Source organism: Rhodococcus sp. BP-316, assembly GCF_019836105.1.
In the GTDB taxonomy this organism is placed as follows: domain Bacteria; phylum Actinomycetota; class Actinomycetes; order Mycobacteriales; family Mycobacteriaceae; genus Rhodococcoides.
In genome coordinates, this window is record NZ_JABUEE010000015.1 from 1 (window position 1) to 44536 (window position 44536).

29 protein-coding genes and 1 rRNA gene are annotated in these 44536 nt (G+C 68.8%); 12 read left to right on the forward strand and 18 right to left on the reverse strand.

The features are described 5' to 3' along the window. On the reverse strand, positions 1–126 hold a 126-nt coding region (locus tag HQ312_RS21220), incomplete at its 3' end, for an NAD-dependent epimerase/dehydratase family protein (protein WP_222640846.1). Positions 127–183: 57 nt separating this feature from the next. Between HQ312_RS21220 and rfbA the strand changes: the two genes are divergently transcribed. After that, a complete protein-coding gene (rfbA, locus tag HQ312_RS21225; RefSeq protein WP_027507342.1) occupies positions 184–1059 on the forward strand; it encodes a glucose-1-phosphate thymidylyltransferase RfbA in 876 nt (291 codons plus the stop codon). Continuing rightward, a complete protein-coding gene (locus tag HQ312_RS21230; protein ID WP_222641408.1) occupies positions 1056–1613 on the forward strand; it encodes a dTDP-4-dehydrorhamnose 3,5-epimerase in 558 nt (185 codons plus the stop codon). Before rfbA ends, HQ312_RS21230 begins: the two co-directional genes overlap by 4 nt. On the opposite strand, the gene HQ312_RS21235 is transcribed toward HQ312_RS21230, so the two are convergent. Next, positions 1610–2071 (reverse strand): GtrA family protein, encoded by a 462-nt coding sequence (locus HQ312_RS21235; RefSeq protein ID WP_082544389.1) that lies wholly within the window; start codon positions 2069–2071, stop codon positions 1610–1612. The genes HQ312_RS21230 and HQ312_RS21235 overlap by 4 nt on opposite strands. A 47-nt stretch (positions 2072–2118) precedes the next feature. Here HQ312_RS21235 and HQ312_RS21240 point away from each other — a divergent pair, with 47 nt between their 5' ends. From HQ312_RS21240 to HQ312_RS21265, 6 genes are read left to right on the forward strand one after another with little or no spacing between them, the layout of a single operon-like run. Next, positions 2119–3525, forward strand: a complete 1407-nt coding sequence (locus tag HQ312_RS21240; protein WP_222641410.1) for an FAD-binding oxidoreductase — start codon at positions 2119–2121, stop codon at positions 3523–3525. Further along, entirely contained in the window at positions 3522–4286 is a 765-nt protein-coding gene (locus tag HQ312_RS21245; RefSeq protein WP_027507284.1) for a decaprenylphospho-beta-D-erythro-pentofuranosid-2-ulose 2-reductase, read from the forward strand. The genes HQ312_RS21240 and HQ312_RS21245 overlap by 4 nt, the downstream gene beginning before the upstream one ends. An 8-nt stretch (positions 4287–4294) precedes the next feature. After that, complete coding sequence (locus tag HQ312_RS21250) at positions 4295–6184, forward strand: galactan 5-O-arabinofuranosyltransferase (RefSeq protein WP_261782542.1); 1890 nt, start codon at positions 4295–4297, stop codon at positions 6182–6184. Beyond that, the gene (locus HQ312_RS21255) at positions 6181–7896 is read left to right on the forward strand and encodes a DUF6541 family protein (protein WP_222641412.1); all 1716 of its coding nucleotides are present in this window, start codon (positions 6181–6183) and stop codon (positions 7894–7896) included. Before HQ312_RS21250 ends, HQ312_RS21255 begins: the two co-directional genes overlap by 4 nt. A 47-nt stretch (positions 7897–7943) precedes the next feature. Continuing rightward, a complete protein-coding gene (locus HQ312_RS21260; protein WP_222641420.1) occupies positions 7944–11213 on the forward strand; it encodes an arabinosyltransferase domain-containing protein in 3270 nt (1089 codons plus the stop codon). A 50-nt stretch (positions 11214–11263) separates the two neighbouring features. Next, complete coding sequence (locus HQ312_RS21265) at positions 11264–14575, forward strand: arabinosyltransferase domain-containing protein (protein ID WP_222641428.1); 3312 nt, start codon at positions 11264–11266, stop codon at positions 14573–14575. Positions 14576–14585: 10 nt separating this feature from the next. Here the strand turns inward: HQ312_RS21265 and HQ312_RS21270 are convergent, their stop codons facing one another. The 14 genes from HQ312_RS21270 to glf all read right to left on the reverse strand — a co-directional run bounded on the left by HQ312_RS21270 (position 14586) and on the right by glf (position 37373). Then, a complete protein-coding gene (locus tag HQ312_RS21270; RefSeq protein WP_222641430.1) occupies positions 14586–15845 on the reverse strand; it encodes a lipase family protein in 1260 nt (419 codons plus the stop codon). Between the two features lie 24 nt (positions 15846–15869). After that, the gene (locus HQ312_RS21275; RefSeq protein WP_222641432.1) at positions 15870–17411 is read right to left on the reverse strand and encodes an acyl-CoA carboxylase subunit beta; all 1542 of its coding nucleotides are present in this window, start codon (positions 17409–17411) and stop codon (positions 15870–15872) included. After that, positions 17408–22576, reverse strand: a complete 5169-nt coding sequence (gene pks13, locus HQ312_RS21280) for a polyketide synthase Pks13 (protein WP_374198320.1) — start codon at positions 22574–22576, stop codon at positions 17408–17410. The genes HQ312_RS21275 and pks13 overlap by 4 nt, the downstream gene beginning before the upstream one ends. Positions 22577–22605: 29 nt before the next feature. Beyond that, positions 22606–24501 (reverse strand): long-chain-fatty-acid--AMP ligase FadD32, encoded by a 1896-nt coding sequence (fadD32, locus tag HQ312_RS21285; protein WP_027507279.1) that lies wholly within the window; start codon positions 24499–24501, stop codon positions 22606–22608. A 196-nt stretch (positions 24502–24697) separates the two neighbouring features. Continuing rightward, positions 24698–25702: an LLM class F420-dependent oxidoreductase gene (locus tag HQ312_RS21290; RefSeq protein ID WP_222641434.1), complete on the reverse strand. Its 1005-nt coding sequence runs from the start codon at positions 25700–25702 to the stop codon at positions 24698–24700. Positions 25703–25815: 113 nt separating this feature from the next. Then, on the reverse strand, positions 25816–26805 hold the full coding sequence (locus HQ312_RS21295; RefSeq protein ID WP_081821493.1) for a cutinase family protein: 990 nt from the start codon (positions 26803–26805) through the stop codon (positions 25816–25818). Between the two features lie 10 nt (positions 26806–26815). Beyond that, positions 26816–27361, reverse strand: coding sequence for a DUF732 domain-containing protein (locus HQ312_RS21300; protein ID WP_374198321.1), 546 nt, complete (start codon positions 27359–27361; stop codon positions 26816–26818). A 140-nt stretch (positions 27362–27501) separates the two neighbouring features. Next, positions 27502–29361: an alpha/beta hydrolase-fold protein gene (locus HQ312_RS21305; RefSeq protein ID WP_056443104.1), complete on the reverse strand. Its 1860-nt coding sequence runs from the start codon at positions 29359–29361 to the stop codon at positions 27502–27504. A 231-nt stretch (positions 29362–29592) separates the two neighbouring features. Continuing rightward, positions 29593–30549, reverse strand: a complete 957-nt coding sequence (locus tag HQ312_RS21310; protein WP_261770348.1) for an alpha/beta hydrolase family protein — start codon at positions 30547–30549, stop codon at positions 29593–29595. A 398-nt stretch (positions 30550–30947) separates the two neighbouring features. Continuing rightward, positions 30948–32768 (reverse strand): flagellar motor control protein ZomB, encoded by a 1821-nt coding sequence (zomB, locus tag HQ312_RS21315; RefSeq protein WP_307097651.1) that lies wholly within the window; start codon positions 32766–32768, stop codon positions 30948–30950. Positions 32769–32817: 49 nt separating this feature from the next. Further along, on the reverse strand, positions 32818–33723 hold the full coding sequence (locus tag HQ312_RS21320; protein WP_027507272.1) for a decaprenyl-phosphate phosphoribosyltransferase: 906 nt from the start codon (positions 33721–33723) through the stop codon (positions 32818–32820). Then, positions 33720–34265 (reverse strand): phosphatase PAP2 family protein, encoded by a 546-nt coding sequence (locus tag HQ312_RS21325; protein ID WP_056444193.1) that lies wholly within the window; start codon positions 34263–34265, stop codon positions 33720–33722. The genes HQ312_RS21320 and HQ312_RS21325 overlap by 4 nt, the downstream gene beginning before the upstream one ends. Before the next feature lie 19 nt (positions 34266–34284). Then, positions 34285–36177: a glycosyltransferase gene (locus HQ312_RS21330; RefSeq protein ID WP_222641442.1), complete on the reverse strand. Its 1893-nt coding sequence runs from the start codon at positions 36175–36177 to the stop codon at positions 34285–34287. Beyond that, positions 36174–37373, reverse strand: a complete 1200-nt coding sequence (gene glf, locus HQ312_RS21335; protein ID WP_231476480.1) for a UDP-galactopyranose mutase — start codon at positions 37371–37373, stop codon at positions 36174–36176. The genes HQ312_RS21330 and glf overlap by 4 nt, the downstream gene beginning before the upstream one ends. A gap of 223 nt (positions 37374–37596) precedes the next feature. On the opposite strand from glf, the gene HQ312_RS21340 reads away from it, so the two are divergent. Continuing rightward, a complete protein-coding gene (locus HQ312_RS21340; protein WP_222641451.1) occupies positions 37597–39675 on the forward strand; it encodes an N-acetylmuramoyl-L-alanine amidase in 2079 nt (692 codons plus the stop codon). A gap of 9 nt (positions 39676–39684) precedes the next feature. On the opposite strand, the gene HQ312_RS21345 is transcribed toward HQ312_RS21340, so the two are convergent. Next, positions 39685–40536 (reverse strand): HAD family hydrolase, encoded by an 852-nt coding sequence (locus HQ312_RS21345; protein ID WP_222641453.1) that lies wholly within the window; start codon positions 40534–40536, stop codon positions 39685–39687. A gap of 94 nt (positions 40537–40630) precedes the next feature. On the opposite strand from HQ312_RS21345, the gene HQ312_RS21350 reads away from it, so the two are divergent. The 3 genes from HQ312_RS21350 (at position 40631) to HQ312_RS21360 (ending at position 44333) form a co-directional block, all read left to right on the forward strand. Further along, positions 40631–42313, forward strand: coding sequence for an ABC-F family ATP-binding cassette domain-containing protein (locus tag HQ312_RS21350; RefSeq protein ID WP_222641461.1), 1683 nt, complete (start codon positions 40631–40633; stop codon positions 42311–42313). 111 nt (positions 42314–42424) lie between these two features. Continuing rightward, positions 42425–43807, forward strand: a complete 1383-nt coding sequence (locus HQ312_RS21355; protein WP_222641464.1) for a GntP family permease — start codon at positions 42425–42427, stop codon at positions 43805–43807. A gap of 1 nt (position 43808) precedes the next feature. Then, complete coding sequence (locus tag HQ312_RS21360; RefSeq protein WP_374198322.1) at positions 43809–44333, forward strand: gluconokinase; 525 nt, start codon at positions 43809–43811, stop codon at positions 44331–44333. Positions 44334–44440: 107 nt separating this feature from the next. On the opposite strand, the gene rrf is transcribed toward HQ312_RS21360, so the two are convergent. Further along, positions 44441–44536 (reverse strand): 5S ribosomal RNA (gene rrf / locus HQ312_RS21365); the annotation flags it as partial.

Here is a 44536-nt window from a genome sequence, read left to right on the forward strand (position 1 = left end):
GGCTTTGTTGCCGGCGTAGGTGAGGGCGTCGAGGACGGTGATCTCGATGTCGGGGCGGGTGCGGGCGGTCAGGTGCACGAAGTTCGCGCCGATGAACCCGGCGCCGCCGGTCACGAGCATTCTCATGGGCGGCACTTTACGTGGGAGAGCGGCGCGAAGCGCAGTCTGAAAGACTCGACCATCATGCGAGGAATCATTCTGGCCGGTGGCACGGGGTCGCGGCTGCATCCGATCACTCAGGGCGTGAGCAAGCAGTTGGTGCCCGTCTACGACAAGCCGATGATCTACTACCCGCTGACCACGCTGATGCTCGCCGGGATCCGCGACATCCTGATCATCACCACCGCGCAGGACGCCGAGCAGTTCCAGCGGCTGCTCGGTGACGGCTCCCAGTTCGGCATCTCGCTGACCTACAAGGTGCAACACGAACCCAACGGCCTCGCGCAGGCGTTCGTGCTGGGTGCCGAGCACATCGGCACCGAGGGCGCCGCGCTGGTGCTGGGGGACAACATCTTCTACGGCCCCGGCCTGGGAACGCAGCTGAGCCGGTTCGGGGACATCGACGGCGGCGCGGTGTTCGCCTACGAGGTCTCCGATCCCACCGCGTACGGGGTCATCGAATTCGACGAGAGCGGCACCGCCCTGTCCTTGGAGGAGAAGCCGACGCACCCGCGGTCGAACTACGCGGTGCCGGGGCTGTACTTCTACGACAACGACGTCATCGCCATCGCCCGCGACCTCGCCCCCTCCGCTCGCGGGGAGTACGAGATCACCGACGTCAACCGCCACTACCTCGAGGCGGGGACCCTGCAGGTGCAGGTGCTGCCCCGCGGCACCGCGTGGCTCGACACCGGCACCTTCGAATCGCTCCTCGACGCCTCCAACTACGTGCGCACCATCGAACAGCGCCAAGGCCTCAAGATCGGCGCCCCCGAGGAGGTGGCGTGGCGACGCGGGTTCATCACCGACGACGACCTGCGCGCCCGCGCGCAGACACTGCTCAAGTCCGGATACGGGGCATACCTGCTGGACCTGCTCGAGAGAGGACACCGACCGTGAGCTTCCGCGAACTGCGCGTCCCCGGGGCGTTCGAATTCACTCCCCGCCAGTTCGGCGACGACCGCGGGGTGTTCTTCGAATGGCACAAGGACTCCGCCTTCACCGCCGCCGTCGGCCACCCCCTCGAGTTGCTGCAGGCCAACTGCTCGGTCTCCGCCGCCGGGGTGCTCCGCGGGATTCACGTCACCGTCGACCCACCCGGGCAGGCCAAGTACGTCACCTGCACCCGAGGCGCGTTCCTCGACGTCGTGGTCGACCTCCGCAAGGACTCACCGACGTACGGCACCTGGGACTCGGTGCTCATCGACGACGTCGACCGCCGCGCGGTGTACCTGCCCGTCGGGCTCGGGCACGCGATCCTCTCCCTCGAGGACCACTCCACGGTGATGTACCTGTGCAGCCTCGAGTACACCCCCGGAGCGGACCGCGACATCCACCCGCTCGACCCCGACCTCGCCATCGACTGGCCCACCCACGGCCGCGACGGCACACCTCTGACCTACCAACTCTCCGACAAGGACGCCGCGGCACCCGCCTTCAAGGACTGGGCCTAGCGCAACTTGAAGATCACCGCTCGCTGGACCACGAAGTTGATCACCGTCGCGGTGCCCTGCGCGATGACGAACGCCGCGGCGCTGTAGAGGATCGTCTCGGGCCACAGGTGCCCGAACAGCGTGTACAGCACGTTCTGAACACCGAACGTCGCCGCGTACAGGACGACGACGGCCACGAACCGCGCCCGCGACGGCGGTGCCGCGAACGTCCAGCGCCGGTTGATCAGGTACGCGACGGTGGTGCCCACGACGAATCCCGCGGCCTTGGCCAGCGAGAGTTGCACGTCCAGGCCGTACTGCAGCGCGATGGTGATGGAGAAGTCGACGACAGCCGACAGCACCCCGGTGACGAGGAACCGGACGATCTGGGTACGCAGATCCAGCGCGTCGTCGGCGGTGTTCTCCGTGACGGGGATCTCGACGGGCAGAGGAAGGCGCTGGTGATCGTCTGATGACACAGAGCGTCAGCGTACTGGCCCTCTCACTGCCTGTAACCTGACGAACGATGTCCATCACCGAATTGCCACCCACCAGTGCGCGCACCCTCACCGGGTGGGCACGTACCTCGCCCACCACGGCGCAGGTGCTGACCACGTCCGATCCCGAGATCGTGGCCGCCGCCGTCCTCCAGGTCGCGGAGCAGAACGAGAGCAAGCCGTCCCATCTGCGGCGCGGCGTCATCGCCCGCGGACTCGGCCGTTCGTACGGTGACAACGCGCAGAACGGCGGCGGGCTCGTCGTCGACATGAGCGCACTGAACCGCATCCACTCGATGGACGCGGAGACGCACATCGTCGATGTGGACGGTGGAGTGAGCCTGGACCAGCTGATGCGTGCGGCACTGCCGTTCGGGTTGTGGGTCCCCGTGCTCCCCGGCACTCGTCAGGTGACCATCGGCGGCGCCATCGGGTGTGACATCCACGGCAAGAACCATCACAGCGCCGGCAGCTTCGGCAATCACGTGCGCTCGATGGAGCTGCTGCTCGCGGACGGCACAGTCCGCCACATCACGCCCGACGGCGACGACGCGCCGCTGTTCTGGGCCACGGTGGGCGGAAACGGCCTGACCGGCATCATCCTGCGGGCGACCATCGAGATGACGCCGACCGAGACCGCGTACTTCATCGCCGACGGCGACGTGACGGCGAGCCTCGACGAGACCATCGCGATCCACAGCGACGGCAGCGAGAGCCGATACGACTACTCGAGCGCCTGGTTCGACGCCATCTCGGGTCCGCCGAAGCTGGGACGTGCGGCGCTGTCGCGCGGATCGCTCGCGACCCTGGACCAGCTGCCGGCGAAGCTGCAGAAGGATCCGCTGCGCTTCAGCGCGAAGCCGCTGCTGACCTTCCCCGACGTGTTCCCCAACGGCCTCGCGAACAAGTACACGTTCGGACCCATCGGCGAGCTCTGGTACCGCAAGTCGGGTACCTACCGCGGCAAGGTGCAGAACCTGACGCAGTTCTATCACCCGCTCGACATGTTCGGGGAGTGGAACAGGGCCTACGGCCCGGCCGGATTCCTGCAGTACCAGTTCGTGGTGCCGCCGCAGGCCGTCGGCGAGTTCAAGAAGATCATTCACGACATCCAGCGCTCGGGGCACTACTCGTTCCTCAACGTCTTCAAGCTCTTCGGGCCGGGAAACCAAGCGCCACTGAGCTTCCCGATCGAGGGCTGGAACGTCTGCGTCGACTTCCCGATCAAGGAGGGTCTCGGCGCGTTCGTCGCGGACCTCGACCGGCGGGTGCTCGAGTTCGGCGGACGGCTCTACACAGCCAAGGACTCCCGGACGTCCGCGGACACGTTCCACGCGATGTACCCGCGCATCGACGAGTGGATCGCCGTTCGGCGATCCGTCGACCCCACAGGCGTCTTCGCCTCGGATATGGCCAGAAGGTTGGAACTGCTGTGACGATCGATGCTGTGGGCGACCCGCAGACCATTCTCGTACTGGGTGGCACGAGCGAGATCGGCCTCGCGATCACCGAGGAGTACCTCTCGACGTCGTCGGCTCGCGTGATTCTCGCGGCGTTGCCCAACGATCCCCTGCGTGACGCGGCCGTCGCTCAGCTGACGGCCAAGGGCGCCAAGTCCGTGGAGGTCATCGACTTCGACGCGCTCGACACAGCGTCGCACCCGAAGGTCATCGACGAGGCCTGGTCGAAGGGCGACGTCGACGTCGCGATCGTGGCGTTCGCGGTGGACTTCGATCCGGAACTGCTGTGGCAGGACCAGAACAAGGCCGTGCTCACGGCCAACATCAACTACACCGCGTCGGTGTCGGTGGGTGTGCTCCTCGGCGAGAAGATGAAGGCGCAGGCCTTCGGTCGCATCATCGTCATGTCCTCCGTCGCGGGCGAGCGCGTGCGGCGCTCCAACTTCGTCTACGGCTCCACCAAGGCCGGACTCGACGGGTTCTACCTCGGTCTCGGGGAAGCCCTGCGCGAGTTCGGTCCTCGCGTCACCGTCATCCGTCCGGGCATGGTGCGCACCAAGTTCAGCGCGCACGTCAAGGAAGCGCCGCTGACGGTGGACAAGGAGGACATCGCCAAGCTGGCCGTGTCCGCGTCCCGCAAGGGCAAGGATCTGGTGTGGGCTCCGGGGCCCTTCCGTTTCGTCATGATGGCGCTGCGGCACGTCCCGCGTCCGATCTTCCGCAAACTCCCCATCTGAGCAGGGCCATGCCGAACAGAGTCATGCGGACGGCTCTGAGTACCAGCGCAGAGGCCGTCGCCGCGGCAGTCGTCGCGGCCGCGGTGGCGGCGGTCGGTCTGTACGCCTTCTCCCTGGTGCAGTGGCCGGCGTTCAACTCCTCCAACGTGACTCGCGCGGTCGCGACGGTCGGGCAGGTGGCTGCTCTCGCCGTGCTGGCCGCGTCGGTGGTGATGCTCCGGCTGCGCCGCTCCCCCCGTGTCGCGACCCTGCTGTCGTGGATCGGCCTCTCCGGATTCGTCACCGTCACACTCGGCATGCCGCTGGCCGCCACGAAGCTGTACCTGTTCGGCATCTCGGTGGATCAGGAGTTCCGCACCGAGTACCTCACTCGCCTCACCGACTCGCCGGCACTGGCCGACATGACCTACGCCGACCTCCCGCCGTACTACCCCGCGGGGTGGTTCTGGGTCGGCGGCCGGATCGCGGACGCGCTCGGTACGGCCGGGTGGGAGGCCTACAAGCCCTACGCCATCGCGTCCCTCGCCGTCGCCGCCGTGGTCTCGCTCGTGCTGTGGCGCAGTCTCGTTCGGGCGGACCTGGCAGTACTGGCCGCGCTCGGCGTGACGGCCCTGATGCTGGCCTACGGTTCACCCGAGGCCTACGGCGCCACGATCGCAGTCATGATCCCGCCCGTGCTGATCCTGGCGTGGGGTGCACTCCATCGCCCGGGGTCGACGCGCAGCGCAGGATGGGGAGCCGTCGTCGGCACCGGCCTGTTCCTCGGTGTCGCCGCGACGGTCTACACCCTCTATCTCGGTATCGCGGCCTTCACCGTCGTGCTCATGGCGGTGGTCGCGGCGGTCCTGCGCTATCGGGAGAACCGTTCCCTCGCAGTGCTGCTCGACCCGGCACTGCGCCTCGTCGTCATCGCAGGCATCTCCGGGCTGCTCGCGCTCACCGTCTGGGCGCCGTACCTGCTCGCGTCGCTGACGGGCAGCACGGCGGAGAGCGGAACCGCTCTGCACTACCTGCCGGAGTCCGGGTCCGAGCTGCCCTTCCCGATGGCGCAGTTCACCCTCACGGGCGCCCTGTGCCTCGTCGGTACTCTGTGGATCGTGGTGCGAGTCCGTGATTCTCGCCGTGCGCAGGCCCTGGGTCTCGGCGTCGTCGCCGTCTACGGGTGGTGCCTGCTGTCGATGCTCGCCACTGTCGCGGGTACCACCCTGCTCGGCTTCCGACTCGAGGCGGTGCTGGTGCTGATCCTCGGCGCCGCGGGCGTGTTCGGCTTCGTGGAGGGCGCTCGGGCGCTGTACCTGGTGGCGAGTGAGTCGCCCCGGGTCCGAACCGTCTCCGTCGCGGTCGGGATCGTCGGTGCCGTCGCCTTCGCCCAGGACATCCCCCACGTCCTGCAGAACGAGATCACGGTGGCGTACACGGACACCGACGGCGACGGAGTCCGTGCCGATCAGAGACCACCGAGCGCCGTGTCGTACTACGGCGAGGTCGACGCGGCACTCCAGGAGGCGCGGCCCGGTCCGCGGACCGACACGGTGTTGCTCACCTCGGACACGACGTTCCTCGCGTACCACCCGTATTTCGGGTTCCAGGGGCTGACGTCGCACTACGCGAACCCGCTCGCCGAGTTCGCCGCCCGCGCCGACGCCATCGAGTCGTGGAGCGATCTGCGCAGCAGCGACGAACTGATCGCCGCCCTCGATGCCCTGCCGTGGCGCGCCCCCGACGCGTTCCTCTTCCGTCGCGGCGCCGACGGTTACACGTTGCGTCTCGCGGAGGACGTGTACCCCAACGATCCGAACGTGCGCCGCTACACCGTCTCCTACCCCGAGTCGCTGTTCGACGACCCTCGGTTCGAGATCCGCGAGATCGGTCCGTTCGTCCTCGTCGTGCGCACGTGACCGCCCGCCGGGCGGACCTCCTCGCTGCCACCGTCTACACGCTGCTGTCCGTGCTGGTGCTGCACAACCAGTGGCAGCACCTGCAGTCGCAGTACCTCCGTTTCAGCGGCCAGGACCAGACCATGTGGGAGTGGTTCTTCGCCGTGACCGCCCGCTCGGTCACCCATCTCGACAACCCGTTCTTCTCCGACCTGCAGAATGCGCCCGACGGCGTGAACATGATGGCCAACACCGCGATGCTCGGCCTGTCGGTACCTCTGACACCGATCACTCTGGCCTTCGGACCGGCGGCCACGTTCACCCTCGCCCTGACGCTCGGGCTGGCGACCACCGCTTACGGGTGGTACTTCCTGTTCTCCCGCACCGTGATCCGGTCACGTGCGGCCGCGGGTCTCGGCGGGCTCCTCTGCGGGTTCGCGCCGGGCATGATCTCGCACGCCAACGCCCACCCCAACTTCGTCGTGCTGGGAGTCCTGCCGTTCATCCTGTATCTGCTCGTCCGCATGGCCGACGCGGAGAACACTCGCCGTCGCCGTCACGCCGTCGTCCTGGGTCTCCTGGTGGCGTGGCAGGTGATGCTCGGCGAGGAGCCGCTCCTCGTCTTCGCGGTCGCCGTCGCCCTGATCACGGTGCTGTACTGGGTGTTCCGGCCGCGCCGGATCGTCCCCATGGTCCGGCACGCGGCCCTGCCCGTGCTGGGTGCCGCACTGCTGACAGCGGTGCTCGTCGCGGTACCCCTGTGGTGGCAGTTCCGCGGGCGACAGCACTACAGCTACCTCGACCACAATCTGCCCGGGAACGATCTGGTGTCACTCTTCCGGTTCCCGCCCCAGTCGCTCTGGGGTGCAGCGTTTCCGATGGACGACGTCGCCCTGAACCCCACCGAGCAGAACGCGTACTTCGGCATCCCGCTGCTGCTTCTCGTCGTGGTCTCCGCCGTGGTGCTGCGCCGTCGTCCGATCGCGGTGGCCGCCTTCGTGTCGATCCTGATCCTCGGCGTCGCCTCGCTGGGCGTCGCCCTCGTGGTCGACGGGACGGAGACCGGCATCGCCCTGCCCGGCGAGTACCTCGACCGGATCCCGCTCCTGCAGTCCGTCCTCGAGACCCGGTTCGTACTGGCCGCGGTGCCGGCCATGGCGCTGCTGATCGCGATGGTCACCGATCACGTCCTGACCGCACCCGCGTCGCGCCGCGTCGCCGTGGTGTGGACGGGCGCTCTCGCCGTCGCACTCGTCCCCCTCGCACCGACACCGCTGCCGACGGCCGACCGGGGAGAGACCCCGTCGTTCCTGGCGGACGGGACGTGGCGGGAGTACGTCGACACCGACGACCCGGGATCGATCGTCACCGTGCCGGTCCCGAATCCCGGCACCGCCGCAGCGCTGCGCTGGCAGGTGGACACCGGGCTCGAGTACCGCATCGCCGGTGGCTACTTCGTCGGACCGAGCGGACAACCGGACGGGGAGGCGAAGTACGGCGCGATCGATCGACCCACCGCGAAGCTGCTCGGCACCGCGGGACGCACCGGCATCGTCCCGACACTGAACGACGATCAGCGACGCACGGCGCGAGAGGACCTCGCGTTCTGGGATGCCGACGTGGTGATGCTGCCCCCGACCGAGAACCAGGACGCACTGCGCGACACCGTCGACGATCTGCTGGGTCGCACCGCCACCGAGATCGACGGCACGTACGTGTGGGACGCCCGCTGACGGTCGCGGATTCTGGCGGGGCGGGTCTCGTCGCCTAGCATCGTGGCGTGCCGACAACCGCCGAGACGACGACCGAACCACCGGCCCCGGCGTCGAGACCGAGTCGATTCGCCTTCGGGAAGGCCGGAGGCCGGTCGGGACAGTTCGCCACCACGCGCATCGTCGCGATCGTCACGGGTCTGCTCGGTACCCTTCTGGCGATCCTCACCCCGCTCCTGCCCGTCGAGCAGGACGCCGCGTCCGTCACCTGGCCGCAGGACGGCTCGTTCACCAGCGTCGAGACGCCCCTCGTCTCGTACAACCCGCTCTCGCTGTCGGCCACCGTCCCGTGTTCCGTTCTCGCCGACGCCGCGCCGGGCAGCCTGGTGCTGTCCACCGTCGCGCCGCAGTCACCGGACGCCCGGCGCGTGGGCCTCGTGGTCACACGGACCGACGCCGGCGACGTCACCGTCGTGCTGCGCGACCAACTGCTGCTCTCGGTGCCCGCGGACACCGTGGCCGGTTGCGATGCGCTCACTCTCACCTCGACGCCGGAGAGCACCACCGCGGCGGTCGGCGATCTCACCGGCACGGCCCCGGGCGACGTGCGCCCCCAGACCGTCGGGGTGTTCAGCGACCTGACCGGATCCGCACCGGCCGACATGTCGGTACGCATCGACGTGGACTCCCGGTTCTCCTCCTCACCGTCGACGCTGAAACTGCTCGCGATCGTGCTGGGGTCGCTCCTGGTCATCGCGTCGCTGGTCGCACTGCACCGGCTCGACGACGCCGACGGCCGGCGCGCACGGCGGTTCTTCCCCCGGCACTGGCTCCGGGTCACCGGCGTGGATGCCGTGGTCGTGGGGACGCTGCTGCTGTGGCACGTCATCGGCGCCAACACCTCGGACGACGGATATCTGCTCAACATGGCGCGGGTCTCCGAGCACTCGGGATACATGGCCAACTACTACCGGTGGTTCGGCGTGCCCGAGGCGCCCTTCGGCATGCCGTACTACGACATGCTGGCCGCACTGGCCAAGGTGTCGACCGCCAGCCCGTGGATGCGCCTGCCCGCGCTGATCGCGGCCGTCCTGTGCTGGCTCGTCATCTCTCGGGAGGTCATCCCGCGCCTCGGTCGCGCGGTGCGCACCCGACCGGTGGCCGTGTGGACGGCCGGTCTGGTCTTCCTGGCCTTCTGGCTGCCCTACGACAACGGCCTGCGTCCCGAGCCGATCATCGCACTCGGCGCTCTGCTCACCTGGTGCTCCATCGAGCGCGCGGTCTCCACCGGGCGCCTGCTACCCGCGGCCGTGGCCGTGGTGATCGCCGCCTTCTCCCTCGCTGCCGGACCCACCGGCCTCATCGCGATCGCCGCGTTGCTGGCCGGCGCGCGCCCGGTCATCCAGATCGTCGTCCGTCGGCGCCACGCCGTCGGACTGCCCGCGCTGCTGGCCCCGATCCTCGCGGCGGGCACCGTGGTGCTGTTCGCCGTGTTCGCCGACCAGACCGTCGCCTCCGTCCTCGAGGCCACCCGTGTCCGATCCGCGGTCGGACCCAACGTGAAGTGGTTCGACGAGCGGTACCGCTGGGACGCTCTGCTGAACATCGCTCCGGACGGGTCGCTCGCCCGCCGCTTCGCCGTCTTCGCGATGCTGCTGTGCCTCGTGACGTGCCTCGTCGTGATGCTGCGCCGCGGCGGCCGAATCCCGGGAACGTCGACCGGTCCGTCCCGCCGCATCCTGGGCATCGTCGCCGGAGCCCTCGCCCTCATGATGTTCACGCCGACCAAGTGGACGCACCACTTCGGCGTCTACGCCGGGCTCGCAGGGTCTCTCGCCGCGCTCGCCGCCATCGCCGTGATGTCGGCGACGGAGCGTTCACCGCGCAACCGGACTCTGTTCACGGCCGCCGTCCTGTTCCTCACCGCGCTGGCGTTCACCGGGTCGAACGGGTGGTGGTACGTCTCGAGCTACGGCGTGCCGTGGTTCGACAAGCCCCCGTCCATCGCCGGCAAGGGCTTCGCGACGCTGCTGCTCGGGCTCACCGTGCTGACGCTCGCGTACGCCGCGTGGCAACACTTCCGCGCGCCCTACGTCGGCGCCCAGCCGGCGCGGACCCGCCGCTTCAGCGGGGCCTCGCTCACCGTCGTGGCCGGCCTCGTGGTGCTGTTCGAGGTGTTGTCCCTGCTCAAAGGGGCGGTGTCGCAGTACCCCGCGTACTCGGTGGCCCGGTCCAACGTGAACTCGATCCTCGGTCAGTCGTGCGGCCTGGCGCGCGACGTCCTGGTGGAGACCGATCCGAACGCCTCGATGCTGCAGCCGCTGAACCCCGAGCCGGGCGCCGACCCGCTCGCCGGGACCGCCAGCGTCGGCTTCACCCCGAACGGCGTCGCCGGCGACCTGAGCGCCGATCGCGAGAACTCGGGTGCGACGGGCGGAGCCAACTCGGTCGACCCCTCGGACACCGATCAGCAGGCCACCGCGAACAGCGCGGGCACCGGGGGCGGCACCACCGCCGGCACCGGCGTCAACGGCTCGCGGATCGCGCTGCCGTTCGGGCTGGACCCCGCGACCACGCCAGTTCTCGGCAGCTTCGGCTCCGGTGACGCCGCGCCGGCGAGCCTCACGTCCGGCTGGTACGCGCTGCCCGACGCCGCGCAGCGAGACTTCCTGTCCGTCACCGCCGCGGGTCGTATCCGCTCGGTCGACGCCGACGGCATCGTCACGCCGGGGCAGAGCCTCGAGGTGGAGTACGCCACGGTCGGCGCGGACGGTGCCGAGGAGATCCTCGGACGCGTCGCGCCCATCGACATCGGCCCGCAACCGTCGTGGCGCAACCTGCGGGTCCCACTCGACCAGGTCCCGCCGACCGCGAACGCGGTGCGGCTCGTCGCCTCCGACGAGGATCTGGCGGGCGACCAGTGGCTCGCCGTCACCCCGCCGCGCGCACCGCAGACCACCGTTCTCAACGACGTCGTCGGGTCCACCGACCCGGTGCTGCTGGACTGGTCCGTCGGACTCGCGTTCCCGTGCCAGCGGCCCTTCGACCACCGCTACGGAGTCGCCGAACTGCCGGAGTGGCGCATCCTGCCCGACCGCAACGGTGCCGAGGCCACCAACGCATGGCAGGACTCCGTCGGCGGCGGGCCCCTGGGCTGGACCGGACTGGTCCTGCGCGCGGAGACGGTACCGACCTACCTGGCGGACGACCTCCGTCGCGACTGGGGATCCCTCGAGCGCTATCTGCCCCTCGACCCGGACGCGGTGGCCGTCGAACCCGACGTGACCACGTCGTCGCGTTCGGGCATCTGGTCGCCCGGACACATCAAGTACCAGTAAGTAACCAGCGAGTGCAGCAACCGGATCACGGTCGCATAACATCGGGAGCCGTGCCCGACGCCCTCACCTCTTCGCCGACCGCGCCGACACCTGCCGGCCCGGATCGCTCGGTGGACGTCCGACAGCAGTACCGCACCACCCGCCTCGTGGCGATGGTGGCGGGGGTTCTCGGTGTTCTCTTCGCGATTCTGACCCCGTTCCTTCCGGTCACGCAGGACGACGCCGTCGTCCAGTGGCCGCAGGACGGCACCGTCGACAGTGTCGATGCACCCCTGATGTCCCAGGTGCCGGTCTCGGTGTCGGTCTCCATCCCCTGCAGCGCCGTCGCGGACGTGCCGACCGCGGGCGGCATCCTCCTCTCCACCGCGCCGCCGCAGGGCGAGGGCGCCGCGCTGAACGCGATGTTCGTCCGCGTCGGCGAGAACACGGTCGACGTCCTCGACCGCAACGTCGTGATCGTCTCCGCCCCACGCTCCGAGCTGCAGTCGGCCGCGTGCGGGGCGATCACCTTCACGTCCACCATCGATGCCACGTCCGCGTCGTTCGACGGGCTCGTGGACGCACAGGGCAATCCCCGCGCGGGTCAGCTCGGCGGCGACCTGCGGCCCCAGGTGGTCGGCGTCTACTCCGACCTCGCCGGCAGCGCCGCGCAGTACCCGGGCCTCGACGTGTCGATCGCCGTCGACTCCCGTTTCTCGTCGTCGCCCACCGTGCTCAAGCTGCTCGCCATGGCCGCCGCCATCGCCTGCACGGCGCTCGCACTGAGTGCGCTGGCCAGGCTCGACGGTGTCGACGGCCGCACCCACCGCCGCTTCTTCCCCGCGCACTGGTGGAAGGTCACCGGTATCGACGCGGTGGTGGTCGGCGCACTCGCCGGCTGGCACTTCTTCGGCGCCAACACCGCGGACGACGGGTACCTGCTCACCATGGCCCGCGTCTCCGAGAACGCCGGCTACATGGCCAACTACTTCCGCTGGTTCGGTGTCCCCGAGGCGCCCTTCGGCTGGTACTACGACGTGCTGGCCGCGTTCGCCAAGATCTCGACGGCGAGCCCCTGGATGCGCCTGCCCGCGCTGATCGCCGGCATCCTGTGCTGGCTGGTCATCAGCCGCGAGGTGGTCCCGCGCCTCGGGCGCGCGGTGCGCGTCAACTCGGTCGCCGTCTGGACCGGCGGACTGGTCTTCCTCGCCTTCTGGCTGCCGTACAACAACGGGCTGCGTCCCGAGCCCGTCGTGGCCCTCGGCGCCCTGCTCACGTGGTGCTCCGTCGAGCGCGCCATCGCGACCGGACGGCTGCTCCCCGCCGCCATGGCAGCGCTGATCGGCGCCTTCACCCTCGCCGCCGCACCCACCGGCCTCATGTGTGTCGCCGCGATCCTGACGGGCATCCGGCCGCTGGTGCGCATCGTCGTCAAACGGCACCGCATGGTCGGGACGCTGCCGCTGCTGGCACCCATCGCCAGTGCCGGCGTGCTGGTCCTCATCGTCGTCTACGGGGACCAGACCTTCGCGGCGGTCCAGGAGTCGACGCGTGTGCGCACGCTCATCGGTCCGAACCTGCCCTGGTACAACGACTTCCTGCGGTACTACTACCTCTTCGTCCAGACGGTCGACGGATCGGTCGCCCGCCGCTTCGCCTTCCTGACCATGCTGCTGTGCCTCTTCACCACGGTGTTCGTCCTGCTGCGGCGCAAGCGGATCCCGGGCGTCCCGTCCGGTCCGGCGTGGCGTCTCATCGGTGTCGTCTTCGGCACCATCTTCTTCATGATGTTCAACCCGACGAAGTGGACCCACCACTTCGGGGTGTACGCCGGCATCGCCGGTTCGCTCGCGGCGCTCACCGCCGTCGCGGTCTCGGCCAGTGCACTGCGGTCGCGGCGCAACCGCACCGTCTTCGTCGTCGGTCTCGCCTTCGTTCTCGCACTGTCGTTCTCGGGCATCAACGGGTACTGGTACGTCTCGAGTTACGGCGTGCCGTGGTTCGACAAGGTGGTCTCGGTCAAGGGGATCCAGTCCAACACCGTGCTGCTGATCCTGTTCTTCGCCGCCGTCGGACTCGCGGCATGGCACTATCTCCGCGAGGGATTCGCTGCGCCGCAACCGAAGCCCGGAACCGAACGCGGGCGGCGCATCCGCAAGTTCGCGGCCGCGCCGCTCACCGTGGTGGCCGGGTTGCTGGTCCTGTTCGAGATCCTCTCGCTCCTCAAGGGTGCCGTCTCGCAGTACCCCGCCTACTCGCTCGGTCGCTCCAACGTGCAGGCGTTGGCCGGCAACAGCTGCGGACTGGCCGGGGACGTCCTCGTGGAGTCCGACCCGAACGCCGGTGTGCTGTCGCCACTTCCGGGACCGGTGGACACTGCCACGGGCCCACTGGGCGGCGCCGAGCCCGTCGGCTTCACACCCAACGGCATCCCCACCGACCTCAGTGCCGACGCCGTGGAGGTCAAGCCCGGACAGGGCAACACCGACCAGCAGTCCGTGGGCGCGTCCTTCGAGGAGGGCCAGTCCTCCGGTACCGCGGGTGGTGTCGGCGCCGCCGGCGTCAACGGCTCCACCGCGCGCCTGCCCTTCGGGCTCGACCCCGCCACGACACCCGTCCTCGGCTCGTACCAGACCGCGGTGCAGACACCGGCCTACGCGACGTCGAGCTGGTACGGCCTCCCCGCGCGCAGTGACGACGCGCCCCTGGTGGTGGTCAGTGCGGCCGGCCGCATCTGGTCCGAGAACCAGGAGACCGGCGAGAACACGTACGGTCAGTCGCTCCGCGTCGAGTACGGCATCCGGCAGCCGGACGGCTCGGTGCAGGTCCAGGGCGACTACCTCCCCAAGGACATCGGCCCGGCACCGTCGTGGCGCAACCTGCGCATCCCGCTCGACGAACTCTCCCCCGATGCGGACGCCGTGCGTGTGGTCGCCAACGATCCCAACCTCACCGGTGACCAGTGGCTGGCCTTCACGCCGCCCCGCGTGCCCGTGGTCGTCCCGCTGCAGGAGGAGATCGGCACGACGCAGCCCGTCCTGCTGGACTGGGCCGTGGGGTTGCAGTTCCCGTGCCAGCGTCCGTTCGACCATCTCGACGGCGTCGCCGAGGTGCCGAACTTCCGCATCCTGCCCGATCGCGGGTTGGCGGTCTCGTCCACCGACACGTGGCAGGCCGCGGAGAACGGTGGCCCGCTGGGCTTCACCGAGATGCTGGCGACACCCACCACCGTCCCGACGTACCTGAACCACGACTGGGGACGCGACTGGGGTTCGCTCGAGCGCTACGACAGGTTCGATCCGAGCGCGTCCGCAGCGACCGTCGAGGTCACCGAGCAGACCCGGAGCGGGCTGTGGTCGCCGGGGACGCTGCGGGTCTACTAGACGGCGTTCGTCACCCCGTGGGCTCCGCCGGCGCGATCGGCGACGGGTGTGAGCACGAGTTCGAAGCGGGGACGCCGTCGAATCGGTCCTGCAACCAGTCGACCGCCACCAGGCCGCCGACTTTAGCCGTGTCCTGGTGTGCCACCTGGCCGATCCAGGCGACGTCGGACTCGGGAGACGGTGCGGCGCAGGCCGTCCGGGCCAGCAGCGCCGTCGTGTTCGGGAGGACGACCGTGTCGGCGAGGCTCTGGACGACGAAGAGGGGTACGTCGACGCGCGAGAGGTCGATGGTCTGATCCGCTGCGGCGGCAGCCCAGTCCGGGTTCTGCATGGGGTCGGAGTCGAAGAACTGCTCCCCCTCGGCGCGCTCGAGCAACAGTTCGGGCAGTTCGTCCGTGATGCACCCGTCGGCGAGCGACCGGTAGCGCGACATCGCCGCATCGCCGAGCACCCCCTCGAGCGGCAGGTCGGGATACACGACCGGCCACGAGACCGCGACGCTGGGCCCGATCCCCCACGCCACGAACGTGTTCCACTGTTCGGAGAACAGCGGACCCAGCAGCGCCGCGGGTGCTGCCGCCGCCGCGCCCACCGACCGGAGCTCGGGCGCGTAGTCGGCGAACATCGCCGTGCCGATCGCCGCGTGACCACCCTGCGAGTGCCCGAACGTGGCGTACACCGAACTCGCCTGCGCCGGAGCGTGATCACGCGCCGCCCGCACCGAGTTCAGAACGTCCTGCGCCTCGCTGCGGGCGATCAGATAGTAGGTGTCACCGGCGGTGCCGAGGCCCGTGTAGTCGGTCGCCGCGACGACCCACCCGCGCTCCATCACGGACGGCAACCAGTTCGTGAAGTCCAGGGTGTCCATCGTCGGGTGGTACCGCCGCGACGGGGTGCACTCGTCTCCGAAGCCGAGCGTGCCGTGAGACCACGCCAGAACCGGACGACCACCCGGCGGCGCCGGTGCCGTCGGCACGATGAGCATTCCGGACGAGACGGCGGGCGACCCGTCGGGACGCTGGGTGCCGTAGAGCATCCGGTAGGCCGTGCCGCCGGGCACGTCCAGATCGTCGATCGGCTCGATGCGGATCAGCTCGCCCGGCGCGGCAGGCGTGTCCGGTGACTCGTAGAACGACGCGATCGACTCCTGGAACCGCGCATCGTCGCGAGACGTCGTGGACGACCGCGTGATCACCACCGCCACCACCGCGGCCACCACCAGCACCACGACCGCTCCGACGCAGGCCAGGACGACCACGGTCCGTCTCATGGCAGCACGATAGCCCCGGCGGAACTAGATCGGGAACAGATGTTGCTTTCTCGGTCGCGGTTCCTTCGCCTTGTCGCGCAGGATGTGCAGGGCCTTGCGGATCTCGAGACGCGTGGTGGACGGCTCGATCACGGCGTCGATGTAACCGCGCTCGGCGGCCACCCACGGCGTCGCCACGTGCTCATTGTAGAAGTCGATGAATCCCTGACGGATCGCCGGAGCGTTGTCGCCCGCCTCGGCCAGCTGCTTGCGCGCCATGATCGACACCGCACCCTCCGCGCCCATCACCGCGATACGTGCTGTGGGCCAGGCGAAGTTGATGTCGGCGCCGAGCTGCTTCGACCCCATCACCGCGTATCCGCCGCCGTACGACTTGCGGATCACGATGGTGACCTTGGGGACCGATGCGCACACGTACGAGAAGATGAACCGGCCACCGCGCTTGATGACGCCGATCTTCTCCTGCTCGAGCCCCGGCAGGAATCCCGGTGTGTCCGTGACCAACACGAGCGGGATCTCGAAGGCGTTGCAGATGTTGATGAAATGAGACGCCTTGTCGCTGCTCGCCGCGTCCAACGCTCCGCTGAGGTGCATCGGCTGGTTGGCCACCACTCCCACCGGACGACCGTCGACGCGGGCGAACCCGACGATGATGTTGGACGCGGTCTGTGCGGTGAGTTCGTGGAAGTCACCGTCGTCGAAGATCCGCAGCAGGATCTCGTGCATGTCGTACCCGGCGTTGTCCGAGTCCGGCATGAAGGTGTCCAACGAACGATCGTCGTCCGTGATGGTCGGCTCGAGGCCGGGGTTGATGACCGGCGGCTGCTCGTGGCAGTTCGACGGCAGGTACGACAGGTACTTGCGCACCCACTCGAACGCTGCCTTCTCGTCCTGAGCCACGTGGTGCACGTTGCCGTACTCGGCCTGCTTCCGGGCACTCCCGAGATCGTGGAGGCTGACGTCCTCGCCGGTGACGGACTTGATGACGTCCGGGCCGGTGACGAACATGTAGGCCTCTTCGGTGGCCACGATGATGTCGGTGTTGATCGGCGCGTACACGGCGCCGCCGGCGCACTTGCCCAGGATCACCGAGATCTGCGGGCACATGCCGGACAACGGTTCCTGCCGACGACCGAGCTCCGCGTACCAGGCCAGCGACGTGACGGCGTCCTGCACACGCGCGCCGCCCGAGTCGTTGATACCGACGCACGGGCAACCGACGTCCGCCGCGAACTCCATGATGAGCGCGACCTTGCGGCCGAACATCTCGCCGACGGTGCCGCCGAACACGGTCTGGTCGTGCGAGAACACGGCGATCGGTCGGCCGTCGACCGTGCCGTGGCCGGTGACCACGCCGTCGCCGTACAGCGAGTCCTGGTTGCCGGGCGCGCGAACGAGGGCGCCGATCTCGACGAAGGAACCCGGATCGAGCAGCATGTCGATGCGCTTGCGCGCACTCGGAATGCCCTTCTTCGCGCGCTTCGCGATGGCGACGTCCCCTGCGGGTTCCCGCGCCACCTCCAACTTCTCGCGCAGTTCGGCCAGCTTGGCGGCAGTGGTGCTCACGTGTGCGACTCGCTTCCCTCGGGCGTGATCGACGCCGAAATGTCTCGCATCTTGCCCGTCAGATCCGCGGCGATCGCGCGGATGTACGGCTCGTCGATCACCGCGAGGTGGTCACCGCCGATGTGCACGATGTCCAGATTCGGTGCGAACGGCGCCCAGCCGCCGTGCGGCTCCCGCTTGCCGAGCCGAGGCTCGAGCGCGATGGCGTCGTCGTGGTACTTGTCCGCCATGTAGAGCGTGACGTCCCCGTCGTAGTGCTGGGGCCGGGCGGTCTGGATCGCGCGATTGTCCAACCAGGACGTGCGCTGGTGCTCGATGATGCCGCTGGGGATCTTGGCGCTGCTCATCTTGACCATGTCCATGATGATCTTGATCTGGCCGTCGTCGTCGGCCCGTGCCAGCTTCTCGTACGGCAGCGGGTAGTCGACGTTGTAGAGCTTCTTGCCCACCTGCGCGTAGCGCTTCCAGCGGAGCTCGATCTCCTCCGGGGTGTCCGGGATCGGCTCGTACGGCATGACGGTGTCGATGAGCCCGACGTAGCGCACGTCGGCGCCCTCCTCGCGGAGCATCGTCGCGACGGCGTACGAGAGCACACCGCCGAGGGACCAGCCCATCAGCACGTACGGCCCGTCGCCCTGGATCTCCCGGAGCAGGGGCAGATACTCGCGGGCGCGATCCTCGATCGGTCCCTCCGTGCGCTCGAAGCCGTACATCGGCGTGTCCGCCGGGAGTCGCTTGAGCAGCGGCTCGTACACGACGCACGAACTGCCCGCGGGATGGAAGACGAACACCGGCACCGCGGTGGAGCCCTCCGGGCGAGCGCGCAGCGTGCGCACCAGTCCGGTGACGTCGCCCGACTCGAGGAACGGCCGCACCACGTCGGCGAGCTGCTCGATCGTCTCCGAGTCGAGGATGTCGTCGAACGTGATCTCGCCCTTCGACCGCTCGCTCAGACGCTCCGCGAGCTTCTCGGCCGTCGGATCGTCCAGCACAGGAAGGGGATTGAAGATGCCCCTGGCGGACTGCCCCGTCACGACGGCCCACGTCGCGAAGGTGAGGCGCTCCGCGGCGTCACGCGGTGCGACGTCCGTCCCGGTCGCCTCCGCGAACGACTGTGCGTCGCCCACGTCGGTCACCGCGTCGGAGACGGGCGCCTCGAACGCCGTCGCCGTGGTCGGGCCCGCCTGGCCGCTGTCGGATCCCGGTACGGTCTCGTCGACCACCGTCTCGGGCTCGGCGATCACCGGATCGGGCTGTGCGACAGGGGGTTCCTGCTCGGGCGTCTGATCGGCGGCCTGCTCGGCCGTGCGCTCGCGTTCCTGCTGCTCGGCGAGCGTCGCGACCTCCTCGCGATTGTCCAGCGCGTAGCGGAGGTACTTCTCCACCTCACGCAGGCTGGCGTCGCGCACGGCCTGCAACTGCACCTGGGGGATGTCGAACTCGAACTCCACGCGGTTCTTGATGCGCACGGCCATCAGTGAGTCGAGACCCAGTTCGATCAACGGGATCTCGGCCGGCAGATCCTCCGGCGCGTACCCCATCGACTCGGCGACGATGATCGCGAGACGATCCTCCATCGTCTGGGTCCCGTTCGGGATCCAGCGATCGCCGAAGTCGTCGACGACCTCGGGTTCCTCCTCCACGAACGGAGCCGCCGCGGCGGAATCGCCTGCGGGGGCCAGCGATCCGACACTGCCCGCCGCGGTGACCACGGCGTCGGCGACCGGCACGAAGAGGGTGCCGTCGTTCCAGTGCACCTGGAGGGACGCACCGCCCGGATGCGGGGTGAGCGTGGTGGTGAGCGAACCGGTGGTGGGCACGGGGCGCTGCGTGACCACGGCGCCGACCGTCACGTCGCCCAGCACCTCGCCGGCGAGTGTCGACACCAGATCTCCGATGGCGGACACACCGGCCACCGGTGTCTCCCAGACGACGCGGCCGTCGGGCAACGCGACTCGCGCGCCCCCGGCGCTGCCGCTGCCCAGATGCACCGCGGCGTCGATCCAGTGGTGTTTGCGCACGAAGGCGGTGCGTGGCGGTTCCGCGTACTCGCCGGGCCCGAACAGACTCGACAGCGTCACGGCATGGCCGTGCACGTAGAGGTCGGCGAGTGCGGCGAGGAACGTCGCGGGCTCGCTCTCCTTGCGCTTGAGCGTCGCGATCAGCGTCGCGTCCGGGACACCCGTCGCCCAGGCCGTGGCGGCGACGGACATCAGCGCCACCGGATTGGGCGACAACTCCACGAAGGTGGTGTAGCCGGCATCCACGGCCAGCTTGACCGCCTGGGTGAACCAGACGGGATGGCGCATGCCCTTGGTCCAGTACTCGACACCGTGGATCGGCTCGTGACCCGCGCGGTAGAACGCTTCCCTGTCCACCGACGAGAACACCGACACGGCGAGTGGGGTGGGCTCGATGCCCATCAGTTCGGCCGCGAGCTCGCCCAGCAACGGATCGACGGCCGAGGTGTGTCCGGCGCCCTTCACGTCGAGGATGCGGCCCATCTTGCCGAGCGACTCGGCGTACTCGACAAGCTGTCGCACCGGCTCGGCCGGTCCGCCCACGGTCGTGTGCGTCGGCGCTGCGTACACGCTGGGCTCCACCCCGGGGAAGCGATCGGTGAGGTCGGCGACCTCCTGCGCGGAGAACTCCACCAGCGCCATCGCGCCGGCCTCGGCGTCGCCGAGACCTTCCTGGCCCTCGCCGAGCAGTCGCGAACGCGCCACGATGATGCGCACCGCGTCCTCGAGGTTCAGACCACCGGCGGCGTACGCGGCGGCGACCTCACCCATCGAGTGGCCCACCACCGCGGTCGGCGCAGCGCCGTACGCACGCAGGGTCTCGACGAGCGCCACCTGGATCGCGAAGATCCCGACCTGCGAGTTCTCGAAGTCGTACGTGAGCGAGTCGTCCGAGACGATCGCCCGGATCGAGTACCCGGACTCGTCCTCGATGAGGGCGTCGACGCGATCGAGCGCCGCGGCGAACAGCGGCTCGGACGCGTAGAAGTCCTTCGCCATCGTGCGGTGCTGCGCACCGAAGCCGGAGAACACCCACACCGGGCCGTTGGACGCGGGCGCGTCGGCGGAGAACACGCCGGGGCCCGGCTTGTTGTCGGCGACGGCGCGCAGTCCGGCGACGGCCTCGGCACGCGTCGTGGCGAGCACGACGGCGCGGGAGCGCCCGTGATTACGACGGGCGAGGGACCGACCGAGAGCCTCGAGGTCCGTGGTGCTGCCGACCTCGGACTCGATCCAGTCGGCCAGATCCGATGCCGCACGACGACGGCGCGACGGCATGCTCGCCGACACGGCGAGGAGAACGGGTCCCGGCTCCGGCGCCTCCGCGGACGCGGCCGGAGACGCCGACACACCCGCGAGTACCCGCTCGATGTCCGCCGGCGTCTCCTCGGGAACGCCCACGGGCTCCCCGATCAGCGCTTCCGGATCGACCGCTGTCGAATCGAACTCCGGCGAATCGAACTCGGGTGCGCCGGCAACGCTCGGCGCCGACGCGGCGGGAACGTACTCGCGGACCACGACGTGCGCGTTGGTGCCGCCGAAACCGAAGCCGGAGACACCGGCGATGGCGGTGCCGGAGTACCGGGGCCAGTCCGTCGCGGTGTCGACGACGCGGAGCCTGGCCGCGTCGAACGGAATGTAGGGGTTGGGTCCGGCGTAGTTCAGGGACGGCGGCACCTGGTTCTCGCGCATCGCGAGAATCACCTTGATGAGCCCCGCGGCGCCCGCGGCACTCTCGAGGTGGCCGAAGTTCGTCTTCGCGGAACCGAGCAGCGCGGGCTTGTCCGCGTCGCGTCCGCGGCCGACGACGCGACCCAGTGCATCGGCCTCGATGGGGTCGCCGAGGATGGTGCCGGTGCCGTGCGCCTCGATGTAGTCGACGGTGGTGGGCACGATGCGGGCATCGCGGTAGGCGGTCCGCAGGACGTCGGCCTGGGCGTCCGGGTTGGGCGCGGCCAGCCCGTTCGACCGACCGTCCTGGTTGACCGCGCTGCCCGCGATGACCGCGAGCACGGTGTCCCCGTCGCGCTCGGCGTCCTCGAGACGCTTGAGCACCACCAGGCCGCCACCCTCCGAGCGGATCATGCCGTCGGCGTCCGACGAGAACGCCTTGATGCGGCCGTCGGGTGCGAGCACGCCGGTCTGCCCGAATCCGAGCGTCGCGGCGGGCGAGAGCAGCATGTTCACGCCGCCGGCCAGGGCCAGGCTCGACTCGCCGGTGCGGAGGCTGCGCACCGCCTGGTGCACGGCGACGAGGGACGACGAGCACGCGGTGTCCAGCGCGACGGACGGCCCGCGGAAGTCGTAGAAGTAGGACACGCGCCCCGCGACGACGGCGGTCGACGTGCCGGTCAGTGCGTAGGGGTGCGGGTCGGGATCGCTGACGGCGATCATCTGGTAGTCGTTGGTCGACGTGCCGATGAAGACGCCGACCTGCGTGCCCTTGAGTTCGTTGGCCGGAATCCGCGCGTCCTCCAGCGCTTCCCACGTCAGCTCCAGCGCGAGGCGCTGCTGCGGGTCGACGTTGGCCGCCTCGCGCGGCGACATGGCGAAGAACTCCGCGTCGAACGTCTTGACGTCGTCGAGGTACCCGCCGCGGGTCACCGTCTTCTCCACCGCCTCGGCGATGGCACGGTCGCCGAGGAACTCGGACCACCGGCCCTCGGGCAGATCGGTGATGCCGTCGCGTCCGCCGGACAGCATGTCCCACATCTCGTCCGGCGTGTGGCCGGCACCCGGGAAGCGGGTGGACACGCCCACGACGGCGATGTCGTGACTGTCGTCGGTGGTGCCGGACAGGTAGAACGCGTCGTCGGTGGTGCCGCTCTCCGACTCGGGCTCCCCGTCGATGATGCGTGTCGCGAGCGAGGCGATCGTGGGGTGCTGGTACGCGACCGTGGCCGTCAGCGTGACACCGACCAGATCCTCGATGTCGCCGCTCAGCGCGACGGCGTCGCGGGACGCGAGACCGAACTCCTCCATCGGACGGTCGTCGGAGATCTCCGAGACGTCCTTGCCGGTGGCCTCGGCGACCCAGGCGCGGAGCCAGTCCCTCAGCTGCGCGACGGTCATGTCGCCCGCCTGCGGGGCCCCGGCGTCACCTGTCGGCTCCGGTGCGGACGTCGTTGTCTCTTCTTCAGCCATCAGCTCGCCAAACTACCCGCGTCGGGTGATCAGTCTTCGGGATTGTCGGGGAACGCCGTCTGCTGGTAGCCGCCACGCAGCGTGCCCTCGATGTACGCCGCCTTGCAGGCCCGACGCGCGATCTTGCCGCTGGACGTACGCGGGATCGAACCGGCGGGAACCAGGAGGATGTCGCGTGCCGTCACGCCGTGGCGAGTCGAGATCGCCGCACGCACGGTGTCCGCGATGGGCTGCGGATCCGCCTTGCCGGCGCCCGGCGCCCGCTCGGCCACGATGACCAGCTGCTCCGACGAGTCACCCGGGTCTCGGGTGAGTCCGGCGCCGCCGTGCTCGAAGACGAAGTCGGGAAGCTGGTTCGCGGGCACGGCGAAGGCCGCCACGAAACCGGGGCGCAGGGCCGTGCTCGCGTCCTGGGCGGATGCCTCGAGGTCCTGCGGGTAGTGATTGCGGCCGTCGACGATGACCAGGTCCTTCACGCGACCGGTGATGTAGAGCTCGCCGTCCACGTAGACACCGAAATCGCCGGTGCGCATCCAGTTCGCGCCCTCGGCCGCACCGTCGGCGTGGCTGTTCTCCGTCTGGCGCGAGACCAGCTTGTTGTGGAAGGTCTCCGAGGTCTCCTTCTCCCGGCCCCAGTAGCCCTTGCCGATGTTCTCGCCGTGCAGCCAGATCTCACCGACGTGCCCGTCGGGAACCTCGGACGCGGAGTCGGCATCGACGATGGCGGCCCACTGGCTGCGTGCGACGTAGCCGCACGACACCTGCGGAATGGAGTTGGGCGTTCCCTCGGCGACCTGGACGACACGTCCGGAGTTGAGCTCCGTGCGGTCGACGTGGATGACCTTGGCCTCGTCCGAGTGCTTGGTGGAGGAGACGAACAGTGTCGCCTCCGCCATGCCGTACGACGGCTTGATGGCCGTCTTCGGCAGTCCGTACGGCATGAACGCGTCGTTGAACTTCTTCATCGACGTGGTGGTGACCGGCTCGCTGCCGTTGATCAGGCCGATGACGTTGGACAGGTCCAGCGACTCGCCGTTCTTCGGCAGGCCGCGCTGTGCCGCGTGCTCGAACGCGAAGTTCGGTGCGGCCGCGAATGTGCCGGCACCGTCGGACACGGCGGCGAGTTCCTTGATCCATCGCCACGGCCGCTGCACGAAGGCACGCGGGCTCATGATGGTGATGTACTTGCCGCCCAGCGCCGGCAGGATCACGGTGAGCAGGCCCATGTCGTGGAACAGCGGCAGCCACGTGACGCCGCGCGAGTCGTGGTTCAGCTCGATCGCGTCGACCATCTGCAGGGCGTTGACGCCGACGGCGCGGTGCGTGATCTCCACACCGGCCGGCACGCGGGTCGATCCGGACGTGTACTGCAGGTACGCGATCGCGTCGATGTCGGTGGGCGGCTCGGTCCAGGTGGCGCCGACGCTGTCCGGGATGGCGTCGACCGCGATGATGCGGGGGCGCTGCGCCGCGGGAAGAGCGCGGAAGAACTGGCGTACACCGGCGGCCGAGTTGGTCGCGGTGAGGATCGCCGACGGCGAGCAGTCGTCGAGCACGGCGTGCAGGCGGTCGCTGTGTCCGGGCTCGTCCGGATCGAAGAGCGGTACCGCGATGGTGCCCGCGTAGACGGCACCGAAGAACGCCACGACGTAGTCGAGGCCCTGCGGAGCGAGGATCGCCACGCGGTCACCGGGCGACGTCACCTGCTGCAGGCGCGCGGCCACGGCGCGCAGACGGGCACCGAACTGCGACCAGGTGAGCTCGTGCACCTCACCGTCACGCTCCCGCGAGTAGTCCACGTAGCGGTAGGCCAGGTCGTCGCCGTTGTCCGCGACGTTCTGCTCGACGTGGCGGACCAGCGTCAGATCCTCGCGGATCACGATGTTGCCGGTGTCGTCGACGAAATCGTCGAACGAGTTACTCATCATTCTCTCCTCCGAAGCAGTGCGACACCGCCGGCTACACGACACCGCCCATTTCTGATGTGGGCGCGGTCTGCTGGATGCACGCGCTCGTTCTCGAGCGTCGCCATCTTACTCACCGGTAAGTCTCACCGGTCCCGCTCACCGATCGTGACAGCGAGAACCACAAGCATGGTACAGACCCGCCGAGCGACGACCGTCATTCTCCCGCCAGCAGCGGAATGACCGGAGCGAAGGCGTCCATCTGCGTCGGGAAGACACCGACGTACGACATCGTCGTCCGGGCCCGCACGTTCCGGATCTGGTCCGCGATCTCCTCGAAGTTCCCGATCGCGATGTACGGCGACTCCAGGATCTGCTCGACGGTCAGACGGGCGTCGACCTCCATGTTGGGCGGGAAGCCGTTGTCGAGCGCACCGATGACCATCTCCGCCGTCTGCTCCCGATCGTCCGAGATCAGGATGGTCGTGATGGTCCAGTTCAGCTCGATGTCGGCGAACCGGTCGCCCGCAGCGGCGCGGATGAGCTCGACACGCTCGATGCTCTTCTCCATGGTGATCTCGGACAGCTTGAGCTTGCCCTCGCGCGTGGTGCTGGGGACCAGGGAGATGATGTCGGCGTGCTTGGCTGCCATCGCGAGCATCTTCGGGCCGCCGCCGCCCACGGCGATGGGAGGCCGGGGGCCCTGGCGCGGCCGCGGGCTGCCCTGCAACCCGTTCACCTGGTAGTGCTTGCCCTGGAAGTGGCACTCCTGCCCGCGCATCAGGGTGTCGAGAATGGTGAGCGACTCGTCGAGCTTCTCGATGCGCACACCGGGGCTCTCGTAGGCGATGCCCGCCTTGTCGTACTCCTCCTTGAGCCAGCCCGCACCGATTCCCAGCTCGAGCCGTCCGCCGGAGATCTGGTCGATGGTCGTCGCGTCCTTCGCCAGCACCGCCGGGTGACGGAAACCGTTCGCGAGGACTGCGGTCCCGAGGCGGATCTTGTCGGTGGCGACGGCCAGCGCGCCGAGCGCGGCGATGGGGCCGACCTGGTTGCCCAGGTGGTCGGGAATCATGAAGCTGTCGAAACCCAGCTCCTCCGCCTTCTGCGCCAACTTCACGAAACGCCGTGCGCCGCCCTCGTCCGGGTTGCCCTCACCGCCTGCCGCGAAGCGGAACGTGCGCAGTGGCGCAGTGGTGGCCGCGGCGTCGGCAGAACTCATGAATTTTCTCTCCTGCAGCGTCGAGGGAAGGTGCGGTGGCCGGAGTCGAAGCCGACTCGCCACTCTAACCGTTACCGGCTCGAGACCAAAGTTGCCCCGCGCAGCACCTTCCGTCAGCTGTGAGCAGGCGTCGGAGCCGACGCGACGAGCCCCGCCGCCCAGTTCGCCGTCCACTGTGTGGCGGTGGTGCCGGCGTCGTCTACGACGTACCGAGCGTAGTTGCCGTGCACCGGATTACCCGCCGCACCGGCCAGTGCGGTCAGCGACGACGGGATGTTGCGGAGCGACATCGCCTCGGGCGGCGCCGCGCAGATGAGGTCGCCGGGAGCGCAGATCGAGAAGGTCCGATCGGCGAGCGCACCGAACCCACCCTGGCGGGCACCGGTCATGGTGATTCCGGGTACGTCGAGACCGCCGAGAGCCACCTCCGCGCCCACGCCGTCCACCGGCGGGCCGATCTGCTGCGCGCTGGTGCCGTCGCGTCGGCCGTCCGCGATGACGGTGACGCCGAGGACTCGCTCCGCCGGAACCGGACCCGCCCCTGCGCCGATCGACGCGGCGAGATCGCCGACGATGACTGCTCCCTGCGAGAACCCTGCGAGCACGTAGGACGTGAGCGGGCACTCCGAGGACCGCTGCGCCAGGATCTCGTTCGCCTTCGCGGCGCCCTCCGACCGGCTGACGTTGTACGAGGCCTGGCCGTCGGGCGGGAACGCGATGGGATTGGAGAACTGCGCGACGTACGGAACCGTGTAGACCTCGGCGCGCTCGGGGCCGAACTGCTGCTGCAGCGGCTGAGTCACGTTCAGCATCAACGAGATCGGGTTCGCGGTGGGAGCGTAGGGATCGTCCGCCGCGTTCGACTCCCACGTGCCCGGCACCGAGAGCACGAACACGTCGGGGCACGACGCCGGCTGCGAGGTGGGCGGCTCGGCACCGGGAACCTGCGGCTCACCGGGACCGGGTGTCGTCAGTCGACCCGCGAGCAGGTACCAGAGCAACAGCAGGACGAGGACGACGACGAGCGCGACCGCGAGCAGGACGAGCAGTGTGCGCGCCACCGAACGCCGACGCGGCGGCCCGGGCCGACCGGATCGTGTCACGAGGCGCCGCCTATCCGCAGTACGTCGAGCGCGCGACGTCGACGTACGTCTGTGCGGTCCGCGACGCGTCCTCGGCGCTGATGGTCGCACCGGACGCCGACGCCTCGGCACCGACGTTCGCGGTGACGAAGGTGAGGACCTGGTCGTCCGCCACACCCTCGGACTGGGCGGCGCAGATGTAGCTCGCCGTGCCGATGGCGATGTCGCCGTTGCCGGCCACCGTGACGCCGCGGGACTTCAGAGCGTCGAGGAACTCGGTTCCACGGGCGTCGATCGGCACCTCGGTCGGGCCGGGGAAGCCACTGGGCACCGGTTCCGCCTCGTCGGGAGCGGTCGCCGCCGCGCCCGGACTCGTGGTCGCGCCAGGCGAGGTCGACGTGGCGGACGCGGACGTGGAGGTCGGCGCCTCCGTCGTGGTCGCAGCGGCGGTGGCGCTCGACGTGAGGGACGGCGTGCTGCTGGCCGAGGAGTCGTCGCCGCCGCACGCGGTGAGCAGAGCACCGGCCGCGACGGCCAGCATCGCGGGAGCGACGGTGGTGGCGAACCTCGAGGTCACGAAAACGTCCTTACTGTCATCGGGGCACGGCAACTGACAGCGGACGGTACCGGCACGGTCTGAGAGGACTCTGTGTGCGGCAAGGCCGGAGGCCGGCCGCGGGGCGAAGTCCCACCGTGTCGGCACCGCCCGGTGTCGGGTCAGGGAACGATCTGGACGACGCCGTCCCGCACCGTCACGAAGCCGTTCTGGAAGTTCTGCTGGACACCGCCGGGGATGTCGAACTGATCGCTGGTGACGTATCCCAGGCGACCGTTCTCGTACCCGACGCTCTTCCACGCGTCGAATATCTGGCCGTTGAGGATGGACCACGCGCCGGTCGCGGGCGACCAGTAGATGTTGCCGCCCTGGAACTCGGTGAAACGACCGCCGTCACGGACCGGGACCTCGTTGGTCTTCGCGAAGCCGAGTGCCCCGTTCTCCCACCCGAGCTGGCCGTACTTCTCCATGATCTTGCCCATCACGGCGTGCGTGCCGGTGTCGGGCGAGAAGTACATCGCACCGATCTCGAAGCCCTGGACCGCACCCGGCTTGTTTGGGGTCTGCACCTCGTCGCGCAGCGGGTAGCCCAGCGGCCCACCCTCGTAGCCCTGGCGGGCCCACTCGTCGAGAATCGCGCCGCGCACTGCGTGCGCACCGGTCTGCGGGGTCCAGTAGACCATTCCGTTGCGGAACGAGTTGTAGCGTCCACGGCCGTCCGGGGTTCCGAGCTCACCCGACAGCGGCATGCCCAGTGCGCCGGCCGGACCACCGTTGGCCGCGTACGCGCCACCGATCGCACCGGCGACGACGTGCGTGCCCCCGTCGGAGGAGAAGATGCGACCGAACCGGAAGTCCTGTGCCCGCCCACCCGCGACGTCGTACTCGGAGGTGAGGCAGTCGCCGAGCCATCCGTTGGCGCTCGCGGTGCCGCCGATGTTCCCGCCGACGCTGCACGCGGGCTTGTCCACCTCGACGCCGAGGGCGGTGGCGATCTGCGGCCATGCCTGGCGGAGCTCGAACTGCCAGTACTGCCACGAGTGGGTTCCGGACGGCCGGTAGTTGATCGAGGCCGGGATGCCGAGCTTGTTGAGCTTGGTCGCGAACGTCTGCGACGTGAGCCGCGACAGGATCTCGAGACCCATGCCGGCGTAGTTCGTGCTGATGCCGGGGATGTCGGACTGCTGGTCGTACGGTCCGGCGGTACCGCTGCCGCTCGAGACGTACAGGCTCATGCCCTTCAGCTTCTCCGCGAGAACGTACGGGTCGTGCTGAGCCCACAGCTCGCTCGACGGCACGCCCCACATGGCACCGGCGTCGAAGCCGCCCGCGTCCTGCATGGCGTACCCGATGGCCTGCGGCATGCCGAGCGTCGTGGTGCTGAGGATGCCGGAGAACGATCCGGCGAATCGGAAGAAGCCCGGGTTCCGCGCCGAGAGCGTCATCGCGGCGGTGCCGCCCATGGAGAGACCGGCGACCGCGCGCGTCTGGTTGGAGCGCCAGTCACGCTCGAGAATGGGCGGGAGCTCCTTGGTCAGGAACGTCTCCCACTTGTAGTTCCGGCCGTTGTTCTGCTCGGCCCAGTCGGAGTAGAAGCTCGACTGACCGCCGACGGGCAGCACGACGTTGACGTTCTTGTCGGCGAACCAGGACTCGGCGTCGGTCTCGGCGGTCCAGCCGTTCTCGGTGTCGGTCGCGCGCATGCCGTCGAGCATCCACACCGACGGGAACGTGGCCTGCGGGTTCTTGTTCCAGTCCCGCGCGAGCAGCAGCTGCACCTGGATCGGGACTCCCATGGACGGCGAGTTCACCCACACCGCGACACGGCGGTCGGTGATCCAGTCGACCGCGGACACGGTGGCGCCGGCATCCGCCTGCGCGCGCAGCGGCGCTGCCTGGACAGGTGCCGCGTGGACCGGAGACGCGACCGCCGTGGCGGCCTGGCCCCCTGCGAGCGGAAGAACCAGCGTGACCGCCAGGGCGGACAGGATCCGCGCTCTCCGGCCGTTCGGAACTCGCATGTGTGGGACTCGCTTCCTCGAAACGTCAGACTGTGCGGGGCCGTCGGCGTGCCGGAGAGGTCCGGTACGTCGAGACTGCCGCCGATCTTGTTCTACACGGTCACGACGACGGTCTCGGGGAGACTCGCTGTGACTGGTGGTGCAAATGTTACTGGAGTCGCCTCAGAACATGCGACAGCCCCGGACACCGTCGCCGAAGCGAGGGCCGGGGCAGTCGACTACCGAGCTGACTCAGCCGATGTTGGCCTTCAGGTCGGGCATCATCTGCACGATCTGATCGAACCAGTAACCCCACCGGTGCGTTCCCTGCGCGGGGAAGCTGTAGGTGACGTTGTTGGCGCCGATCGAGGCCATGCGGACCTGGAACGCGCGGCTGTTGGCGAGCGCCAGAGCCTCGAGGCCCATGCCGTTGGCGGTGTTGTAGTAGTCGAGCAGCGAGCCCGGACGGTCGTAGTTGCCCGGGAGGCCGCTGGCGGCCGAGACCCAGACACGCGTGCCGTTGTCACGCAGACGCGGCGCGAAGACGAACGGGTCGTTGCGGAGCCACGCCGGGTTCCAGGGCGGTCCCCACATGCTGTCGACGTTGTAGCGACCGGCGTCGAGCATCGCGACGCGGATGGCCTCGCGCATGCCGGGCGCCGAGATGTTCAGGTAGCCGGACAGCGAGCCGGCGTAGCTGAACTGGTTCGGGTGGTACGCGGCGAGTGTCAGCGCAGCGCTGCCGCCCATCGACAGACCGACGATGCCGTTGTTCTGACGCGAGAAGCCGAGGTCACCCGCTGCGAGACGGTTGGGGAGATCCTGCGTCAGGAACGTCTCCCACTTGTACGTGATCTGCTGGCCGTTGAAGTTCGACGGTGCGTACCAGTCGGTGTAGAAGCTGGACTCACCGCCGACCGGCTGGACGACGTTGATGTTGTTGTCCGAGAGGAACGAGCCCGCATTGGTCTCGTGCTCCCAGCCGCTGATGTCCGGCGTCGCGCGGAGACCGTCGAGGAGGTACACGACCTTCGACGTGTTGCCGTCGGCGGCGCGCCAGACGCGACTCTTGATCGGACCCATGGACGAGTCGGACCAGACGTCGAATCCGGCACGGATCTCGGCGTTGGCAGTGGCTCCGGTTCCCACGACCGCGAGGCCGAGGGGGATGGCGGCGGCCATCACGACGGAGACGAGGGCCTGACGCATACGTCGGCCCACTCGGGGGGTGCGCAGGCGTGAAGCCTTACGCGGCAGAGCGCTGTCGTCACCAGCGACATCGGTAACGGACCCGTCACGCATACATTCGGCCTCTCACAGTTCCGTGCAGCCGGACGGCCGCACCGCTTCGTCGATCGATATCCGGTCACGCTCCGAGGAAGACCTCGGAACCTGAACCATCGGTCTCGTCTTCCGCGCACGATCGCCCCGCGGGCGATCCTGCACGTCGACGCACATCATCTACACATATCTCCGCCGACGGAGACAGCGTTACACAAACGAGATGCCGGAATCCAGCCGGGACGTCGAAATCGGAATACTCACGACACCGAAACGCCATGACCCGGTGATCTCACTGTGACGCGGATCTCACTTGCCGCACATCGTCACGATGCGGGCCGCTCCGGGGGCATCTCTAAATTACACCGTTGTATTTCGTACTTCGGCACCCGGTCGAATCGGTACCCCGCGAGATCCAACGAGTGCTTGAAGTTCTGCACGAATCGGGCCCGCGTGAGCTCTGAACGGTAGGACGTCAGCAGTTCCTGCGTCTCCGGACAGGTCAACGCGACCTGCGCCTGCTCCACCCATTCCTCGTCCAGATAGAACGGCAGGAAGGGATGCACGTCCACCATTCCGGTGTCCGCGACCACCCAGTCCGTGTACAGGTTCTTGTCGTGTCCGATGCGGCCGTTGTCGAGCCGTTCCGTGTGCGCCGCCAACGGATACGCCAGGCCCATCTGATCCAGCACCCGGACGTCGAGCCCCACGTTCATGCTGGTCATTCCCAAGTTGAGGAAGTAGACGACGTGCTCGTCGCCGCCCTCGGGAATCGGCAGGGGCGGCGGCACCACGTCCCAGTAGGTGAACTGCGCGGACGGCAGCAACAGACCGCCGTCCGGCGTGTTCTCGATGGTCTGCACCATTGCCCGCATGCGCGGGTAGTCCAGGTAGTCGCTGGCCAGGATCGGATGGCGGTGGCCGGTGTTCTCGGAGTAGAAGGCCCGCTCGTCGACGATGCCGCTACGCCCGACCGTCGTGCCCTGCGGCATGCCGGTGGTGGTGGCCGCGAAGACCGCCCAGACGACCACGCCGAGCCACAGCGCGACGCACGACACCAGCGCCACGATCCCGCGCCGCAGCGGGATCGGCACGACGGCGACCGGGAGCAGCAGCAGGAACAGCGCGGGGAGCAGAGTGCGGCCGTGCATGAAGTCGCCGCCCACGCGCACGGCGTACACCGTGGAGATCAGACCCGACACGAGCGCGAAGACCACCACGGCGCTCGGCGTCCGGATCCGCGAGACCAATCCGGCGAGACCGCTCGGCGCCTCGCCACGGCGAGCCGCACCGGGCCCGATCCGGGTGGCGGCCAGTGCCGCGGCCACGACGACCAGCACCGCGGGCACCCACAGGGCGTAGGGCCCCACGAGGTTCCACAGATACGTCGAACCCTGCGCCCACTTGGCGCCGCCGGCGTCCTTCGACACCGCGGTGTTCGGGTACGGCAGCGCGTAGTAGCCCATGCGCCAGATCTGGTAGCCCACCGGGAGCAGACCGGCGACCACGACGACGGCGCCGCGGCGGATCCATCCCGACGTCGCGACGACGAGCATGAGGAGCGCGAGGCCGCCGACGATGACGAGTTCCGGGCGGACGAGGGGCGACAGTCCGCCCCAGAACGCGATGACGAGCACGAGTGCCGTCGACGGGTTCTCCACCCGCCGGTCCGCCCACCGGAGCATCAGCCACCACAGGACCGCGATCCAGAAGATGACCAGGCACGACTCGAGGCCGGACGTCGCGAAGTCGCGTGCCGGCGGTACGGCGATGTAGACGAGCGCTCCTGCGGGGAGCGCGAGCACCGCGCGCCCGGCGTACAGGCGTGCCGTGCCGATCATCGCGACCGTGACGGCCGCCGTCGTCAGCACGAGGGCGATGGTCAGCACCACGTACTCGAGGCGGACACCGCTGAGCCACGAGAAGGCGTACACGACATAGGTCCAGGCGGCGCTCGTGTTGGTCTCGACGCGCTCGCCCGCGTTGAACACCGGCCCGTTGCCGGCCAGGAGGTTGCGGACCGTGCGCAGCACGATCAGTCCGTCGTCCGCGATCCAACGGCGGTCCCAGGCGCCCCAGAAGGTCAGCACCGCGACCACGGCGATACCGGCGACGCCGGTCGCTCGGGCCCACCCGGGCGTTCCCACCCGGTCCTCGGCCCGCGACTGCTCGTCGCCGGTACGTTCTGTCAGTTCCTCATGCGAGGTAGACAGCGACACCCACCACTCCGATCCACACGATGGCGAGCATCTGGAGCACCCGGTCCCCGAGTGCGATCTCCTCGGGCTCGCCCGCTTCGCCACCGTCCACGTCCACTGCGTACCGCAGGATAGCGACAGTGAAGGGAACCATCGAGATCGCGAAGAGGGAACTGCCGTTCTTCGCGTCCTGGTCGAAGGCCCACAGTCCGTAGCAGATGACGACGGCCGTGGCGCTGAGCGTCCACACGAACCGCAGGTAGGTGGTGGTGTAGTTCTCCAGCGACTTGCGGATCTTGGCGCCGGTGCGTTCGGCGAGCTGCAGTTCGGCGTACCGCTTGCCGGCTGCCATGAACAGCGATCCGAAGGCCATGATCAGCAGGAACCACTGCGACAGCGGGATGTCGGCCGCCACGCCGCCCGCGATCGCGCGCAGCAGGAAGCCGGACGAGACGATGCAGATGTCGAGCACCGCCTGGTGCTTCAGGCCGAAGCAGTACGCGAGCTGGACCGCGATGTAGACGCCCATGACCACGGCGAGGTTCCAGTTGGCCAGGAACGAGAGCCCGATCGCGCCGCCGAGCAGCACCACCGCCATCGCGAATGCCAGGTTGACCGGGAGGACACCCGCCGCGATGGGACGGAATCGCTTGGTGGGGTGCGCCCGGTCCGCCTCGACGTCCATCGCGTCGTTGACCAGATAGATGCCCGACGCGGCCATGCAGAAGACGAGGAACGCGAGCGCGACCGGCAGGAGCACCGAGCTCTCGGTGACCGAGCCGGCAGCCAGGGGCGCCGCCAGGACCAGCACGTTCTTGACCCACTGGCGCGGGCGCACCGCCTTGACGATGCCCGTGGCCAGGTTCTTCGGGGGCGCGCCGACGACGGCGGGTTCCTCGCTCATGCTGCTCCTGCTGTCGTGGCCGCTGCGTCTCCGCCGGTCAGGCCGAATCGGACCGCCGCGTTCTTCTCGGCTCGCACCGTCGCCGCCGCGGACAGCGCGCCGAGCGCGGAGCCCACGAGTACGTCGGAAGGGTAGTGAACACCGAGCACCAGGCGCGACACCAGCATCGCGGGCACCAGCACCGGTGCCACGGGCAGACCGCTCGCGCGGCCGATCAGCAGCGCCGCGGCCGTGGTGGACGTCGCGTGCGACGACGGGAAGCTGAACCGGCTGGGCGTGGAGACGCCGACGCGCACGGACGGATGGGTCGGGCGCCGACGCCGCGAGATGCGCTTGACGACGATCGACGCCGCGTGCGCACCGACGGCACCGACCGCGACCGACGCCCACTGCTCGCGCCGCGCCGAGTCGACCACGGCACCGATACCGCCGATGGCGATCCACCCGAGGGCGTGCTCACCGAAGTGCGACATCCCCCGAGCGACACGCACGGCGCCCGGCAGTGATCCGACGCTGCCCTGCACCGCGGTGAGGACCCGCAGGTCGGTTCGAACCAGGTTGTCAGTTCGGATAGGAGAAGACACGTTCCCAACGCTCCTTGCTGGTGAGTTCGGGCACGGCGCGACGGTACCGGTCGGACAGCTCGGGGAAGCGCGACGCCAGCTCGCGGCGCAGCGAGAGCGCCTCACCGAGCAGCGTGGAGGCGATCTTCGGATCCCGCTTGCGGTACACGACGCCGCGTCCGTCGGCGGTGGTGACGGTGACACCGTCGACCTGCGAGAGCAGGTACCAGCGCGCATCGAGCGTCGGCACGTTGAGCTGGGGACGGTCGTGGTGCTGCCGCTGCGCACCTCGGGCGTTGTGGATCAGGCCCTTCGCCAGCCGGGACACCTTGGCCACGGCGCCGACCGGCTCGGCGACGGCGGGAACGTCCGCGCCGCTGGCCGGCGGGAGCAGCGTCGACGACGGGACGACCACGGCGTCGGGGTACTGCCTGCGTACCCGGTGCACCTCGGCGAGCGCCGTCGGCAGGATGTCCATGATGTGCTCGGGGCCGGCGAGGAAGTCGCGGATCGCCATGTTCTGGATCGCGACCGTGGAGTACTCGAGGCACAGCAGATGCTTCATCGTGGCCTTGACGGTGTTCACCACGAGGCCGCGGGCGGAACCCGGGGAGTGCAACGCCGCCACCACGAGGCGGTTGCGCAGGTGGAAGTACGCCTGCCAGTCGATGGCGTCGTCCTTGTCGCTCCACGCCATGTGCCAGATCGCGGCCCCCGGCAGAGTCACCGTGGGGAACCCGGCCTCGCGGGCTCGCAGTCCGTACTCGGCGTCGTCCCACTTGATGAACAGCGGCAGCGGCTGACCGATCGTCTCGGCGACCACCCGTGGGATGAGGCACATCCACCAGCCGTTGTAGTCGACGTCGATCCGGCGGTGCAGCAGTGTCGACTCGCGGAGCGGCTTCTCGGCGAAGTCGTGGTCGTACTCGACGTTCTGGGCGCCACCCCACATGAAGATGCCGGTGTCGATCTTCTCGCCCATCACGTGCAGGTGACTTCGTGCCTGCAGGTTGAGCATCTGGCCACCGACGAGTGTCGGCACCTTCGCGAAGCGGGCCATGGCGAGCGCCCGCAGGATCGAGTCGGGCTCGATCTCGATGTCGTCGTCCATGAAGAGGATGTGCTCGGCGTCGGTGTTCTCGAGCGCCTCGTACATGATCCGGCTGTATCCGCCGGATCCACCGAGGTTGGCCTGGTCGTGGATGCTGAGGAGATCGCCGAACGCGGCCGCGGCGTCGTCGAATCCGGGCTCGTCGCGCACCTTGCGGGTGCCCTGGTCGGGCACGATGACGGCGTCGACGACGGCCATGACCAGTGGATCGGACGCGATCGCCGTCAGCGCCTTCACGCAGTCCGTCGGACGGTTGAACGTGGGGATGCCGATGGCCACGGACGCGCGTCCGGGCGCGTCGACGGGTGCGAACCACCCGGCGGACCGCACCTCGACGTCGGTGTCCGTGGTGACGTCGAACCAGATCCATCCGCCGTCCTCGAAGGGACCGAGCTCGACGACGAACTCGAGAGTCGTGACGTCGCCGTCGACCGTCGTCGCGTCGTCGGTGTCGCCGCCCTGGACGTGGATCCGGGACCCGTCCGCCTTCGAGCGGTAGACGTCGACGCGGCAGTGGCCGATCAGCTCGACCCGCAGGACGACGGAATCCAGCGTGCTCCACCGTCGCCAGTAGCTCGCCGGGAACGCGTTGAAGTACGTGCCGAAGGAGACCTCCGACTCGGATCCGATGGACACCGAGGTGCGAGAGAGCGAATGCGCGCGGCGCGGGTTGGTGCGGGCCTCGTCCGTGTACAGGGTGCGGACGTCGAGCGGCTCACCGGCGCGCGGGAGCAGGATGCGTTGGAGCAGCGACCGCCCCAGCAACTGGTCCTCGCTCACGCCGAATCACCCAGTGGAGCACCGGATTCGAGGTGGGGGCGCAACGTGTTCTCGAACGTGGTGAGCGCACTGGCGATGGCCATGTGCATGTCGAGGTACTGGTAGGTGCCCAGTCGGCCGCCGAACAGGACGGAGTTCTCGGCCGTCTCCTGCTTGGCGCGGGCCCGGTAGGCCGCCAGCTTCGCGCGGTCGTCGGGAGTGTTGATGGGGTAGTACGGCTCGTCTCCCGACTCCGCGAACCGGGAGTACTCGCGCATGATGACCGTCTTGTCCGCGGGGTAGTCGCGCTCGGGATGGAAGTGCCGGAACTCGTGGATGCGCGTGTAGGGCACGTCCGCATCGTTGTAGTTCATCACCGGGGTGCCCTGGAAGTCACCAGTGTCGAGCACCTCGGTCTCGAAGTCGAGTGTGCGCCAACCCAGTTCGCCCTCGGAGTAGTCGAAGTACCGGTCCAGCGGTCCCGTGTAGACGATCGGCGCGTCCGGGCTCTCGGCCCGGAGTTCGTCACGGACGTCGAACCAGTCCGTGTCCAGCCGGACCTCGATGAGGTCGCTCTTCGCCATGTTCTCGAGCCACGCGGTGTAGCCGTCGACGGGCAGACCCTCGTGGGTGTCGTTGAAGTAGCGGTTGTCGAAGGTGTAGCGGACCGGGAGCCGCGCGATGTTGCCCGCGGGCAGATCCTTGGGATCGGTCTGCCACTGCTTGGCGGTGTAGTCGCGGACGAACGCCTCGTACAGCGGGCGGCCGATCAGCGCGATGGCCTTCTCCTCGAGATTCGCGGCATCCTCGACCGAGATCTCGCTGGACTGCTCCTCGATGAGCGCGCGCGCCTCGGCGGGAGTGAAGTAGCGGCCGAAGAACTGGGACACCAGGCCCAGGCCCATCGGGAACTGGTACGCCTGGCCCTTGTGCAGGGCGAACACGCGGTGCTGGTAGCCCGTGAACTCGGTGAAGCGAGTGACGTACTCCCACACCTTCTCGTTCGACGTGTGGAAGAGGTGGGCGCCGTACTTGTGGATCTCGATGCCGGTACCGGGCTCGGGTTCGGAGTAGGCATTGCCTCCGATGTGGGAGCGCCGGTCGAGCACGAGCACTCGTTTTCCCAGTTCCGCGGCACTCCGCTCGGCGATCGTGAGGCCGTAGAAACCGGACCCCACGACGATCAGGTCGTACCGTCCTCGCGAAGTATCAGTCACGGGTGACCAGGGTATCCGACGCTGTGTAGTCGTCCCGCAACCCGCACGTCGACCCTCCCGACGGGCGAATCGTTCGAACACCTGGCCGAACCCTCTACTTGAGGTTGATGGTTGGTGTTTCTGTGGTTAGTGTGGCGCTTGTTGCGCATCATCTATCACATGAGTCACATCCGTCACATGTGACGGTGATCGCGGGGCAACGTCTACCAGGGGAGAAATCGTCTTGCACCGTCGACCGAAGCCGTCACTGATTCTGGGTGTCGTCGCCGCACTCGCGGTCACGAGTCCTGTCGTGGTCTACGCCGTCGGGGACAGCACCACCGGAGTGCGCGCGGCCAACGACACGACCACCGTCGTTCCCACGCAGATCGCCAAGCTGGCGCTCGCGAACGCACCCGACATCGTCATCCCCGTGAAGGAACTCACCGGGCTGGATCTGCCGGACATCGACCTGGGGTCGCTGCGCGATCTGTCGCTGCCCGACTCCTTCGAGATCCCGTCCATCCCCGGACTCACGGTTCCCGAGGTGCCCGCCGCGTCGCCCACCGATCCGGCAGCCCCCGCGCCGTCCGAGGTGGACGGCTCGCAGGACGGCGCCGTGGTCAAGGAGGTGTCCCAGGACACCCCCTTCAGCATGGTCGCGCTGACGGCCGACCAGCTCGGCTCTGCGGTGGCCCGTGTGCGTGCCCAGCTCGACGACGGTTCCTGGGGTCCGTGGAACGAGACGCAGTCCATCGACACCGGTCGCACCGATTCGGACGTGCCCGCCGTCGCCAATGGCACGGAGCCCATCTACGTGGGCCTGACCAAGCGCGTCCAGTTCCTGCTGAGCCCCACCGTCCCGGCCGGCGCCGTGCTGAACCCCGCCGACCCGGCCTTCCCGGTCGAGCCGCCGGCACCCGCTCCCGAGGCGGCACCGGCACCCGAGGCGGCTCCCGCTCCCGACGCGGCCGATCCCGTCGCGCCGGCACCCGAGCTCGGCTACGTCCCGGCGTCGTCGTCCCGCCCGCTACGGGCCCAGCCGATCGCGAACGCCCTCGCGGACGCGACCGCCGTGCTCATCACGCCCGGCACCTCGGCGGCCGACAGCACGCTGAGTGACATCGCGACCCCCGTCGACGGCTCCGGCCCCGCCGTGATCACCCGCGCCCAGTGGGGAGCGGACGAGTCGAAGCGCTGCGGTTCGCCCACGTACGACGACTCTCTCGGCGGCGCCACGGTGCACCACACCGCGGGCAGCAACAACTACAGCAAGGACGAGTCCGCGGGCATCGTCCGGGCGATCTACGCGTACCACGCGCAGACACTGGGCTGGTGCGACATCGGTTACAACGTGCTGGTGGACAAGTACGGCCAGGTGTTCGAGGGCCGCGCAGGTGGCCTCGATCGCAACGTCGAGGGCGCGCACGCGGGCGGCTTCAACGAGAACACCATGGGCATCGCGCTGATGGGCGACTACAGCTCGGAGCAGCCGACGCAGGAGTCGCTCGACGCTGCCGGCAAGTTCCTCGGGTGGCGTCTCGGCAAGGCCGGCCTGGACCCGAAGGGGACCACCACGATGACGTCCGAGGGCACGCAGTACACGTTCGTCCAGCAGGGCCGCTCGATCGATCTCCCGGTGATCTTCGCGCACCGCGACGTCGGCAACACCGAGTGCCCGGGCGACGCCGCCTACGCACGTATGGATGACATCCGGTCCATCGCGGCAGCCAACCTGAACGGGACCGGCACCCCGACACCGGCGGAGCCCGGTACCGGGACCTCGACCGACGAGGGCCTGGTGGCGCCGCCCGTCGCCGCTCCCCCGAGTGTCGACGCGTCGTCACCGGCACCCGGCAACACGCTGACCGGGCTCGTGTCCGAACTCCTCGCGATGGGCGTCCAGAACCCGATCGTGCAGAAGTGGGTCGCCGAGGGCGGTGAGTCGGGTCGACTCGGCGCCGCCCTGACCGGACTGCTCCCCGCACCCGAGGGACAGACCCGCGCGGACTTCGCCAACGGGTCGATCTACACGACGCCCACCGGCCAAGTGGTCTCGGTGCTCGGCCAGATCTTCAAGCAGTTCGTCGCCATGGGCTCGGAGTCCGGATCTCTCGGACTGCCGACGTCCGACGAGTACCGCATCCCGAACGGATGGCAGTCCGACTTCGAGAACGGGTCGCTCTCGTTCGACGAGATCACGGGGATCGTGACGACGGTCGTGAAGACCTTCACCGACACGTACACCGCGGAGATGAACGCCGGCGCGCCGGTGGACGCTCCCGCACCGGCCCCGGCTCCCGAGGCAGCGCCCGTCGGCTGATCGTTCTCTCTAGCTCCACCACCGTTCGAGCACGCGGGCGACGCCGTCGTCCGCGTTGCTCGTGGTGACCTCGTCGGCCGCGGCGATCGCAGCAGGGTGCGCATTGCCCATCGCGACGCCGTGGCCGACCATCCTCAGCATCGGCACGTCGTTCGGCATGTCTCCGAAGGCGATCATCTCGGACGCGTCGATGCCGAGAGTGCGCGCGATCTCCAGCAGTCCCGACGCCTTCGACACTCCGGGCGGACTCAGTTCGATCAGCCCGTTGTCGGTCGAGAAGGTCACGTCGGCGAGGTGCTCCACATGGGACGTCAGCGCGGCCGCCATGTCCCCACTCGTCATCGACGACTGCCGGATCAACAATTTCACGGCGGGGGCGGACAGCACCTCCTCCGAGGACGTCTCGGTGTTGTCGGGGTTGAGCCACGCGTGCTCGTAGCCGGGAGAGCTCACGAACTGCGGCGTCGCCGCGTCGTGCGCGCTGCGGCCGACCCGCTCCACCGCGAGGCCGCACCCGGCGATGAGGGACTCCGCAAGAGCGGCCAGCTCGGCCAGATCGGTCACGCTCAACGTCCGCGCCGACACGACCACGTCGTTCTCGCTGTCGTAGATCACGGCGCCGTTGGCGCACACGGCCATGGGCGCGTGACCCAGCTGCTCGACGATGGGCCCGATCCACCGCGGCGGTCGACCCGTCGACAGCACGAAGGTGTCCCCGGCCGCCACGACGGCGTGCACCGCGGCCTTCGTTCGAGCCGTCACGCGCTCGTGGTGGTCGATGAGCGTTCCGTCGACGTCCGATGCGACGAGCCGCGGCCGTCCGGTCTCGCCGGGAGTGACGGGTCGCTGTGTGGGCTGCATCGGTCAAGTTTGCCCGACGGGGTTCCGCGACGTCTCCAGCGACGCACGAATATGGCGTGGAGGACGCGATCGACCGGCCGTAGTCTGACGTCCTGTGTCCCATCTCGAACTGTCCGACGTCGACTACTTCCTGCCCGACGGCCGCCAATTGCTGGACGGCGTGTCCTTCCGGGTCGGTGACGGCGCCAAGACCGCACTGATCGGACCCAACGGCACCGGCAAGACCACCATCACCCGCATCGTCGCCGGTGACGTGCCGCCGGACGAGGGGAGCGTGACGCGCTCCGGAACGCTCGGGGTGATGCGGCAGTTCGTCGGCCAGGTGCGCGACGAGTCGACGGTGCGTGACCTCCTGCTGTCCGTGTGTGCGGAGCCCGTCCGTACGGCCGCCCGGCGACTGGACGACTCCGAGAACGCGATGATCGAGCACGACGACGAAGCGACCCAGATGGCCTACGCACAGGCGCTGTCCGACTGGGGCGACATCGGCGGGTACGACCTCGAGCCGTTCTGGGACGAGGTCACCATGTCTGCGATGGGCACCTCGTTCGAACGCGCGAAGTGGCGGGCCGCGTCCACGCTCAGTGGCGGCGAGCAGAAGAGGCTCGTGCTCGAGGCACTGTTCGCGGGCAACGATCAGCTGCTGCTGCTCGACGAGCCCGACAACTACCTCGACGTGCCGGGCAAGCGGTGGCTCGAGCGCACCATCGCCGCGTCGGACAAGTCGGTACTGTTCATCAGCCACGACCGAGAGTTGTTGTCCACGGCCGCAACTCGCATCGTGACACTGGAGCCGGGGATCAACGGCGCCTCGGCGTGGGTGCACGGCGGCGGATTCTCCACCTACACCGAGGCACGCGAGAAGCGGAACGCGCGACTCGACGAGTTGAAGGCGCGGTGGGACGAGGAGCGGGTGAAACTGCAGGCGCTCGTACTGCGGCTGCGCGAGAAGGCGAAGTTCAACGACGGTGTGGCCTCGCGCTACCAGGCGGCCCGGACGAGGCTCGCGAAGTTCGAGGAGGCGGGCCCACCCGAGGCGGTGCCGCTCCGCCAGAACGTCGCTGTGCGGCTCACGGGAGGACGGACCGCGAAGCGTGCACTCGTGTGCACGTCACTCGAGTTGACCGGACTCATGCAGCCCTTCGACACGGAGATCTGGTACGGCGACCGCGTGGCCGTACTGGGCTCCAACGGGTCCGGCAAATCGCACTTCCTGCGGCTGCTCGCTGCCGGCGGAACCGATCCCGACCTCGAGCACCTTCCCGTCGGCGAACTCGACCTGGCACCCGTACCGCACACGGGCACAGCCACTCTCGGTGCACGGGTCCGCCCGGGACTGTTCGCTCAGACCCACACCCGTCCCGACCTCGAGGGCAACACATTGCTGGACATCCTGCACCGCGGGACCTCGCACCGTGACGGGATGGGACGGGAGGCCGCGTCCCGCGCACTGGACCGCTACGGGCTCTCCCGCCAGGCGGAGCAGAGGTACGACGACCTCTCCGGTGGTCAGCAGGCACGGTTGCAGATCCTGCTGTTGGAGCTGTCCGGCGCCACGATGCTTCTCCTCGACGAACCCACCGACAACCTCGACCTCGAGTCGGCCGACTCCCTGCAGGACGCGATCGTCGCGTTCGACGGAACCGTGGTCACGGTGACGCACGACCGATGGTTCGCTCGGAGTTTCGACCGGTTCCTCGTCTTCGGGGCGGACGGTCGGGTGTACGAGTCGGGTGAACCGGTGTGGGACGAGGGCCGCGTGGCACGCGCTCGATGACACCCCGCCGGACGTGACGATTCGGACACGGTGAGGCGCGTGCAACGCCGTGCGTGCGAGTCGCGCCGTTAGTGTCGGGACACATCTCGGCACGCGAAAGGGTGACTCGGCGTGGACATCATGGAACCGGTACACGGAACGGCCTACCTGCTGTCGGTCGCGGCCATCGCCGTGGCCGTCCTGCTCTTCCTCATCATGAAGGTGAAGCTCCACGCCTTCCTGTCGCTCGTTCTGGTGAGCATGGTGACGGCGGTCGCCGCAGGCATCCCGCTCGCGGACGTACCCGACACGCTCCTCTCGGGCTTCGGAGGGACACTCGGCAACGTCGCGTTGCTCGTCGCGCTGGGCGTGATGCTCGGCCGACTCCTCGAGAAGACCGGTGGGGCCCAAGTTCTCGCGGACACCCTCATCGCACGCTTCGGTGAGAAGCGCGCTCCCTTCGCGCTCGGCGTCGCCGCCTTGATCTTCGGGTTCCCGATCTTCTTCGACGCCGGTCTCGTCATCTTCCTGCCGATCATCTTCTCGGTGGCGCGGCGCTTCGGCGGATCCGTCCTGCTCTACGCGCTGCCGACAGCCGGCGCCTTCGCGGCCATGCATGCGATGGTGCCGCCGCACCCGGGACCCGTGGCAGCGGCGGACCTCATGGGCGGAGACATCGGCGTCACTCTCGTCGTCGGGCTCCCGGTCGCGATCATCGCGTGGTTCCTCGGTTCCTACCTGGTCGGTACGCGCCTGGGTCGCCGGTTCGTCACCAGCCCGGCCGCGCTGTTCGCGGATGCAGCCGACGACCCCGACGCTCCGCCCGTCGCGCCACCGCGCTTCCTGGCCGTCCTCGGACTGCTCCTGTTCCCGCTGATACTCATCTGCCTGAACACCGGTGTCTCGACGCTGCAGACCGCCGGAATCGTCTCGGAGGACGCCGGGTGGGCGGACGCACTCATTCTCCTGGGGCAGACACCCGTCGCTCTGCTGCTGACGGTGCTCCTGTCGCTCGTGGTCCTGGCACCCGGACGGTTCTCCGTCTCCAAGGCCACGTCGCTCATGGACGACGCCCTGGGCCCGGTGTGCGCGATCATCCTCATCACGGGCGCCGGCGGAATGTTCGGCGGAGTCCTTCGCGCCAGCGGCATCGGTGCGTCTCTGACGGAGTCACTGTCGGATCTCGGGTTCTCGTTGATCGTGCAGGCGTTCCTCATCGCGGCGGCTCTCCGTGTCGCGCAGGGCAGCGCGACGGTCGCGCTGACGACCACTGCCGGCCTGGTCTCGGCTCAGGTGGTCGAGCTCGGGTTGGGTAACTTCGACATCGCACTGCTCGTGTTCGCGATCGCTGCGGGAGCCACCGTGCTCTCGCACGTGAACGACTCGGGTTTCTGGCTCGTCAGCCGATTCTTCGGCATGGACGAGAAGACGACTCTGAAGACTTGGACGGTCATGGAAACGACATTGGGACTCGCGGTCTTCGCGCTCGCCTCACTGCTCTGGGTGGTGTTCTGACGTGACGGACCACGCCGACGGCATTCCGAGACACATCGTCGTGATGGGTGTGTCGGGGACCGGGAAGACCACCGTCGGCAGCGCACTGGCGACGACACTGGGGAGCACCTTCATCGAGGGCGACACTTTTCATCCCAAGGCGAACATCGACAAGATGTCTGCCGGCCACCCGCTGAACGACGACGACCGTCGACCGTGGCTCGCCGCGGTATCGGGTGAGATCGAGCGAGTGGCAGGGGAGGGTGGAACGTCGGTGACAGCCTGTTCCGCCCTGACGCGGCGGTACCGGGACTGGCTGCGCGGGGGCTACCCGGATCTGTTCTTCGTCCATCTGCAAGCGGACTACGACACGCTTCTCGACCGCATGTCGCGCAGGAAGCACTTCATGCCCCCGTCTCTGCTGCAGTCGCAGTTCGACACCCTCGAGGACCTCCAGGCGGACGAGCACGGCGCGGGAGTGCCGGATGTCGACGGCGTCGAGAAGGTGGTCGCAGCTGCCATGAAGGCAGTGGGCGCCTCCCGGTAGCACCATGCCGGCCGGCGGGGGGCACGGCGAAAGTCCTTCTGCCGGTGCATGACCCGTGAATGCAGAAAGCCCCCGGCCGGTGGTCGGGGGGCTTTCTGGGAAGGGTTGTTCGGCGGTGTCCTACTCTCCCACACCCTGTCGGGTGCAGTACCATCGGCGCTGGAGGGCTTAGCTTCCGGGTTCGGAATGGGTCCGGGCGTTTC

Bases quoted from the DNA above. Each gene is read 5' to 3' on its own strand.
- pks13 (WP_374198320.1), bottom strand. From the start codon at position 22,576: ATGGCTGAAGAAGAGACAACGACGTCCGCACCGGAGCCGACAGGTGAC.
- HQ312_RS21270 (WP_222641430.1), bottom strand. From the start codon at position 15,845: ATGAGACGGACCGTGGTCGTCCTGGCCTGCGTCGGAGCGGTCGTGGTG.
- HQ312_RS21310 (WP_261770348.1), bottom strand. From the start codon at position 30,549: ATGCGTCAGGCCCTCGTCTCCGTCGTGATGGCCGCCGCCATCCCCCTC.
- HQ312_RS21290 (WP_222641434.1), bottom strand. From the start codon at position 25,702: ATGAGTTCTGCCGACGCCGCGGCCACCACTGCGCCACTGCGCACGTTC.
- HQ312_RS21345 (WP_222641453.1), bottom strand. From the start codon at position 40,536: ATGCAGCCCACACAGCGACCCGTCACTCCCGGCGAGACCGGACGGCCG.
- rfbA (WP_027507342.1), top strand. From the start codon at position 184: ATGCGAGGAATCATTCTGGCCGGTGGCACGGGGTCGCGGCTGCATCCG.
- fadD32 (WP_027507279.1), bottom strand. From the start codon at position 24,501: ATGAGTAACTCGTTCGACGATTTCGTCGACGACACCGGCAACATCGTG.
- HQ312_RS21320 (WP_027507272.1), bottom strand. From the start codon at position 33,723: ATGAGCGAGGAACCCGCCGTCGTCGGCGCGCCCCCGAAGAACCTGGCC.
- HQ312_RS21250 (WP_261782542.1), top strand. From the start codon at position 4,295: ATGCCGAACAGAGTCATGCGGACGGCTCTGAGTACCAGCGCAGAGGCC.
- HQ312_RS21240 (WP_222641410.1), top strand. From the start codon at position 2,119: ATGTCCATCACCGAATTGCCACCCACCAGTGCGCGCACCCTCACCGGG.
- HQ312_RS21305 (WP_056443104.1), bottom strand. From the start codon at position 29,361: ATGCGAGTTCCGAACGGCCGGAGAGCGCGGATCCTGTCCGCCCTGGCG.